The 55,774-nt window shown below is 66.6% G+C and carries 51 protein-coding genes, 3 tRNA genes and 1 riboswitch (1 of these 55 cut by a window edge); of the genes, 24 read left to right on the top strand and 30 right to left on the bottom strand.

Translation table 11 applies throughout. The features are described 5' to 3' along the window. Nucleotides 1-568, top strand: partial view of a DNA/RNA non-specific endonuclease gene (locus NFC73_RS18080; RefSeq protein ID WP_254752460.1) — the 3' portion only. 332 nt of this gene lie to the left of the window's left edge; only the last 568 of its 900 coding nucleotides appear in the window; the start codon falls outside the window, past its left edge; it ends in the stop codon at nt 566-568. On the opposite strand, the gene NFC73_RS18075 is transcribed toward NFC73_RS18080, so the two are convergent. Beyond that, nucleotides 565-1,068, bottom strand: coding sequence for a hypothetical protein (locus NFC73_RS18075; protein WP_254752458.1), 504 nt, complete (start codon nt 1,066-1,068; stop codon nt 565-567). The two genes, NFC73_RS18080 and NFC73_RS18075, sit on opposite strands and share 4 nt — an antisense overlap. A gap of 62 nt (nt 1,069-1,130) precedes the next feature. Between NFC73_RS18075 and NFC73_RS18070 the strand changes: the two genes are divergently transcribed. After that, on the top strand, nt 1,131-2,117 hold the full coding sequence (locus NFC73_RS18070) for a hypothetical protein (RefSeq protein ID WP_254752456.1): 987 nt from the start codon (nt 1,131-1,133) through the stop codon (nt 2,115-2,117). A gap of 39 nt (nt 2,118-2,156) precedes the next feature. Beyond that, nucleotides 2,157-2,342, top strand: coding sequence for a hypothetical protein (locus NFC73_RS18065; protein ID WP_254752455.1), 186 nt, complete (start codon nt 2,157-2,159; stop codon nt 2,340-2,342). Nucleotides 2,343-2,360: 18 nt separating this feature from the next. On the opposite strand, the gene NFC73_RS18060 is transcribed toward NFC73_RS18065, so the two are convergent. The 9 genes from NFC73_RS18060 to NFC73_RS18020 form a co-directional block, all read right to left on the bottom strand. After that, complete coding sequence (locus tag NFC73_RS18060) at nt 2,361-2,840, bottom strand: hypothetical protein (protein ID WP_254752453.1); 480 nt, start codon at nt 2,838-2,840, stop codon at nt 2,361-2,363. Between the two features lie 8 nt (nt 2,841-2,848). After that, nucleotides 2,849-3,535: a bacterial proteasome activator family protein gene (locus NFC73_RS18055; RefSeq protein WP_254752451.1), complete on the bottom strand. Its 687-nt coding sequence runs from the start codon at nt 3,533-3,535 to the stop codon at nt 2,849-2,851. 99 nt (nt 3,536-3,634) lie between these two features. Further along, nucleotides 3,635-3,838 (bottom strand): YbdD/YjiX family protein, encoded by a 204-nt coding sequence (locus NFC73_RS18050; RefSeq protein ID WP_254752449.1) that lies wholly within the window; start codon nt 3,836-3,838, stop codon nt 3,635-3,637. Next, a complete protein-coding gene (locus tag NFC73_RS18045) occupies nt 3,835-6,138 on the bottom strand; it encodes a carbon starvation CstA family protein (RefSeq protein ID WP_254752447.1) in 2,304 nt (767 codons plus the stop codon). Before NFC73_RS18045 ends, NFC73_RS18050 begins: the two co-directional genes overlap by 4 nt. Nucleotides 6,139-6,338: 200 nt before the next feature. Beyond that, nucleotides 6,339-6,623 carry a DUF1540 domain-containing protein gene (locus NFC73_RS18040; RefSeq protein ID WP_248762384.1) on the bottom strand — a complete coding sequence of 95 codons (285 nt, stop codon included), beginning with the start codon at nt 6,621-6,623 and terminating at the stop codon, nt 6,339-6,341. Nucleotides 6,624-6,762: 139 nt separating this feature from the next. Beyond that, entirely contained in the window at nt 6,763-9,660 is a 2,898-nt protein-coding gene (locus NFC73_RS18035) for an ABC transporter permease family protein (RefSeq protein ID WP_254752445.1), read from the bottom strand. 1 nt (nt 9,661) lies between these two features. Then, entirely contained in the window at nt 9,662-10,399 is a 738-nt protein-coding gene (locus NFC73_RS18030) for an ABC transporter ATP-binding protein (protein ID WP_254752442.1), read from the bottom strand. Beyond that, nucleotides 10,396-11,007 (bottom strand): PadR family transcriptional regulator, encoded by a 612-nt coding sequence (locus NFC73_RS18025; protein WP_254752440.1) that lies wholly within the window; start codon nt 11,005-11,007, stop codon nt 10,396-10,398. Before NFC73_RS18025 ends, NFC73_RS18030 begins: the two co-directional genes overlap by 4 nt. Before the next feature lie 120 nt (nt 11,008-11,127). After that, nucleotides 11,128-12,111, bottom strand: coding sequence for an NAD(P)H-quinone oxidoreductase (locus NFC73_RS18020; RefSeq protein ID WP_254752438.1), 984 nt, complete (start codon nt 12,109-12,111; stop codon nt 11,128-11,130). A 109-nt stretch (nt 12,112-12,220) separates the two neighbouring features. On the opposite strand from NFC73_RS18020, the gene NFC73_RS18015 reads away from it, so the two are divergent. Continuing rightward, a tRNA-Ser gene (locus NFC73_RS18015) sits at nt 12,221-12,308 on the top strand. Nucleotides 12,309-12,412: 104 nt separating this feature from the next. Continuing rightward, entirely contained in the window at nt 12,413-12,568 is a 156-nt protein-coding gene (locus NFC73_RS18010; RefSeq protein ID WP_254752436.1) for a VOC family protein, read from the top strand. 93 nt (nt 12,569-12,661) lie between these two features. Here NFC73_RS18010 and NFC73_RS18005 read toward each other — a convergent pair whose 3' ends face one another. The 6 genes from NFC73_RS18005 to NFC73_RS17980 all read right to left on the bottom strand — a co-directional run bounded on the left by NFC73_RS18005 (nt 12,662) and on the right by NFC73_RS17980 (nt 20,416). Next, nucleotides 12,662-14,029 carry an LLM class flavin-dependent oxidoreductase gene (locus NFC73_RS18005; protein WP_254752500.1) on the bottom strand — a complete coding sequence of 456 codons (1,368 nt, stop codon included), beginning with the start codon at nt 14,027-14,029 and terminating at the stop codon, nt 12,662-12,664. Between the two features lie 5 nt (nt 14,030-14,034). Beyond that, nucleotides 14,035-15,009, bottom strand: coding sequence for a TauD/TfdA dioxygenase family protein (locus NFC73_RS18000; RefSeq protein WP_254752434.1), 975 nt, complete (start codon nt 15,007-15,009; stop codon nt 14,035-14,037). 67 nt (nt 15,010-15,076) lie between these two features. Continuing rightward, nucleotides 15,077-16,000 carry an ABC transporter permease gene (locus tag NFC73_RS17995; RefSeq protein ID WP_254752432.1) on the bottom strand — a complete coding sequence of 308 codons (924 nt, stop codon included), beginning with the start codon at nt 15,998-16,000 and terminating at the stop codon, nt 15,077-15,079. Next, nucleotides 16,000-16,878 (bottom strand): ABC transporter ATP-binding protein, encoded by an 879-nt coding sequence (locus NFC73_RS17990; RefSeq protein WP_254752430.1) that lies wholly within the window; start codon nt 16,876-16,878, stop codon nt 16,000-16,002. The genes NFC73_RS17995 and NFC73_RS17990 overlap by 1 nt, the downstream gene beginning before the upstream one ends. Nucleotides 16,879-16,881: 3 nt before the next feature. Then, on the bottom strand, nt 16,882-17,946 hold the full coding sequence (locus NFC73_RS17985; RefSeq protein WP_254752428.1) for an ABC transporter substrate-binding protein: 1,065 nt from the start codon (nt 17,944-17,946) through the stop codon (nt 16,882-16,884). Nucleotides 17,947-18,391: 445 nt separating this feature from the next. Next, nucleotides 18,392-20,416: an FAD/NAD(P)-binding protein gene (locus tag NFC73_RS17980; protein WP_254752426.1), complete on the bottom strand. Its 2,025-nt coding sequence runs from the start codon at nt 20,414-20,416 to the stop codon at nt 18,392-18,394. Between the two features lie 74 nt (nt 20,417-20,490). On the opposite strand from NFC73_RS17980, the gene NFC73_RS17975 reads away from it, so the two are divergent. The 3 genes from NFC73_RS17975 (at nt 20,491) to NFC73_RS17965 (ending at nt 24,666) form a co-directional block, all read left to right on the top strand. Continuing rightward, on the top strand, nt 20,491-22,746 hold the full coding sequence (locus NFC73_RS17975) for a prolyl oligopeptidase family serine peptidase (protein WP_254752424.1): 2,256 nt from the start codon (nt 20,491-20,493) through the stop codon (nt 22,744-22,746). A gap of 135 nt (nt 22,747-22,881) precedes the next feature. Continuing rightward, nucleotides 22,882-22,969, top strand: a tRNA-Ser gene (locus tag NFC73_RS17970). A 215-nt stretch (nt 22,970-23,184) separates the two neighbouring features. Further along, nucleotides 23,185-24,666: an MFS transporter gene (locus tag NFC73_RS17965; RefSeq protein ID WP_254752422.1), complete on the top strand. Its 1,482-nt coding sequence runs from the start codon at nt 23,185-23,187 to the stop codon at nt 24,664-24,666. On the opposite strand, the gene NFC73_RS17960 is transcribed toward NFC73_RS17965, so the two are convergent. After that, nucleotides 24,590-26,770, bottom strand: coding sequence for a RecQ family ATP-dependent DNA helicase (locus tag NFC73_RS17960; protein ID WP_254752420.1), 2,181 nt, complete (start codon nt 26,768-26,770; stop codon nt 24,590-24,592). The genes NFC73_RS17965 and NFC73_RS17960 overlap by 77 nt on opposite strands. Before the next feature lie 96 nt (nt 26,771-26,866). On the opposite strand from NFC73_RS17960, the gene NFC73_RS17955 reads away from it, so the two are divergent. The 4 genes from NFC73_RS17955 (at nt 26,867) to NFC73_RS17940 (ending at nt 30,570) form a co-directional block, all read left to right on the top strand. Further along, a complete protein-coding gene (locus NFC73_RS17955) occupies nt 26,867-28,285 on the top strand; it encodes a phosphomannomutase/phosphoglucomutase (RefSeq protein ID WP_254752418.1) in 1,419 nt (472 codons plus the stop codon). Next, a complete protein-coding gene (locus tag NFC73_RS17950) occupies nt 28,272-28,778 on the top strand; it encodes a hypothetical protein (protein ID WP_254752416.1) in 507 nt (168 codons plus the stop codon). The genes NFC73_RS17955 and NFC73_RS17950 overlap by 14 nt, the downstream gene beginning before the upstream one ends. A gap of 20 nt (nt 28,779-28,798) precedes the next feature. Then, on the top strand, nt 28,799-29,248 hold the full coding sequence (locus tag NFC73_RS17945; RefSeq protein WP_104173963.1) for an RrF2 family transcriptional regulator: 450 nt from the start codon (nt 28,799-28,801) through the stop codon (nt 29,246-29,248). A 161-nt stretch (nt 29,249-29,409) separates the two neighbouring features. Further along, complete coding sequence (locus tag NFC73_RS17940) at nt 29,410-30,570, top strand: globin domain-containing protein (protein ID WP_254752414.1); 1,161 nt, start codon at nt 29,410-29,412, stop codon at nt 30,568-30,570. A 151-nt stretch (nt 30,571-30,721) separates the two neighbouring features. Here the strand turns inward: NFC73_RS17940 and NFC73_RS17935 are convergent, their stop codons facing one another. After that, a complete protein-coding gene (locus tag NFC73_RS17935) occupies nt 30,722-32,548 on the bottom strand; it encodes a phosphoenolpyruvate carboxykinase (GTP) (RefSeq protein WP_254752412.1) in 1,827 nt (608 codons plus the stop codon). 276 nt (nt 32,549-32,824) lie between these two features. On the opposite strand from NFC73_RS17935, the gene NFC73_RS17930 reads away from it, so the two are divergent. The 5 genes from NFC73_RS17930 to NFC73_RS17910 all read left to right on the top strand — a co-directional run bounded on the left by NFC73_RS17930 (nt 32,825) and on the right by NFC73_RS17910 (nt 38,111). Further along, nucleotides 32,825-32,898: transfer RNA gene (locus NFC73_RS17930), tRNA-Arg, on the top strand. 126 nt (nt 32,899-33,024) lie between these two features. Then, nucleotides 33,025-34,503, top strand: a complete 1,479-nt coding sequence (locus NFC73_RS17925) for a dihydrolipoyl dehydrogenase family protein (protein ID WP_254752410.1) — start codon at nt 33,025-33,027, stop codon at nt 34,501-34,503. A 139-nt stretch (nt 34,504-34,642) separates the two neighbouring features. Further along, nucleotides 34,643-35,350 carry a sugar ABC transporter ATP-binding protein gene (locus NFC73_RS17920; RefSeq protein WP_254752408.1) on the top strand — a complete coding sequence of 236 codons (708 nt, stop codon included), beginning with the start codon at nt 34,643-34,645 and terminating at the stop codon, nt 35,348-35,350. Continuing rightward, complete coding sequence (locus NFC73_RS17915; protein WP_254752406.1) at nt 35,347-37,383, top strand: YhgE/Pip family protein; 2,037 nt, start codon at nt 35,347-35,349, stop codon at nt 37,381-37,383. The genes NFC73_RS17920 and NFC73_RS17915 overlap by 4 nt, the downstream gene beginning before the upstream one ends. 113 nt (nt 37,384-37,496) lie before the next feature. After that, the gene (locus NFC73_RS17910; protein ID WP_254752498.1) at nt 37,497-38,111 is read left to right on the top strand and encodes a TetR/AcrR family transcriptional regulator; all 615 of its coding nucleotides are present in this window, start codon (nt 37,497-37,499) and stop codon (nt 38,109-38,111) included. 559 nt (nt 38,112-38,670) lie between these two features. Here NFC73_RS17910 and NFC73_RS17905 read toward each other — a convergent pair. Further along, nucleotides 38,671-39,699, bottom strand: a complete 1,029-nt coding sequence (locus NFC73_RS17905) for an EamA family transporter (RefSeq protein ID WP_254752404.1) — start codon at nt 39,697-39,699, stop codon at nt 38,671-38,673. Nucleotides 39,700-39,771: 72 nt separating this feature from the next. Between NFC73_RS17905 and NFC73_RS17900 the strand changes: the two genes are divergently transcribed. Further along, nucleotides 39,772-40,716, top strand: a complete 945-nt coding sequence (locus tag NFC73_RS17900) for a LysR family transcriptional regulator (protein WP_254752402.1) — start codon at nt 39,772-39,774, stop codon at nt 40,714-40,716. Here the strand turns inward: NFC73_RS17900 and NFC73_RS17895 are convergent. Beyond that, complete coding sequence (locus NFC73_RS17895) at nt 40,694-41,221, bottom strand: SixA phosphatase family protein (protein WP_254752400.1); 528 nt, start codon at nt 41,219-41,221, stop codon at nt 40,694-40,696. The genes NFC73_RS17900 and NFC73_RS17895 overlap by 23 nt on opposite strands. Before the next feature lie 181 nt (nt 41,222-41,402). Continuing rightward, nucleotides 41,403-42,266, bottom strand: a complete 864-nt coding sequence (locus tag NFC73_RS17890) for a winged helix-turn-helix domain-containing protein (RefSeq protein ID WP_254752398.1) — start codon at nt 42,264-42,266, stop codon at nt 41,403-41,405. On the opposite strand from NFC73_RS17890, the gene NFC73_RS17885 reads away from it, so the two are divergent. From NFC73_RS17885 to NFC73_RS17870, 4 genes are all read left to right on the top strand, one after another. Continuing rightward, nucleotides 42,265-42,594: a hypothetical protein gene (locus tag NFC73_RS17885; RefSeq protein WP_254752396.1), complete on the top strand. Its 330-nt coding sequence runs from the start codon at nt 42,265-42,267 to the stop codon at nt 42,592-42,594. The two genes, NFC73_RS17890 and NFC73_RS17885, sit on opposite strands and share 2 nt — an antisense overlap. Nucleotides 42,595-42,873: 279 nt before the next feature. Further along, nucleotides 42,874-43,614, top strand: a complete 741-nt coding sequence (locus NFC73_RS17880; protein WP_254752394.1) for a response regulator transcription factor — start codon at nt 42,874-42,876, stop codon at nt 43,612-43,614. 7 nt (nt 43,615-43,621) lie between these two features. Further along, nucleotides 43,622-45,175, top strand: a complete 1,554-nt coding sequence (locus NFC73_RS17875) for a sensor histidine kinase (RefSeq protein ID WP_254752392.1) — start codon at nt 43,622-43,624, stop codon at nt 45,173-45,175. A gap of 100 nt (nt 45,176-45,275) precedes the next feature. Beyond that, a riboswitch (cyclic di-AMP (ydaO/yuaA leader) is annotated at nt 45,276-45,428 on the top strand. A 5-nt stretch (nt 45,429-45,433) separates the two neighbouring features. After that, complete coding sequence (locus NFC73_RS17870) at nt 45,434-46,150, top strand: aggregation-promoting factor C-terminal-like domain-containing protein (RefSeq protein WP_254752390.1); 717 nt, start codon at nt 45,434-45,436, stop codon at nt 46,148-46,150. A gap of 21 nt (nt 46,151-46,171) precedes the next feature. On the opposite strand, the gene NFC73_RS17865 is transcribed toward NFC73_RS17870, so the two are convergent. The 4 genes from NFC73_RS17865 to NFC73_RS17850 form a co-directional block, all read right to left on the bottom strand. After that, nucleotides 46,172-46,852, bottom strand: a complete 681-nt coding sequence (locus tag NFC73_RS17865; RefSeq protein WP_254752388.1) for an HAD-IA family hydrolase — start codon at nt 46,850-46,852, stop codon at nt 46,172-46,174. A 52-nt stretch (nt 46,853-46,904) separates the two neighbouring features. Further along, nucleotides 46,905-47,273, bottom strand: a complete 369-nt coding sequence (locus NFC73_RS17860; RefSeq protein WP_254752386.1) for a VOC family protein — start codon at nt 47,271-47,273, stop codon at nt 46,905-46,907. 62 nt (nt 47,274-47,335) lie between these two features. Next, entirely contained in the window at nt 47,336-47,971 is a 636-nt protein-coding gene (gene upp / locus NFC73_RS17855; protein WP_058930079.1) for a uracil phosphoribosyltransferase, read from the bottom strand. 42 nt (nt 47,972-48,013) lie between these two features. Then, nucleotides 48,014-48,706 carry a phosphatase PAP2 family protein gene (locus tag NFC73_RS17850; protein ID WP_256549073.1) on the bottom strand — a complete coding sequence of 231 codons (693 nt, stop codon included), beginning with the start codon at nt 48,704-48,706 and terminating at the stop codon, nt 48,014-48,016. Between the two features lie 123 nt (nt 48,707-48,829). Here NFC73_RS17850 and tadA point away from each other — a divergent pair, with 123 nt between their 5' ends. Beyond that, complete coding sequence (gene tadA / locus NFC73_RS17845; RefSeq protein ID WP_254752381.1) at nt 48,830-49,336, top strand: tRNA adenosine(34) deaminase TadA; 507 nt, start codon at nt 48,830-48,832, stop codon at nt 49,334-49,336. Nucleotides 49,337-49,401: 65 nt separating this feature from the next. On the opposite strand, the gene NFC73_RS17840 is transcribed toward tadA, so the two are convergent. From NFC73_RS17840 to NFC73_RS17820, 5 genes are all read right to left on the bottom strand, one after another. After that, entirely contained in the window at nt 49,402-50,670 is a 1,269-nt protein-coding gene (locus NFC73_RS17840) for a DNA glycosylase AlkZ-like family protein (RefSeq protein ID WP_254752379.1), read from the bottom strand. 3 nt (nt 50,671-50,673) lie between these two features. Further along, nucleotides 50,674-51,936, bottom strand: coding sequence for a glycosyltransferase (locus NFC73_RS17835; RefSeq protein WP_254752377.1), 1,263 nt, complete (start codon nt 51,934-51,936; stop codon nt 50,674-50,676). 4 nt (nt 51,937-51,940) lie between these two features. Continuing rightward, nucleotides 51,941-52,336, bottom strand: coding sequence for a 6-pyruvoyl trahydropterin synthase family protein (locus tag NFC73_RS17830; protein WP_254752375.1), 396 nt, complete (start codon nt 52,334-52,336; stop codon nt 51,941-51,943). A 3-nt stretch (nt 52,337-52,339) separates the two neighbouring features. Next, nucleotides 52,340-53,371, bottom strand: a complete 1,032-nt coding sequence (locus tag NFC73_RS17825; RefSeq protein WP_254752374.1) for a zinc-dependent alcohol dehydrogenase — start codon at nt 53,369-53,371, stop codon at nt 52,340-52,342. A 214-nt stretch (nt 53,372-53,585) separates the two neighbouring features. Continuing rightward, the gene (locus NFC73_RS17820) at nt 53,586-55,136 is read right to left on the bottom strand and encodes an HNH endonuclease signature motif containing protein (protein ID WP_254752372.1); all 1,551 of its coding nucleotides are present in this window, start codon (nt 55,134-55,136) and stop codon (nt 53,586-53,588) included. A gap of 268 nt (nt 55,137-55,404) precedes the next feature. On the opposite strand from NFC73_RS17820, the gene NFC73_RS17815 reads away from it, so the two are divergent. Beyond that, nucleotides 55,405-55,774: IS110 family transposase (locus NFC73_RS17815; protein WP_254752370.1), on the top strand; the 370-nt coding region annotated here is incomplete at its 3' end.

Genomic DNA, 55,774 nt, shown 5'->3' with positions numbered 1-55,774 from the left:
GCGCGCCTCAGCCGTCTGGGGTGATACCCGGCAGGAGGCCGCCCAAGCGAATGAGGACACGTTCCACTACACGAACGCCGTGCCCCAGGCTGCGAAGTTCAACCAGAGCCTGGACCTGTGGCTCGGGTTGGAGTCCTACCTGCTGGAGCATGCCGCCGACCACGGCCGGCGCCTGGTCGTGTTCACCGGGCCCATCTTCGGGGACAACGACCCCGTGTACCGCGGCGTGGAGATTCCGCTGCTTTTCTTCAAGGTCGCCGTATTCCTCCAAGACGGGGAGCTTGCGGCCACCGGCTACATCGTGGACCAGACACCACAACTGGCCGACCTCCCCGATGTGCCCCTCCCGGGCGCCGTGGACGAGGCCCCGCCCCTGGGCCCGTTCCGGACCTTTCAGGTCCCCGTCCGCGATATCGCCGCCGTCACCGGCCTGGATCTGGACCAGCTCGTGGCCGCTGACCGGATGCCCATCGCCGCAGAGCTACCCACGGCCCGGGTGAGGTCGACGTGGCGGAGGCTCGTGTCTCCGGAGGACCTGGACCTGGACTTCGATCTGAACGGAGACTAGAGCCGCGGCCTGATAGTGAGCTCGACCGGCGAAGCCTCCGACGGACCGCCGCACTGGGCAGAGCCGCCCACACGCTTCCAGTCCAGATCCGTTTCCGTTTCGGCAAGGAACTCACCTGTGGCGGACAGTGCCTTGGCGATCACGTGATCCGGCGAGCTCATGTTGACGGTGAACCGCCAGGTATCGGCGTCGATCCTTTCAGCGTAGAACGGGGCCATGGTCGGCGGCTGGGCTTCCGGAGTGTGCGGGGCCCTGGCATCCAGCGGTGTTGTCACGATAATGCGCGGTGCTGCCGTCCCAGGTTCCGGCCGCAACTCCGAACAAGCGCCATCGGCGCACAGCTGCACGGTATCCACATGCGAGACGTCACCCGCCAGTTCAACCGTGATGGAGTTGACCCACCCGATCGCCGGACAGACGTTGGAGCAGCCGGCAACCAGGATGCAGGCTGCCAACATCAGAACGGCCGGCCGGACAAGGAGCCCCCACACTCTTCTCATGCGGCCAGTCTAGGCGGGCACATGCCCTTCGGCTCCGGAGCCCGCCCCCTATGATGGCGAGCATGGATGACAAGGCGCTGGCGGCTATCGCGTTCGGACTGTATGCCCTGCCTTTCGAGGAGTTTGTGGCTGCCCGGACCGCCGCAGCCAAGGCAGCCGCCGGGTCCGGGAAGGATCTCCCGGCTGCCGTCAAGGCCTTGCCAAAACCGTCGGCGGCGGCCTGGGCGGTCAACATGCTGGCCATCCATGAGCCAGGAGTGCTCGCGCAGCTTTCCGAGCTCGGCCAACGGATGCGGTCGGCCCAGGCATCCCTTGACGCCGCCGCCCTCCGGGAATTGGCACGGGAGCGCCGCACCCTGCTGGCGACCGCTGTCGAGACCGCCCGCGCCGTTGCTGAGCGCCAGGGGCGCAGCATCAGCGCCCCCATCGCCGCCGACGTCGAGCGCACCCTGCAGGCGATGACCGCCGACGAAGGAGCCACTGCCGCCGTCCAAAGCGGACTGCTGGTCCAGGCGCTGTCCGCCGACGGCGTGGACACGGTTGATCTCGATGGGGCCGTAGCGGTGCCCGGGGCTGTGCCGGCGCCGCGCGCAACCACGCAGGGCCGTCCCAAACAGCCTCCAGCCACCGTGCCGGATGAAGAAGAGGAAGAACGGACGACGGCGGAACCCGGCACCCGCAAACCCGCGGACCAGCCGCGCCTCAAGGCTGTCCGGGAGACTCCGCGGCCGGCGTCCCCCTCGGTGCTGGAGAAAGCCAACGCTGCCTTGGGTGAGGCCATGGCAGCCCAAGAGGAGTTCGCCCGGTTAGCCGCGGACCGGCAAAGTCACCTGGCGGACACGGAGGCCGAAGTCGCGGACCTGACCCGCGAAACACGTGAGCTCCGCGACCGGCTCAAAGCCGCGGAGGAACAGCTGGACAGCGCCAGGAAAAACCTGGGCACGGCGGCCGCCGAGGCCAAGCAGGCGGCCAGGGCAGCCGATAAGGCCCAGCGTTCGGCCATGCTCGCGCAGGAGCGGGTGCTACGCCTGGGCAACACGCGGGACTGATGAACGGTTAATGTCAGACCCCGGTTGCAGACTGGATTTATGGAAAACCAACTTGCACAGGAATTTCACGTGACGTACTTCGACGCCGATTGCGGCAGGATCAGCAGTGAAAGCTTCGATTCTCTGAGGGACGCCGAACGTTTCGCCAGCCGGAACTGCGGCACCGAGGAATCGTGGGCCGTTATCGACGCTGTTGCCATCGAGCAGGCCAGGATCGCCGCCTGAGGTCATCCTGAATACCGCTCAGCCGGAAAGGCTTTCGGGCAGTCCGCCGCCGGCGGCATCCTCGGCGAGCCGGCGTTCGGCGTCGGCCACCTGCTCAAACACTGATTCCGCGCGGCGACGTACCGAGGCGGCCCCCACCGGGACGGGACCGACGGCGAGCCGCAGCATGGCTGCAGCCTCGGCAGTGGTGGCCAGTGAATTGCCGGCCTTCGACAGCGACCGGTGCACACCGGCCAGGTCCCCGGGAATGTCCAGCCCCTCGCTGGGCGACCGTCGCTGGGCTTCGACGCAAACAGTGCGGACACGTTCCTGGAGCCCCGCCAGCTCGTTCGCGACTTCCACGAGTTCCGCATAAAGCTGCTCGTCCTCGACACCTTCCAGGACCTGGTGATAACGGTCCAGGCCACGGTGGAAACGATCGTGGGCGCGGCGCCAAAGGCCCTTGCCCAGCTCAGCATCGTCCTTGCGCCCTTGGCGGGCGGCAGTAAAGAATCCCACGCAGGAACCTAGAGGTACTGGCCGGGACCGTGGTCCGGGTCCTCCGGCCGACCTGACGGCACCGGACCGGAATACTGGCCGGCGGCGGCCCTCTGCGGCTCACCGTTCTCCCCGATAACCACACCAGGGGCGATCATGGTGCCCGGCGGAAGCTGCTTCATGTGCAGCTGCGCGGCGGCCTGCTCCCGTGCGGCGTGTTGGGCGGCGATAGCCGTCTGGATGCCGTGGAAGAGGCCTTCCAGCCACCCCACGAGCTGCGCCTGGGCGATCCGCAGCTCGGCGTCGGACGGTGTGGTGTTCTCCGGGAAGGGCAGGCTGATCCGTTCCAGTTCTTCGACGAGCTCCGGTGCCAGCCCGTCCTCCAGCTCCTTGATGGAACGTTCGTGGATCTCGGCGAGGCGTTCGCGCGCGGCGTCGTCCAGCGGTGCCGACTTAACCTCTGCCAGGAGCTGTCGGATCATGGTGCCGATCCGCATGACTTTCGCGGGCTCGTCCACGAGGTCCTGGAGGTTGCTGCCCTTAGCCCTGCTCCCGAGTGACGTGCTCGACGCCGCCGGGCCGGTAGTGGCCGGACCTGCAGCGCCGGGGCCGGCTCCAGCCGGGATGGGCACAGCCGGCATGGCCGGTTCGCCGTTGTAGAGGGTCCTGCCCTCAACGGGGACATCATCAGGCTGAGTGTCTGTCGGATCGCTCATGCGTTCATACTCTCACGAGCGGAGGCCGGGCAACCCGGTTGGTGAAGCAGTCCAGTCGATGAAGCCGGCCAGCCGATGAAGGCTGGCCGGCCGTCAGCGTCAGCAGCACCGGCCCTGCGGGTTGGAGTCCTGGCGGTCCGTCCGGTCCCGCCAGAATTCGCGTTCCGTCAGTGGCGGCTCCCCGTGTCCGGCCGCGTGGTGGTGCTCCAGGTACTTGGCGTACGCATCAGCACCGAGCACGCCGCCGAGGTACCGGGCGAAACCCCGGAGCCCTGTTGCGACCGCGGCCAGACCGGGGCTCATTTGTTGTGACCTGCCCTTTCGAACCGCAGCTCGGCCGGCAGCTTGTTCCACTCGGCCTGCAGCTCACGTTCCGCGGGTGTGGGGATCAGCCCGGCGGGTGCGAAGACCTTTGACGGCCGGGCCTCGTCCTCGTTGTCGATGTTCGGGAACCCAGCGGAATGGTTGCGGAAGGCCTTGACGGTGGACGCAATCGCCATGGCGATCACGATGATGCTCAGCACCACAAAGATGACGGACAGCCAGCCCTGGATCGCGGTGTTGCGAACCACGGCTTCCATGGCGACAACACTCTTGGCTGAGCCGAACTCCGTCTTGCCGTCCGCGAGCGCCTTGCTGAAGGCCGCATTGTTGGCGAAGTAGCCGACTGCTGGCGTTGAGGAGAAGATCTTCTGGTAACTCGCGGTGATGGTCACCACCGCCGCGAAGGCCAGCGGCACCGCAACGATCCAGAGGTACTTGAAGCTCCCCCGCTTGGCGACGATGGCCAGGCACACGGACAGCGCGATCGCGGCCAGCAGCTGGTTGGCGATGCCGAACAGCGGGAACAGCGTGTTGATGCCGCCCAGCGGATCGGTCACGCCCATGAGCAGCACGGCACCCCAGGCGCCCACCATAACGGCGGTGCACAGCCAGGCTCCGGGCCGCCACGAATGCTCCTTGAACTTGGGGATGAAGTTGCCGATGGAGTCCTGCAGCATAAAGCGCGCAACGCGTGTACCGGCGTCGACCGCGGTGAGGATAAACAGCGCCTCGAACATAATGGCGAAGTGGTACCAGAACGCCATCAGGGCCGTCCCGCCGATGAACTGCTGCATGATGTGGGCGAGGCCCACGGCAAGTGTGGGCGCGCCGCCGGTCCGGGACACAATGCTTTGCTCCCCGACGTTGGCCGCTGTCTCCGCGAGCATGGCCGGGCTGACGTTGACCCCGGACAGGCCAAGGCCGTTGACCCAGGCGGCCGCGGTTTCCACCGTGCCGCCGGTCAGGGCGGCCGGGGCGTTCATGGCGAAGTACAGCCCGCGGTCAATGGAAATGGCGGCGACCAGCGCCATGATGGCCACAAACGACTCCATCAGCATGCCGCCGTAGCCGATGAAGCGGGTCTGGCGTTCCTTCTCGATCAGTTTCGGGGTGGTGCCTGAGGAGATCAGGGCGTGGAAGCCGGACAAGGCACCGCACGCAATGGTGACGAACAGGAACGGGAACAGGGCGCCCGGGAACACCGGACCGTTTTCCCTGCTGGCGAACTCGCTGAAGGCGGGAACGGTGATCTCCGGCCGGACCACGATGATGGCGAGCGCAAGCATCACGATCACGCCGATCTTCATGAACGTGGAGAGGTAGTCACGCGGTGCCAGCAGCAGCCACACCGGCAGGATGGCCGCGATGAAGCCGTAGACAATGAGGCCCCAGGCAATGGTCACCTTGTCCAGGGTGAAGAACGCGGAGCCCCATTCGGTCTCCGCCACCAGGCCGCCGCCGATGATGGCGGCCATCAGCAGCACAAAGCCGATCAGGGAGACTTCCATGATCTTGCCCGGCCGGATGTAGCGCAGGTAGACGCCCATAAACAGCGCAATCGGGATGGTCATACCCACTGAGAACACGCCCCACGGGCTTTCACCCAGGGCATTGACGACGACGAGCGCGAGAATGGCCACGATGATCACCATGATCAGCAGCGTGGCAATCAGTGCTGCCGTGCCGCCGATGACGCCCAGTTCTTCGCGTGCCATCTGGCCCAGGGAACGGCCACCGCGGCGCATGGAGAAGAACATCACCAGGTAGTCCTGGACTGCGCCTGCGAGGACAACGCCGATGATGATCCAGATGGTGCCGGGGAGGTAGCCCATCTGGGCGGCGATGATCGGCCCGACCAGCGGGCCGGCACCGGCGATGGCGGCGAAGTGGTGGCCGAAAAGCACGTTGCGGTCCGTGCGGACGTAGTCCTTGCCGTCAGCCTTGTATTCCGCCGGCGTGGCACGGCGGTCATCCGGCTTGGTGATGAGGCGTTCGATCACCTTGGAGTAGAAGCGGTAACCAATCAGGTAAGTACAGACCGAGGCAAAAACAAACCAGATCGCGTTGACGGTCTCGCCCCGGACGATGGCCAGCATGAACCAGGCGACGCCGCCGAGCAGTGCGATGGCTGCCCACAGGGCGATCTTGGCCGGGGTCCATTTTTTCTCTTCAGCCTCGCGGACGGCCTCGTCCACGGCCGTTGGCGGAAGCTTCGGATCGGCGGTCAATGGACCGCTTCCTTTCGCTGCACGTACCGGTTCGTCAGGCCTGCTGGCCATGTCTCCTCCTTGAGAATTGATGCTTCAGTGAGTTGCTCAAAGGCACCCTACCAACGCCGCACCAACGAGGACGCGGCATTGTGCCCGCGCCGCGTGACATTGCGGTGAACGGCGGGCGGGAGGCGCCGAGCGCACAAAAGCCCCCGTTCAGGGTTTCCTGAACGGAGGCCTTCGTGATTAATCCCGGGCGGGAGCCGTGGCTACGCGTGTGCGTAAGTGAGGCAGTCCGCGTTGTCAGCGCCGGGGCCCACATGGACTTCGGAGGCGTTGCACATCAGGTGGTCGTTGTGGATGCACTCGGAGCGCTGGCAGGCTCCGACATCCGCCAGGACCTTGGGCAGCCCGCCGTGTGTGCCGGTGTCGATGAACGTGGCGCAGCTGGCGTGGTCTTTGCTTCCGCCAACCGTGATGGCGTGGGCCGTACAGCCTTCGTGGTCATTAAACGAGCAACGGGTAACACTGCAATCGGCAACATGTGTTGTCATAAGAGGTCCCTCCGTACTTCGGCCGTCCGGGACGGACAGCGTCCTGAGTCCCACCGTAGGCCTGTCGGGCGCAATGAAAAAGACCCAACTGTGTGACCTAATTCCTGTGCTCCCCCGCTCAGCTGCCTCGGCAGACCGCTCAGGTCCCCACCTCGCGGCGGGATACCGGAAGCCCCGCCCGGGTAAACAGCCAGGCCAAGGCCGCACCGGTGAGCGGCACCGCGATCAGCAACGCCACGAGCTGGAGCCAGGGCACGACGGCGGTCCGCGCCAGCCCGGTGGCCGTCACCAGCAGCACGGCGGGCACTATCCCGGCAACACTTCCCAACACGGTTCCGAGCCCCGCCATCATCAGCGCCTGGGACCCCGCGAGCGCCTTCCGCAAGCGCGGGGCGGCGCCCACGCCGGCAAGGGTCACGTGGTCTTTCCGTGAGTCGGCCATGGACAGTCCCGTGGTGATCCCCGCCGCGCTGAGCGTGATCAGTGCGCCCAGGCCCACGATGGACCAGAGGATCAGCGAGGCGTCCCGCTCGGCTCCGGGCTCCACATACATTGACCCGTAGCGGTCCGCATAGACGCCGGCGAGCGCGGCAGACACCTTGTCCATCTGGGCGGCATCCGGGTAGGCGGTGAGCTGGACCAGCAGCGCACTGTCATCCACACGCATCCCTGCGGCCGCGGCACCCTCCGGGGACACAACGCCGTAATACTGCACGTCGACTTCCGGCTCCAGCACTACCGCGGCCACATCCGTCCGCCCCACCTCCTGGTACCCCAGGAAGGCACCCGTGGCGGAGTCGCCAGGCGCCGGTTTGCGCACGTCTTCCGCCACCAGAGACGCGTGCCCGTCGCGGACGAACACCGGGTTGGTCACCACCATGCCACCGACCGCCAGCACGTCGCGTGCTTCCGCCGTCGTGGCCGTTCCAAACAGCCTTTCCACGTCCTCAGCAGTTCCGACGACGACGGGGTTAATACGTCCCTGTGTCTCGTAGGGGCGCATCGGTCCCTGGCAACGCCAATCCTCCGGATCAAGGACGCGCTGGCCGGCGGTCACGGGGCATTCGTTACCCTCCGGCGTGGCCAGCGAATATTGCAGGCAGCTCGACGTCGGCGTCTGGGCCGGCGACGCGTCGGCACGTTCGGGCCGCATGTCGCAGTTCCGGGTAGCGGAAGTTCGCAGTACCGCGGTCCATTCGACGGTGTCCACCGCCCCATCCAATGCGGACGCCACCGCAGCAGGGTCAATCCGCGCCGGGTCCGGCATTGTTCCGTCGGCCAGCAGGGGTTGCCACACGGACAGCGGCAGGACAGCCTGGTTCTTCAGGGCGGACCAGTAGTGGTTTTCCTGCTCGCTCGCCTGCTGGCTGGCGGCCAGCACCATGCCGGCACTGGCCAGGGTGGCTGCCGCGAGGACCGCGGCAACGGCCGGAACTGTCCGGCTGCGGTTGCGGGACGAATCACGGGCGGCCATTCGCGCAGCCAAGGGAAGCGGTCCGGCCCGCCTGGCCAGGAGGGCCACCACCTTCCCGGTGAGGAGAACCAGGGACGTAACGCCCAGAACCGCGCCTCCCAGCAGGAAACAGGCAATGACAGGAGTCCTGGAAGTGAACACGTCGGGGTCTTCGCTGCTGGCGGCAAGCCATGTGCCGGCGGCGAGGGCCGCGGCGGCCACGCCCAGCAGGACTGCACCCACCACGGTGGACGCCTTGCCGGCAGATGCCGGTGCCCGCCCCGATTTGAGCGCGCCCAGAACTGCCTGGCGCGCCACCTGCCGCGCGGGCGCCAGGGCAGCCAGCAGGCAGGCGGCGTAGCCCATGACCATCACCAGGACCGTCAACAGCGCGTCAGGATGGAAGCCCGGGAAACGGACCGATCCGTTCATGCGCGCAACGAAAACCACCCCGGCGGCCGCTACGAGTCCCACAGCGGCGCCTGCTGCCACGCCAATGCCGCCGAGCCACAGGCCCGCCGCCATGACCACCGAGCGGATGGTGGGGCTTTCGGCCCCTGTCGCGGCCAGCAGGGCCAGCTCCCGGACCTGCCCCTTGGCGCCCACGGCAAACGCGGCTCCGGCCAGCAGGCCCACCTCCAGCAGTGCCAGAGCGCCCAGGAGCGCCCCGGCCGCGTAGGTGGCGAGCGGCAGCGACGCGCTGGACGAGGTCCCGCCGCCTTCCTGCCCGCGCTCGTCTTGAGGCGGCGCATTCAGCACCACAGCCCTGGACAGCACGGTGACACCCACGGCGTTGGCCGCCAGGACCTGGCTCCAGGTCACCGGCTCGGAACCCGCCAGGTAGTACATGGTGGCCTTGGTGGCCAACGCGGTTGGCACCGGACTGGTGGAGGCCGGGAACGCCGGGGCGCCCACGCTGCCCTGGCCGGGCTTGAGGTAGACGATGGAGTTGCTGTCCGAATAGCCCGCGTCACGGAGCGTTCCGACCGCAACAAAGGTCCCGGCCGACGTCGCCAGCTCCTCCCCCAGTCCCAGGCCGAACCGCTCCATCAGCCCCGGCGACACGAGCATCTCGGCGTCAGCCACGGGGGCCCTGCCGTCCAGCAGGGTGTATTTTCCGGCAAAGGCCGGGGCCAGTGCGTCCACTGCCCGGCCCACCACGCGCACGTCGGCCGCACCCGACTCGGCGGTGAGATCGAGGGTGGATTCTGTGAGGACGTCGTAGCCGGCCGGAATCGCGTCCTGCGGATCGGTCGGCGTGAAGTCAGGGTTGGCGTCCCAGTTGTTTGTGGTGATGCGCAGCTCTTCGACAGGATCCTGGACCATAACCCCGTTGGCCATGGGCATGGACCGGAACCGGGCCTGGGTGGTGCCGAGCTGGTACTGCACTCGCTCGGCGGCGGTCTCCTGGGTGCTCTGGACCAGGGTGACGGCCCCCGTCATGGCGGCCACGGGGAGCATGATCAGCAGGATGATCAGGAGGGAACGCCCTTTATGGCGGCGGATATCGCGGCGCGCCATCCGCATAGCGACGCGGAAAGCCTGCCGGCGCCCGCCGGGCGCCGGGTCGAGGGTGAGTGCCACGTCAGTGGCCTGCCTGCGTGAGGAGCATGGCGGGATCGTGCATGGCAGCTGCCTGGTCCACGATCCGGCCGTCCCGGAGGAACACCACCCGGTCAGCCCATGCGGCATGCCGGGCCTCGTGGGTCACCAGCATCACGGCCGCACCGGCGTCGGCACGGCTCCGCAGCACCTCCATGACGCCATGGCCGGTGGTGGAATCCAGGGCTCCGGTGGGTTCGTCGGCCAGGATCAGCCGGCGGTCGCCCACGATGGCCCGCGCGATGGCCACACGCTGCTGCTGTCCGCCGGACATCTGGTCCATAAAGCGGTCCGCGAGCTCCGGGATGCCCACCTGCCGCAGCGCATCGAGGGCCTGGCGTTGCGCCTTCCTGGTGGCCGTCCCGTCCAGCTCCAGCGGCAGCGCCACGTTCTCGGCAGCCGTCAGGGTGGGGACAAGGTTGAAGTCCTGGAAGACGTAGCCGACGGCGCGGCGGCGCAACCGGGCGAGTTCGTTCAGTCCCAGCCCGCCCAGTGGGGTTGATTCCACAAAGACACCGCCCGACGTCGGCCGGTCAAGTCCCCCGGCCAGCGCCAGGAGGGAGGATTTCCCGGAACCTGACGGACCCATCACGGCGACGAACTCTCCGGCCCTGATACTGAGGTCTACCTCGCGCAGCGCGGCGACCGCCGTCGCGCCTTCACCGAACGTCCTGCTGACCTTGGCGAGTTCCAGGACCTGCTGCGGCCCCTGGACGCTCACCGGCGGCTATCCGCGATGAGCGGGGAAGCCTCTTCCACAGTGACCCCGTTGGACGATTTGCGTGGTGTGGCCTTGCCTGCGGTCTGCGCCTGCTGCAGCATCCGCGCCTCGCAAAGGTCCAGCCAGCGGACCTCCGCTTCCGTCTGGAAGATCAGCGAATCCAGCACCAGCAGCCAGGCGGTATCCGCGGCCCGCTGGTTGGCTGCCGTGTCGCGGCGGGCTTTGGTGTAGTCCTGCAGCGCACGGATGGACGCCACCCGCTGGGCCTGGATGATGGCCTCCACATCCACGCCCGGCAGCGTGACCGCGAGCGCCAGTTTGATGGCAAGCTCGTTCCGGGGCGGGTTGTTGCGCTCCACGGGGGCGGCAAACCAGTTCCGCACGTCCGCCTTGCCGGCGTTGGTGATGCTGTAGACCACGTGGCCTTCGCCGTCACTGCCGTCATTGCTGACCAGGCCGTCGCGTTCCAGCCTGTCCAGCGTGGTGTACACCTGCCCGATGTTAAGGGGCCAGGTGGACCCGGTGCGGTTCTCGAACTCAACCCTGAGCTGGTAGCCGTAACGCGGCTGGTCCTGCAGCAGGGCAAGGAGGCTGTGGCGGATGGACATGATGCTCCTAGCGGTGGCGTCAGCGCCGGTATGCACGGACCCCCAAGACCCGTGCATACCGCGTATAGAGTGAGGCTAGCCCAGTTCGCGGCGCAAAGCAATACTCAGTATCTACCCGGCCTACATAACCAGCAGGATCTTGCCCACATGGTCGCCGCTGTCGAAATACCGATGGGCGGCCGCGACCTGGTCCAGCGGGAAGGTCTTGGCCACCAGCGGGCGGATCCGGCCGTCCGTAATAAGGGGCCACACGGATTCGCGCACGGCGTTCATGATGGCGCCCTTTTCCGCCACCGGGCGCGGCCTCAGTGCCGTGGCAACCACTGCCGCGCGCTTCCGCAGGAGCTGGCCAAGATCCAGCTCACCCTTGGCCCCGCCCTGCAGGCCGATGACAACGAGCCGGCCGTAGTCCGCGAGCGCATCAACGTTCTGCGCCAGGTACTTGGCACCCACGACGTCAAGGATCACGTCGGCACCTTTGCCGCCGTTCTGCCGCCGGAGGCTTTCGGGGAAGTCCTCTTCGGTGTAGTTGATGGCGATGTCCGCGCCCAGGAAGGCCTTCGCGGTCCCGACCTTTTCCGCTGTCCCTGCGGTCGTGGCCACCTTGGCGCCGAAGGCCTTGGCCAGCTGGATGGCCATGGTGCCGATCCCGCCGGTGGCGCCATGGATCAGGACCGTTTCACCGGCCTGCAGTTGCGCCGTCATGATCAGATTGGAGTAGACCGTGGCTGCGACTTCCGGCAGCGACGCAGCGGTGACCACATCAACGCCGTCGGGAATCCGCAGGACCTGCTCCGCGGGCACCGCAACCTGCTCCGCGTAGCCTCCGCCGGCCAGCAGCGCCACCACCTTGTCCCCCACGGAGAATGCCTTGGTGACGCCGGGACCGAAGCCGGCGATCCGCCCCGAGACTTCCAGCCCCGGGATCTCGGACGCGCCGGGCGGGGGCGGGTAGAAGCCCCTGCGCTGCTGCACGTCCGCCCGGTTCAGGCCGGCGGCGACAACATCGATCAACACCTCGCCCTGCCCTGGCACCGGCGCGTCCACTTCGCGGACTTCCAGAACCTCCGGACCACCGGGTTCTGCAATGTAGACGGCTTTCATGGAGAACTCCCGTTTTCTAGCTGATTCGTGCCCCAGAACCAGTGTGCACCGGACGCACGGCAGACTCTGTTTTGTTGCAGCCAACTGCCTATGAAACACTACTCGTTAGGGAAGGTTGTCCGAGCGGCCGAAGGAGCTAGTCTTGAAAACTAGTGTGCGGTAACCCCGTACCAAGAGTTCGAATCTCTTACCTTCCGCGAATGGAACCCCGGTACGCCACATGATGGCGGACCGGGGCTTCTTCGTTTAACCGGCCAAGGGTCCACCGGAGCGACAATCGGCGTGTGGCAAGCCGCGCGAGATGAACGGATATGAGCTCAACGTCGAAGGTGCGGACGCTTCGATTGAGAAGGCCGTCTCGCTCGGAGCCACCCTCATTGAAGGACCGGAGGACTCTCCGTTCGGCCGCCTCGCCTCGTGGCCGACCCCCGGTGCAAAGTTCAAGATCACCGCATAAGTAACTACAACCATCGCGGGGTCACATCTTGCCCATTCCGAAGGAAATATCAGGCCTGAAGTGACCCCGCGTTGGTCTTAAGCAGGCGGGGTGTCAGGCAGGCTGCGGCACGCGGTCCGGAACCTGTGCACGGACTTCGGTAAAGGAGTTGGCCGGGACGGCCAGGCCAAAGTGCTCGCGGAGCGTGCGCCCGGTGTATTCACGCCGGAACAGCCCTCGGTCCTGGAGGATGGGAACCACCTGGTCCACAAAGACTTCCAGGCCTGAGGGCAGCACGGGCGGCATGATGTTGAACCCGTCCGCGGCGCCGGACTGGAACCAGTGCTGGATGGCGTCGGCCACCTGCTCCGGCGTTCCCGCGAAGGTCCGGTGCCCGCGGCCCCCGCCAAGCCGGCCGATGAGCTGCCTGACGGTCAGGTGTTCGCTGCGGGCGAGGTTCACCACCAGCGTGTAACGGCTCTTGGCACCCTCGATCTCATCCTCCGACGGGAGGCCGGCCGGCAGCTGGCCATCGAGTTTCAGGGATTCCGGCGGGACGCGCAGCAGGTTGGCCAGCTGATGCACCGCGTGCTCCGGCAGGATCAGCTCGTCCAGCTCGCGTTCCAGCCTCAACGCCTCGGCCTCCGTAGCGCCGATGACCGGAACGATGCCCGGCAGGATCTTGATGGACTGCGGGTCCCGGCCCGCCGCCGTCGTCCGTCGTTTCAGGTCCGCGTAAAAGTCCTGGGCGGCCGACAACGTCTGGTGCGCGGTGAAGACCGCCTCCGCGTACCGGGCCGCAAAGTCCTTGCCGTTCTCCGAGGAGCCTGCCTGGACAATCACCGGGTGCCCCTGGACGGACCTGGGCACATCCAGGCCGCCCTCCACCTGGAAATGCGGGCCCTGGTGGTTCACCGGATGCACCCGCGAGGTGTCCGCCCAGACGCCGGCGCCCTTGTCCGCCACCACGGCGTCGTGTTCCCAGCTGTCCCAGAGCTTCTTGGCAACGTCCAGGAACTCCGCGGCCCGCTCGTACCGCTGCGAGTGGGCGGGCTGGCCGGCGAGGGAGAAGTTCCTGGCGGCCGCGTCCCCCGCCGTGGTCACCACGTTCCAGCCCGCCCTGCCGCCGCTGATGTGGTCCACGGAGGCGAAGCGCCGCGCCAGGTTGTACGGCTCGTTGTAGGTTGTGGACGCGGTGGCGATCAGCCCGATCCGCTCGGTGACGGCAGCGATGGCGGCGAGCAATACAGTGGGTTCGAGGCTGCCGTAGGGCCGCTGGGCCACGTTTCCGTGCAACACCGGGGAATCGGCGAAAAAAATCGAGTCCAGCTTGCCGCGCTCCGCCGTCTGGGCCAGCCGTTGGAAGTGGGCCACGTCCGTGCCGGCGAAGCTGTTGCTTTCCGGCAGGCGCCACGACGCCTCGTGGTGGCCGGTGCTCATCAGGAAGGCGTTCAGGTGCAGTTTCCTGGCCCCGCCAACCATGGCACTCACGCGCGAGCCCCGGCAGTTTCGAGAACCCCGGCTGCTTCAGGAGCCGTTTCGGGAACGACGACGGTCTCGGAGTAGGCGGACGAGTCGCCCCTGATGGAGGTGCTGGTGCGTCCGTCGACGCCGCGGGGAAGGTCGCCGGCGATGGTGACGCGGTTGAGCTGGCGGGGCTGGCCGTCATAGTTGTCCGGGGCGTAGTGCTGGGTGATGCGGTTGTCGAACAGCACCAGCTGGTCCGGCTCCCAGTTCACGCGCACCACGTTTTCCGGGCGGGTGATGTAGGCCTGCAGGAGGCGCAGGATGTCCTTGGACTCCGTGTTGGACAGGCCAACGATCCGCAGCCGCTGCGCGAAGCCCCCAATGAACAATCCGCGCTCCCCGGTCAGCGGGTGGACCCGCACCACGGGGTGGGCGGATTCGAAGTGGATCCTGGTGAACTCCTTGCGGCGTTCGTCGGCGTTGGCGTGTTCCAGGTTCTTGGGCACGGAGTAGTCGTAGTCGTTGGTGTGGATGGCCCAGAGGGTGTCGGCGAAGTTCCGCAGCTCCTCCGGCAGGTCCTGGTAGGCCCCGGCCGAGGACGCGATCAGGGTTTCGCCGCCGTAGCCCGGCAGGGTGATGCTGCGCAGGGTGGAGGCCTGCGGCGGGTTCACCACAAAGGTCACGTCCGTGTGCCAGTTGTTGGCACTGCCGTTTTCGCTGTCCACGGGCAGGACCGCGGGCTTTCCGTCCACGGAGGCCACCGTGGGGTGGGCTTTGGTGAGTGGGCCGAAGCGGCTGGCGAAACGCACCTGGTCCTCGTCGGTGCGGATGTTCGCTTCCCGGAAAACCAGGGCCTTGTGCGTGTTCAGGGCGTCCCGGAGCTGCGCCACGGTGTCCGGCGACAGGTCTGCGCTGAGGTCCAGGCCGCGGATTTCGGCGCCGATGCGTGAGCTGAGCTTGGTGAACTGGAGCTTGGTTTCGGTGATGACGGTCATGGTGTTTCCTTTGCAGTTCAGAAGGGGCAGTGGTGCGTTTGGTGGTTCAGTGGTGGCGGCTGGGCGCTCAGGTGTCCGAGCCGACGGCGGTCCGCCAGCCGGAGAAGTGCCGTTCCAGTGCCACGAGGACGGTGTTGACCAGCAGTCCCACCACCGAGACGGTCAGGATGCCGGCGTACATGTCCGGGATCAGGAAGCTGCTCTGCGCGTTGACGATCAGGTAGCCCAGGCCGGCTTTGGCGCCCACCATCTCGGCGGCGATGAGCACCAGGATGGAGGAGGTTCCGGCCATCCTGATGCCGGTGAAGATCGTGGGCACCGCCGACGGCAGGATCACCTTCTGGAAGAGCCGGAAGCTGTTCAGTCCCAGGGATTTTGCGGCCCGGATCAGCAGCGGGTCCACGGTCCGGACGCCGGCGATGGTGTTCAGCAGGACCGGGAAGAACGCGGCGTAGGCCACTATGGTGATCTTCGATTCCTCGCCGATGCCCAGCAGCAGGGTGAACACCGGCAGCAGAGCCAGGGTTGCCGTGTTGCGGAAAAGCTCCAGCAGCGGGTTGAGGAACGAATTCAGCCAGCCGTACCAGGCAATCAGGAGTCCCAGGACGACCGCGGACACCACGGCGATGCCGAACCCGGACACCGAACGGGTCAGGCTGGCCTGGAGGTGGCTTTGGAGCTGGCCGTTCTCCAGGAGCCTGGCTCCGGCCGCCAGGACTTCGTGCAGCGGCGGCAGGAAGACCCGGGTGGCCGGGCTGGCCAGGAACAGCGGACCCACTTCCCACAATGCCAGGAAGAGGACAACCGCGAGCGATTTCCAGCCGGCCCGCCCCGCGTGGCGGGCTGCGGCACCCAACCTGGCTGCCGGCGTCGGGCGTTGCCCGCGTCCAGAAGCGGACGGTCCGGAGGGTCCGGGCTGCGTGGCTCCGGGGTTTAGGGAAGGGTCGACGGCGGCAGCCGCGTCCTGCGGTCGGGTCAAGACAGTGCTCATCAGGCCGCGCTCCTTTCGAGGGGTTGTTCATCGGGGGCGGTGCCGTCCGGGAGGATTTTCCGGTGGCCGGAGTCCTGGGCCAAGCGGACCTCGTCGTGCAGCAGGGACCAGACCTGGTGCCGGTGTTCCACAAAGGCCGGATGCGAGCGGATGTCCGCGTCGCCGTCGCGGTCGGGGATGTTGATGTCCACGATTTCCTTGAGCCGGCCGGGGCGGGCGCTGAGCACCGCCACGCGCTGGCCGAGGTAGACGGCTTCGTCGATCCCGTGGGTGATGAAGACGATGGTTTTTCCCGTGGCCTTCCAGATCCGCAGGAGCTCGTCCTGGAGCTGTTCGCGGGTCTGGGCGTCGAGGGCGGCGAAGGGCTCGTCCATCAGCAGAACGTCCGGCTCATAGGCGAGGCTCCTGGCGATGGCCACGCGCTGCTTCATACCGCCGGACAGTTCATGCGGATAGCAGTCCTCGAACCCGGCAAGGCCCACCAAATCGAGGTACTCGCTGGCCTTCGCCGCCCTTTCCTTCTTGGAAAGACCCGTGTTCTCGAGGCCGATGGAGACGTTGGCTGAGGCCGTACGCCAGGGGAACAGCGCGTACTGCTGGAAGACAACGGCCCTGTCCTGGCCGGGCCCCGTGACCTCCTTGCCGTCCACCAGGACCTTTCCCGAGGTGGGGCGTGACAGGCCGGCCAGCAGATCCAGGAGTGTGGTCTTGCCGGAACCGCTGGGGCCCACCAGGGTGAGGAATTCACCGGCGGCCACGTCCAGGCTGAGGTCATCCAAGGCGGTCAGGACGGATGGTTCCGTGTTCTTGCCCGCCCCTTTTCCCGGCCGGACAGCGAATTCCTTGGTGACGTTCCTGAGGCTGATTTTGGGTGACATCTTCTATCCTTTCGAGGTTGCGGACGGTGCTGGCGTTTCCAGCAGATTGAACTCATTCGTGTAGAGCTTCTCGGTGTCCAGGTCGCCGGTGATGATTCCGGCGGACGTCAGGTAGTCGGCCCATCGGGTGAAGTCCTGGTCCTGGAGCCGGCCGCCCGGCGACGCCACTCCCACGCTCTTCCAGTACTTCAGCGTCTCCGTGCTCTCGTTGCGGCCGCGCTTGGCGATGATTTCCTCGAATTTGGCGATCACCTGTTCCCGCGGCGTGGTGCGCTCCCACTCGATGGCCTTGGCAATTCCGGTAACCACAGTGCGGCTGGTTTCCGGGTTCTTGGCCAGGAAGTCCTTGCGGAGGACGTACTGGCCGGCGTCGAACGGTCCGCCGATCACCCCGACGTCGGTGAACAGGGCCCGTACGCCGCCTTCGGCGAGCGCCCGGTCCTGGAGCACGCCGCCGAGCGTGCCGACGTCGACCTGCTTCTTGCGGAGTGCCACTTCGGTTTCGTTCGGCGGCACCACCACCAGCTGGACCTGCTTGATCTCCTCCGGCGTCAGTCCGCTGTTCTTCAGGTGGGTGTTGATGATCGCTTCGTGGTGGGCGCCCAGGGTGTTTACAGCGACCTTTTTGCCGATCAGGTCCCGGGCTGTCCTGATGGGGCTGCCCTCTTCCACGTAGTAGCCGGTGAACGTCTCCTTGTCCTCGCCGTAGTAGTTGATGACGGCCTGGACGGGCGCGCCGGCTTCGATGAGCTTGATGACGGCCCCGGTGAACGCTCCCCCGATGTCGGTCTGGTCCGTGGCCACGGACTGGATGCTCTGCGGCCCGCTGGTGGTGTTGCTGACCCACTCGAGCTTGACGTCGCCCAGGAAGCCGAGGTCCTCCGCCACTTCCACCAGGGACACGTTGTTGGGCGAACCCTGGTACCGGATGGTCTTCACTTCGGCGCCGCCGCCGCTGCCTCCGGACTGCGCTGTCGCTGCGCCGCCACAGCCCGTCAGCACCAGCGACAGCGACAGGGCTACGGCGACGGCGGCCGCAGGGCCTGCAGTCTTCCTTGCAGCAGGCACTGCAGCCCTGCCTGCAGCGGGGGCGGTTCGTGCGGATGGCTTTCGGAATCTCATGGCTGGATCTTTCTGCGCTGGAGGTGTGGAACCGGTGATGCGGGTCCGGCCGGCTGGCTTGTGGCAACCACTAGAACAGAGATGCAGGGGCGGCAAAAGTGCGGCATTCACGCGAGGAAACCGCAGGTCACGGGCGTCCATGGGGCGTAGTACGGGGCAATCCGGACGCATGAGGCAACGCAGCGTCATCCGCCACAAGAGGGCGCAACAATGCGCCTGGGATCGTCCGGGACCGGGGGTGCGCGAAGTCATCAAGCGCAACGCCAGGACACGGCGGCTCAACATTTCCGAGTTTTTGTCCACATAATCGGCGTTGCCGAACGCTCAGGGGCGTTTACCTGGACAAAACTCAGGGGACGCGAGGCCGAATATTTCGCTGCGGCCGGGATCCTCAGTATCCGAGGATCGCCTGCGCAATTTCGTCGGCGTCGCGGAGCGTCCGCTGCCCGCTGGCGTACGTGGGGCCGCCCGGCTGGAGCGCTTCGGCGGCGATGGCCGTCCCCCACTGGGTGGCCGAGAGTTGCAGGCCCAGCACATACAGACCGTCCGTGACCGAGCCGTTGGCCGCCACCGGCCGGTACGGATGCGGCGAAACGTCCAGCCCCGAGGCCTGCACCGGCGCACCTTCCGCCGTCATCATCAGCCGGGGCCGCACCATCCCGTCCGCGAGGAGCTGTTCCAGCAGCGGTGAATCGTTCGCAGACACGCGGTTGGCCGGCGCGAGGGCCTCCACCATGGTCTTCGCCGCCACCGGCGGACCGTTCACCCAGGGCGAGACGGCGGTAAAGCGGCCTGACCGGCGGTCCACGCTGAACCGGGGATCCGGCCCCACAAAGCTGACCACGCCGGCGCGCGCAAGGGCAGCCAGCTGTTCGGAGCGCAGCGCAGGCGGTCCGCTGGCCAGGCCCTCCACAAACGATTCGAACCAGCCACGCAGGCCGGCCACCCAGGACTCATCGGTGATGCCGCCGTCGGCCACTGCCGTTTTCAGCACGGCACGCCCGTGATGCAGCGCGCCGATGGCCATCTTCACCGGATCCTCCTCGCCCAGTGCGGAGCGGCGGGCGTCATCGAGCAGGTACTCGACGACGGCGGCATCCAGTTCGGCGCGCGATCCGAAGGACCTGCCCGCCAGGGGAGACGCGAGGCCCGGCAGATCGAGCCGGTGCCGCGGCCCGACGTGCACTGCAAGGACGCTCTCGACAGCGGCCTCCCAGTTGGCGGCGCTGTGGGCATGGGGCCGCAGCGCATCCTCCAGCGCGGCCAGGAACTCAGACGCATCGGGGACGGCCGCCGGCTGCGAGCGCACCAGGGTGGAGTAGTAGGCCCAGAGGGTGTCGCGGTGCAACAGGGGCCAGAGATCGTGCTCGAAACCCGGGCGGATCCCGGTGGCCGCGAACCGCTCCAGCGCGGCCTCGGTCAGGTACCGCAGCGTGACCGACGCCGGGTAGTAGCCGGCCAGCGCGGCTTTGGCTCGGTATGGGGTGCCGCGGCGGGAGGCTGCAATGATCAGGGGCTCCTGGCCGGAAGGCTGATACTCGAGCCGGGTTCCTGCATCGATGAACTTTCCGCCGCGGCCCTCCGTGAGCTGGCCCATCGCGTCGAAGAAGTTCAGCCCCATGCCCCGGACCAGGACCGGTTCACCGGCCGGAACCGCGGCCCAGTCGACATCCGCCGGGACGGCCGGCGGGAAGTAGCTCAGGCCCAGCTGAGCGGCCGCTGCCTGGAGTTCCCGCTGTTCCGGGTTCAGCCGGGACGCCAGGTGCCCCAGGGCGAGGACCACGGAATCGACCGTGAGGGAACCGCCGCCGGCGAGTCCGACGTCGAACGTTCCGGTACTAAGGGTTGTCCCGCCTGGGGTGCCGTCCCCTTGAGAACCGTCCCCCGGGGCGCCGTCCCCTGGCGTCCCCGCTGTTCCGTCGCGCGACGGGCGCACCGACACGGCCGTCGTTTCGTGGAAATTGACGGTGACGCCGTCGGGCAGTTTTGCCGTCAGCTCGTCCATCGTGCAGCGCAGGTAGCGGCCGTACAGCGCCCGGCTGGGGAAGTCCCGCGATCCCAAGGCAGCCAGTTCGGACCGCTCGTCCAGCGTCAGGGCCGGCATCGGCTCACGCTGCTGCCGGGCCCGCCAGCGGTCGAACGTGGTGCCCGCGACGGGCGGCGCCAGCCGGGGGTCTTCCGGGATGACCGTGGGATAAAAGGACTGGGTGTTCATGAGGTACAGCCGGGACTGGCCGGGCTGCCACACGTGCCCCGGACCCGCCGGATAGGGGTCGATGACGTCGATATGGAGGGATGCCGGGCCGGAGTGGGCAGCGGCGTACGCGGCGGCGTGTGCGAGCAAACGCTCCAGCACACTCGTTCCCCGCGGTCCGGCGCCGATGATGGCGGCCCGGATGCTCTTCGATTTACCCAAGCATCCAGAGTATCGGCATGAGCCCAAGGCACTTGACTTGCTTGCGGCGCGAAAATGTTGTTTGGATGGGGCGCATGACCACCACTGCAGCTGATCAAGCGCCCGGTTCATCGCCCGCCCCCGAACCCACTGATGAGAACGTCTGGCTGGAGGAGATCTACGGCGAGGCACCGCTGGCCTGGGTCCGCGAGCAGAACGCCCGCACCGAGGACCTTTTGGAGGACGCCGATTACGCAGGCCTGGAAGGAAGCATCCTGGAAGTGCTGGACTCCACGGACCGGATCGCCATGGTGGGCAAGCGCGGCGAGTGGTACTACAACTTCTGGAAGGACCAGGCGAACCCGAAGGGGCTGTGGCGCCGCACCACCTGGGAAAGCTACCTGACGGACTCCCCTGACTGGGATGTCCTGCTGGACGTGGATGCCCTCGCCGCCGCCGAAGGTGAGGAGTGGGTTTTCCACGGTGCCACGTTCCTGCGCCCCGCCGCGGGAGAGCCGTACCGCCTCGCGCTGCTGGCGCTCTCCCCCGACGGCGGCGACGCCAACCGCTACCGCGAGTTCGACGTCGGTACCCGCACCTTTGTTGACCCGGCCGACGGCGGCTTCGACCTGCCGACGGCGAAGGGGAACGTCTCATGGCTGGACGCGGACACGCTGCTGGTCGCCTCCACGGCCGGGGACCTGCCGCGGACCGCCTCCTCGTATGCCCGGACGGCTGTCACCCTGCGGCGTGGCGAGGCCCTCTCCGCGGCTGCCCGCCTTTTTGAGGTGCCGGAGGACCACATGATGGCCGTGGTGGCGCACGACTCGACCCCCGGTTTTGAGCGCACGTTCGCCGTGGACTACATCGATTTCTACAACCGCAGCACGTTCATCCGCTGGGACGACGCATGGCTCGAGATCGACGCGCCGACGGACGTGAACCTCAGCGCGCACCGCGAATGGCTCCTGTTCCGGCCGCAGCAGGCCTGGTCCGTTGAGGGCAACACGTACCCCGCCGGGTCCCTGTTGGCCGCGAAGTTCGAGGACTACCTTGCGGGGGCACGGGATCTCCTGGTGCTGTTTGCGCCGGATGCGCACACGTCGCTGCAGTCGTGGAGCTGGACGCGGAATTTCCTGCTGCTGAACCTGCTGCGGGACGTCTCGTCCGAAATCCGGGTGCTGGATCCCTCTGTTCCCGGCGTCGCGGCCGACGGGGGCGCGTCCGACGGCGGCGCCTGGGCTTCGTCGCTGCTGGATGCCTGCCCGCCGCTGCACGACGTCAACGCCTACGCGGTGGACGATGAAGATGAAGGACCGTCCGACGGCGGCGCGGGCGACGACTTCTGGCTGGTCGCCACCGGATTCACCACCCCCAGCACACTGATGCGCGGAAGCCTCACGCGGGATCCTGCCGGGACCGCTGGTTCCCGCGGGGGCGTTGCCGGGACGGCCGGCGTGGTGAGCAGCCATGCGGCAGTCAAGGCGTCGCCGTCGTTCTTTAATGACGGCCAGTACGAGGTGCAGCAGCACTTCGCCGTCTCCGCAGACGGCACCCGGGTCCCCTACTTCCAGGTGGCCTCGCGGGACCTTGTGCTGGACGGGCAGAACCCCACGCAGCTCTCCGGCTACGGCGGCTTCGAAGTCTCCCGGACCCCTGCGTACAGCGGAACCGTCGGCAGGGCTTGGCTCGAGCGCAGGACCGCCACCTCCGGCGGGCCCGGCGAGGCGGCGCACTCCCGCGGCGGCGTCTATGTTGTGGCCAACATCCGCGGCGGCGGCGAATACGGGCCGTCCTGGCACCGGGCCGCGCTCAAGGAAAACCGGCACCGCGCCTTCGAGGACTTTGCCGCCGTGGCCCAGCACCTCGTCCACCGTGGCGTCACCTCCCGGGAGCGGCTTGGCTGCGTGGGCGGGTCCAACGGCGGGCTGCTGGTTGGCAACATGCTCACCACCTACCCGGAACTTTTCGGGGCCATCTCCTGCGGCGTTCCGCTGCTGGACATGAGGCGCTACACGAAACTCTCCGCCGGGCACTCCTGGATCGCCGAATACGGCGACCCGGACGTGGCGGCTGAATGGGAGTACATCAAGACCTTCTCCCCGTACCACCTGCTCAAGGACGGCGTGGAGTACCCCGAAACATTCATCTGGACGGCCACGTCGGACGACAGGGTGGGACCGGTCCAGGCCCGCAAGATGGCCGCCCGGATGCAGGCGATGGGCATCCCGAATCTCTGGTTCCACGAAGCGCTGGAAGGCGGCCACGCCGGAGCTTCGGACAACCGGCAGGCCGCCGCGCTGCAGGCCCGCAGCCAGCACTTCCTATGGCGGACACTGGCAGGCGGTTGAGCGTGGGGCACTGTTCCTGGGCCCGGCGCGAGGCATACCGTGAGGCAAGGCGCCAAGGCTGAGACAAGCGCTCACGGGCCGTTTTGCACTGCGTGCCCCGTTCTGCGTATCCTTGGTGGGCTAGTAATAGCCATTGGAGACGTGCCAGAGCGGCCGAATGGGCTTCACTGCTAATGAAGTGTGGGGCACAACTCCACCGGGGGTTCAAATCCCCCCGTCTCCGCGTTTGGCCCCGGTCCTGGACCGGGGCCTTTTGCGTTCGCTGGGGAAGTGCTTTGAGCCCACCAAACCCAATCTAGGTCGCAGCAGATGTCGTTATGAGCGCTCATAACGACATCTGCTGCGACCTACATGGGCGGGGTCCGGGTGGGCTGGGCTGGCGGTCCGGCGTGCGGACGCCGGAGGCTTCTCCCGGGGCGGCGGTGGCAGGATGGTGGAATGGCAGTTAGCAATTCCCGGGGCGGGGAAACCAGCACAAGCCAGGCGTGGAATCCACGCCTGGCGCTACTGGTGGCTGCCACGTTCTTTATGGAGTTCCTGGACGGCACTATCCTCACCACCGCCATCCCCAACATCGCCGGCGACTTTGGCGTTCCAGCCGCCGACGTCAACATCACCATGACGGCCTACCTCATGACCGTGGCCATGGGAATCCCGCTCAGCGGCTGGCTTGCCGAACGCGTGGGGGCCCGCAAGGTATTCTGCTTCGCGATTGCCCTGTTCACACTCGCCTCGTTGGCCTGCGCCGTCAGCCCTGACCTGACCGTGCTGACTCTGAGCCGGATCCTGCAAGGCGCCGGTGGGGCCATGATGGTTCCGGTCGGAACACTCCTGGTTCTGCGCGGCACACCCAAATCGGAGCTCCTGCGCGCCACGGCCTTCCTGGTGTGGCCCGCACTGCTGGCGCCCGTACTGGCACCGCTGGTGGGCGGCGCCTTGACCACCTACCTGTCGTGGCACTGGATCTTCCTCATCAACCTGCCGTTGGGCGCGGCCGCCTTCATCGCGGCACTCAGTCTGGTACCAGCCGGCACCGGAGACAGGACACGCCGGCTCGACTGGCTGGGCCTGCTCCTCACCACCACCGGCGTAGGTGCCCTGGTGGTGGGCCTGGAACTGGCCACCGCCCACCCCGACGGGCCATGGGCAGCTATCGGCGCGGTTGCAGGGGTATGCGCCCTCGCGGCCGCCGTGCTGTGGATGAGGCGGGCCAAGAACCCTCTGTTCGATCTCAGTGTTTTTTCCACCCGCACCTTCCGGGCCATGGCCACCGGCGGGTTCGTCTACCGCCTGACCATCAGTTCGGTGCCGTTCCTCCTGCCCCTGATGTTCCAGACCGGTTTCGGCTGGTCACCGCTGCACGCCGGAATCATGGTGGCGGCCGTGTTCATCGGCAACATCGGCATCAAGCCGGCCACCACCCCCCTGATCCGACGTTTTGGTTTCCGGGCCATGCTGGTCTTCGGCTCCCTGGCATCGGCGGTGAGCTTCGCACTGTGCGCCCTGCTCACTCCGGAAACGCCTCAGGCCCTGATCTTCGCCCTGCTGGTGTGCAGCGGGGCCTTCCGCTCCATCGGCTTCTCCGCCTACGCGTCGGTGCAGTACGCGGACATTGCACCCTTCCAGCTGACCTCGGCCAACTCCGTGTCGGCGACCCTGGTGCAGCTCGCCGCGGGCGCCGGCATCGCTGTTGGCGCCCTGCTGATCCGGGTTTTCGACGGCGTGGCGGCCTTCCCCGCAGATCACGCTGGCCCCTTCCGCGGGGCTTTCCTCACCATGGCCGTCCTGATGCTCTTCAGTACGGCGGACAGCCTGTCACTGCACCGGCACGCCGGCGCAGAGGTCAGCCGGCCTGGGCAAGCACGAGCGGAAGGACAGCCCCCGCCCCCGCCTGGCGCAGGGCGCGTCCAGCCACGGTAACGGTCCATCTGCTGTCCACGAGGTCGTCGATCAGCATCACGCCCTGCCCGCGAAGTGTTGCCATGGCGGCCTCCAGCTCCGGGCCCACCTTCACGCGGTCCCAAACACCGGCCAACCGGTACGCGCTGTTGCCGCCACGGCTTCCGGTGGGTCCGCCGTGGCCCAGGTCCAGCTCGCCGAGGTAAGGGATCCTGCCGATTTCCGAAATTCCCTGGGCAAGGGAGCGGACCAGTTCAGGCTTGCTGCGGGACGGCATGCTGACGATCGCGGCCGGCCGTCCTGCACCGCTCCAGCCCGGGTTCCGGCCGTCACCGGTAGCCCATTCCCGCAGGACCTGGACACAGGCCTGGAGCATGGCAGGATCCACCGGACGGTCTGCGGCGCCGGCCGCAAAGAGTTCCCGCAGCGCCCCGCCCCAGCCGAGATCGGTAAGCCTGGCCAGCACGCGGCCGTCCGCCAGTCCTTCGTCAGGCTTGATCTTGCCCTTGACCGGAACGCCCAGGCGGTCCATGCCGCTGGGCCACTGCAGCCGTGCCTCCAGGACACCGCCGGCGCGGGTGAGGGTCTGACCCGCCGCTGCCGTGGCGTCCTCGGCGATGTCGGCCCGGAACCAGCGGCCCGCGCAGTTATCGCACTTCCCGCAGGCGTGCGCCGTCTCGTCATCGAGGACCGAGGTGATGTATTCCATCCGGCACCCGGCGGTGTCCTGGTAGATCACCATGGAGTCCTGCTCGTCCACCCTGGCCTCGGCGATCCGGCGGTAACGCTCGGCATCGTAGATCCAGGGCTGGCCGGTGGAACGCCACCCGCCGCCGACACGTTCCACGGCGCCATCCACGGCCAGGACCTTCAACAGCAGCTCCAGCGGGGTACGGCGGAGATCAACCCGGGCCTCCAACGCCACCGTTGACACGGCCGTGCCGGCTTCAGCCAACGCAGTCAGCACCGCTGTGGCTTTCTCCTCGGACGGCATGGAGGCGGTGGCGAAGTACTGCCAGATATCCCGGTCTTCAGAACCCGGCAGCAACAGCACATCCGCGTTCGCCGCGCCACGACCCGCGCGGCCCACCTGCTGGTAGTACGCCACCGGGGAGGACGGTGCCCCGAGGTGGACGACGAAGCCAAGGTCCGGCTTGTCGAAGCCCATACCGAGCGCCGAGGTGGCCACCAGCGCCTTGACCTGGTTGTCCTTGAGCATCTGCTCTGCGCGCTCACGGTCCGCGGGATCGGTCCTGCCGGTGTAGGCCTGCACTGTGTGCCCGGCTTCGGCGAGAAGCCGGGCGGTGTCCTCCGCGGCGGAGACGGTCAGCGTGTAGATGATGCCGCTGCCGGGCAGATCGGCAAGGTGCGTCAGGAGCCAGCCCAGCCGTTCGCGGGAATTCGGGAGGGTCAGAACACCCAGGCGCAGGGAATCCCGGCCAAGGGTTCCGCGGATGGTGAGGACGCCCGCGCCCAGCTGTTCCTCGATGTCGTGGACCACGCGCGAGTTGGCCGTAGCGGTGGTGGCCAGGACCGGAACGGACTCCGGCAGCTGGGTGATCAGGTCAGCGATCCGGCGGTAGTCCGGCCGGAAGTCGTGGCCCCAGTCCGAAATGCAGTGTGCCTCGTCAATCACCAGCAGGCCTGTCCGCCGGATGAGCTCCGGCAGCTGGTTCTCGCGGAAGGACGGGTTGGTGAGCCGTTCCGGCGAAACCAGCAGCACGTCGACTTCATCGGCGGCGAGCTGTTCCCGGACGGTGTCCCAGTCCAGCTGGTTCGCCGAGTTGATGGCCACGGCACGCACTCCGGCGCGGGCGGCGGCAGCCACCTGGTCCCGCATCAGGGCGAGCAGCGGCGAAACGATCAGGGTGGGGCCGGCGCCGCGGCGCCGGAGCAGCAGGGACGCCACAAAGTACACGGCCGATTTTCCCCAACCGGTGCGCTGGACCACCAAAGCCCTCCGGCCGCCGTCGACCAGTGCTTCAATGGCCTCAAACTGTCCGTCGTGGAAATCCGCCGCAGGATGCCCCACAAGTTCGCGGAGAACCTCCAGTGCCTGGCTTTTTGTGTCGGACGGCAAGCCAGGGGAAACGGAAAGAAGGGCGGCGTTCTGGGTATCGACCATTGATTCAGTATCCCAGCCCCCACCGACACCCAAAAAGCCGGGACGGCCGTATGTGGACAACCGTGAACGTCCGCGGCTCCACGTAAGATAAAACCCGTGACTAGCGAACAGACAAAGACTTTTGACCTCTCGGCATCTTTCAAGGCCTACGACGTCCGGGGCATCGTGGGTGAATCCATCACCGCTGAAATCGTCGAAGCCGTGGGCGCCGCGTTTGTTGATGTCCTGGAACTGGAGGGCCAGACGATCCTGGTAGGGGGCGACATGCGTCCCTCCTCCCCCGAGTTTGCCAAGGCTTTCGCTGACGGCGCAGCCACCCGCGGCGCCGACGTGAAGCTCCTTGACCTGATCTCCACCGATGAGCTCTACTTCGCCTGTGGCTCCCTCAACGCCGCCGGCGCCACGTTCACCGCCAGCCACAACCCTGCCGAATACAACGGCATCAAGATGTCGAAGGCCGGCGCGCAGCCCATCTCCTCCGAATCCGGCCTCAAAGAGATCCAGGCACTGGCCGAGAAGTACCTCAACGAAGGATCCATCCCGGTGGCCCCCGCCCGCGGCCTGATCGGCGTCCACGACGTCCTGAAGGACTACTCCGAGTACCTCCGCCAGCTTGTGGACCTCTCCGGATCCCGGCCACTCAAGGTAGTTGTGGACGCAGGCAACGGCATGGCCGGCCTCACCACACCGGCGGTGCTGGGCAACGCCCTCCTGCCCAAGCTGCCGTTCGAGATCATCCCCCTGTACTTCGAGCTGGATGGCTCCTTCCCGAACCACCCGGCCAACCCCCTCGAGCCGGAAAACCTCCGCGACCTGCAGGCCGCCGTCATTGAGCACGGCGCCGATATCGGACTGGCCTTCGACGGCGACGCCGACCGCTGCTTCGTCATAGACGAAAAGGGCGAGCCCGTCTCGCCGTCGGCCATCACCGGCATGGTGGCCCGGCGCGAAATCGCCCGCGCCCAGGCGCAGGGCGAAGCCACGCCCACCGTCATCCACAACCTGCTCACCTCCCGTGCGGTGCCGGAATTGGTAGAGCACGACGGCGGCCGCGCCGTCCGCACCCGCGTGGGCCACTCCTTCATCAAGGCAGTCATGGCTGAGGAAGGTGCCGTGTTCGGCGGCGAGCACTCTGCCCACTTCTACTTCCGCGACTTCTGGAACGCAGACACCGGGATGCTTGCGGCGATGCACGTGCTTGCAGCCCTCGGCGAGCAGGACGGTCCGCTGTCCGAGCTCGGCCGCGAGTACGAGCCGTATGTCTCCTCCGGTGAGATCAACTCGGAAATCGAGGACAAGGCCGGAGCCGTGGAGCGCGTCCGCACCGACTTTGCCGCCGAGGACATCACCGTGGACACCATGGACGGCAGCACCTTCACGGCAAATGACGGCAGCTTCTGGTTCAACCTGCGCCCGTCCAACACGGAGCCCTTCCTCCGCCTGAACGTGGAAGCAACTGACCGGGCCACGATGGAACGTGTCCGCGACCGCGTGCTCTCCAATGTCCGGCGCTAAGCCGGAAGTGGCCCGCGAAGCCACGGACGGCCCGGCCGCGGCTTCGTGGCGGGATTCCGTTCCGGAGGCCTCGGCCACCGACCTGGAAAACCTGCTGGGCACGGGCGTCGGCGCAGCCCAGGAGCAGCTCGAGCGAAACGGTGGCTTCCTGCCGTTCGCACTGGTGGTCGAGAACGACGGCGAAGTCCGGCTGGTGGCTGTCACGCCGGCTGATGCCGAGGAAGGCTCCGACGGGGACTTCGACGCGGACACGATGATCAGCGACCTCACCGAACTGCTCCGGCAGAACCGTGCTGACTTCCGGGCGGCCGCAATTGTCTGCGACATCCTCTTGGTCGAGGAAGAAACAGATGCCATCCATGTAGCGGCTGAACACCGCGACGGATCCGTTTTCGCCGCGGTCCTCCCCTACGCCGCCAACACCGGGACGCACGAATGGGAGTTTGGCCAGCTCGCCGCTGACACCAGCGAACCCACCGTCTGGGTGGACTAGACCTCCACTGGGTTGATGACATGAAGATCAATGCCTTCGCGGATGTGAGCCTGCGGGCCATGATGGTGCTGTCCGCAGCCCCTGACGGCAACCTGCTGACCACGCAGAGCATCGCCGACGCCGTGGGCACCCCGTACAACCACGTCAGCAAGGCCATGGCAAAGCTCCGTGAACTTGGCGTGATCGACGTCGAACGCGGCCGCAACGGCGGCTCCAGGCTCAACGACGCCGGACGCAAGGCCACCGTGGGCCAGTTGCTGCGGCTCCTGAACACCCGGGTGGATCCGGCGGACTGCCATTCATTGAACGGCGACTGCCCACTCATCAACGAATGCCGGCTTCGCGGCGCCCTCTCGCGCGCCCGGGAAGCCTTTTACCGGGAACTCGACGACATCGTGGTGTCCACCCTTCCCGGATCCCGCCAGATGGCGCCCGTGTTCCAGGCGATCGGGCTCCGCCCGGGGCTCTGACTCCCGGCTCCCCTGCAGCCCGGGCATTTCCGGATCCGTAGTCCCCAATTTTGATATCTCTTCTACGAAGTGTAGAACTTAAGTATAAATACTTGTATTTCAAATACATGTATTGACCGCGGTCCGGATGTACGCCCCGGGCCCCTACCTCAGGAGTACGCATGCTCTCGGACAAATCCCGCCCCGTCATTGAGGCCACCCTCCCGTTGGTCGGTTCCCGGATCGGCGAAATCACCCCCAAGTTCTACGCCCGGCTCTTCGCGGCGCACCCGGAGCTGTTGGACGGGCTCTTCAGCCGCTCGAACCAGCGCAACGGCAACCAGCAGCAGGCCCTGGCCGGAAGCATTGCCGCTTTCGCCACCCACCTGGTCAACAACCCCGGCACCCTGCCGGAGACGGTACTCGCCCGCATCGCCCACCGCCACGCCTCCCTCGGCATCACCGAACCCCAGTACCAGGTGGTCTACGAGCACCTCTTCGCCGCCATCGCCGAAGACCTGGCCGAGGTCATCACACCGGAAATCGCCGAGGCCTGGACCGAGGTCTACTGGCTGATGGCGGACGCCCTGATCAAACTCGAAAAGGGCCTCTACGCCGCACAGGCCAACGGCACGATGTGGAGCCCGTGGAAGGTCGCCGCCAAGACCCCCGCCGGCACCGGCTCGATAACCTTCACCCTGGAACCGGCCGACGACACCCCCATCACTTCCGCCCTGCCGGGCCAGTACGTCAGCGTCAAGGTCACCCTCCCGGACGGGCTGCGCCAGGTCCGCCAGTATTCGCTCTCCGGCGACGCCGGCACGAGCCGCAGCTTCACCACCAAGAAGGACGACGGCGGCGAAGTCTCGCCCGTGCTGCACGACACCGTCCAGGTGGGCGACGTCCTCGAAATCTCCAACCCCTACGGTGAAATCACGCTCAAGGAAGGCGAGGGCCCGGTGGTCCTGGCCTCCGCCGGCATTGGCTGCACGCCCACCGCGTCCATCCTGCGCTCCCTCGCGGAAGCCGGCTCGGACCGCCAGGTCCTGGTCCTGCACGCGGAAAGCGATCTGGAGTCCTGGGCGCTGCGCTCCCAGATGACGGACGACGTCGAACGCCTCAAGAGTGCCGACCTTCAGCTCTGGCTGGAAGAACCGCAGGCCGGCTCCAACGCAGGCTTTATGTCGCTGCGTGAAGTGGACCTGCCGGCAAATGCGTCGCTGTACCTGTGCGGTCCGCTGCCGTTTATGAAGCACATCCGCAACGAGGCCATCAACGCCGGCATCCCCGCCACAAAGATCCACTACGAGGTCTTCGGACCGGACATCTGGCTCGCCAGCTAAATAGCCAACGACGGCGGCCCCGCTCCTTTTTCGCAGAAGGTGCGGGGCCGCCGTCGTACTTTAAGCAGCAACGCGGGGTCACTCCTTGCCCATAAACGGTGGTTTATTGGGCAAGGAGTGACCCCGCGTTGTGGTGTGGAGGCGCTGGACCTTAGCCCAGGCGGGCCTTCAGGCCGGCAAGCTCGGACTTCAGCGCCTCCGGGAGGGACTCGCCGAAGTTGGCGTACCACTCCTCGATGGACGCGAGTTCGGTGGCCCACTCGGCCGGGTCGACGCGGACTGCTTCTTCGACCTGTGCAGGCGTCATGTCCAGCCCCTTGAGGTCGATCGCATCGCCGGTGGGAACGAATCCGATGGGGGTCTCCACGGCGTCAGCCGTGCCTTCGAGGCGTTCGATGGCCCACTTGAGGACGCGGGCGTTGTCACCGAAGCCGGGCCAGGCGAAGCCGCCCTCGGAGTTGCGGCGGAACCAGTTGACCAGGAAGATCTTGGGCAGGCGCTCCGGGTTGGCCTTGGCGGACAGGTTGACCCAGTGGTTCAGGTAGTCGCCGGCGTCGTAGCCCATGAACGGCAGCATGGCCATCGGATCCCGGCGGACTACGCCCACCTCACCAGCTGCCGCGGCAGTGGTCTCGGAGGACAGCGTGGAACCCATGAAGATGCCGTTTGACCAACTGCGCGCCTCGGTCACCAGCGGGATGGTGGTCTTGCGGCGGCCGCCGAAGAGGATCGCGGAAAGCTCCACACCGTTCGGGCTGTGGTACTCCTCGGCCAGCATGTCGATCTGGTCGATCGGCGTGCAGAAGCGCGAGTTGGGGTGGGCTGCCGGCTTGTCCGAATCCGAGGTCCAGGAGTTGCCCTGCCAGTCGGTCAGGTGAGCGGGCACTTCCTCAGTCATGCCCTCCCACCACACGCCGCCGTCGTCGGTCAGCGCAACGTTGGTGAAGATGCTGTTGCCCTTGGCGATGGCGCGCATCGCGTTGGGGTTGGTTCCCCAGCCGGTGCCGGGAGCGACGCCGAAGAGGCCAGCCTCGGGGTTGACGGCGCGGAGTTCGCCTTCCTTGCCGAAACGCATCCAGGTGATGTCGTCACCGAGCGTCTCCACCTTCCAGCCTTCGATGGTGGGATCAAGCAGCGCGAGGTTGGTCTTGCCGCAGGCGGACGGGAAGGCAGCCGAGACGTAGTACGTCTTCTGCTCCGGGGACGTCAGCTTCAGGATGAGCATGTGCTCAGCCAGCCAGCCTTCGTCGCGGGCCATCACGGAGGCGATGCGGAGGGCGTAGCATTTCTTGCCCAGCAGCGCGTTTCCGCCGTAGCCGGAGCCGTAGGACCAGATGGAGCGCTCCTCGGGAAAGTGAACGATCCACTTGTCCGGGTTGCACGGCCACGGCACGTCAGCCTGGCCGGCTTCGAGCGGCGCACCCAGGGAGTGCAGTGCCGGCACGAAAAATGCGTTGGTCTCGGTGATGCGGTCCAGCACGTCGGTGCCGATGCGGGCCATGATGCGCATCGAGGCAACAACGTAGGCGCTGTCGGTGATCTCCACGCCGAACTTGGGATCCTCAGCGTCGAGGTGTCCCATCACGAACGGGATGACGTACATGGTGCGTCCGCGCATGGAGCCGGCGAACAGCCCACGCAGCTTTTCCTTCATCTCGGCCGGGGCCATCCAGTTATTGGTGAAGCCGGCGTCGTGCTCCTTCTCGGAGCAGATGAAAGTCTGCTCTTCCACACGGGCAACGTCGGCGGGATCAGAGAATGCAGCGAAAGAGTTGGGGAAGAGCTCCTGGTTCAGGCGCGTCAGCGTTCCTGCTGCGACGAGTTCATCGGTCAGACGCGTGTTTTCCTGTTCGGACCCGTCAACCCAGTGGATCCGGTCGGGCTGCGTGAGTCCAGCAACCTCTTCGACCCATGCCAGCAGGCCAGCATGCGTGGTGGGTGCTTTCTCAAGCAGCGGCAGTCGTGCGAGATCGCCCATTGCGGTTCCCTTTCTCGGGGTCATCGGTGTGGACTAAATGCTATTGGCCGCCCAAGGGCGTCATGGGAGGTCAGTGGTGCACGTTCGTGATCGTTGGAGCCGAAAACCGCGCAAATTCAAGGAAAACCACGCACAAACGGCTGTATTTAAGTGACGAAGGTCACCTAGACCGGTCTAGTCGGCTAGATTACATGCTTCTCGATTTGGTACTCCGGGCCACCCTCGCGTAAAGTAATTCGAGGTTCGGGGAGCAAGAAACTCCGCGAAACACAAAATGCGCCCATAGCTCAGCTGGATAGAGCGTCTGTCTACGGAACAGAAGGCCGGGGGTTCGAATCCCTCTGGGCGCACAGAGAAAGGCCCGTATCGGTTCGCCGGTACGGGCCTTTTGTCGTTTAAGTCACGCCTTTCTGCAGTCACCGGAATGACGACGACGGCGCTCCCCGCCGCCCGCGAGGCGGGCGTAGGCTGGACGAATGACGCCTGAAACGCTGCAACGTGAATTCGATGTCATTGTGATCGGCGCTGGTGCCGTGGGGGAAAACGTCGCCGACCGCGTGGTCCAGGGCGGCCTGACGGCCGTCCTTGTTGAAGCCGAACTGGTGGGCGGCGAATGCTCGTATTGGGCCTGCATACCGTCCAAAGCCCTGCTCCGCCCCGGCACAGCCCTGCACGGCGCACAGTCGGTACCCGGCGCAGCGGAAGCCGTCACGCTGACACTGGATGCAGCGGCAGTCCTGAAGCGCCGGGACTATTTCACCGCAAACTGGCAGGACGACAGCCAGGTGAAGTGGTTGGAAGGTGCCGGGATTGAGCTGGTCCGTGGCCACGGCTGGATTACCGAGCCGCGCACCGTTGAAGTAGCCGGGCTGGACGGCAACACCTACGAGCTGAAGGCGCGTCACGCCGTCGTACTCGCCACCGGCTCCACGCCAACCATCCCTCCCATCGACGGGCTGGCGGACCTGCAGGTCTGGGGCACACGTGAAGCCACCTCGACCAAGGATGTGCCGGAGCGCCTGGCTGTAATCGGCGGAGGCGTAGCGGGCAGCGAACTGGCGCAGGCCTTCGCACGCCTGGGCTCGGACGTGACGCTGGTGGCCAGGAGCGGCCTGCTGGGCACATTCCCCGCAGAGGCCAGCAAACTTGTGGTCGCGGGGCTGCGCGCGGACGGCGTGGCGGTCCGCCTTAACACGTCCACCGAAAGTGTTCGGGAAAACGACGACGGCACGTTCACCCTCACACTTAAGGACCAGACGCCGGACGGCCGCACCACCGTCACTGCGGACAAGGTCCTCGTTTCGACAGGCCGGCATCCCGCCCTCGAAGGCCTCGGCCTGGAAAGCCTGGGTTTCGAGGCGCAAGACGGGCAGCCGCTGAAACTCACCACCGACTCCACTGGACTAGTCCAGGGCCTCCCGGACGAGGAAGGCCAGGATCCCTGGCTCTACGCTGTTGGCGACGCCGCAGGCAGAAATTTCTTCACGCACCAGGGCAAGTACGAGGCCAGGGCCACCGGCGACGCCATCGCGGCCCGGGCCAAGGGCGAGCTCAGCGGCGCCCCCGCGGCCTGGAGCCGGTACGCCCAGACCGCCAACCAGCACGCCGTACCCAACGTGGTGTTCACCGATCCCGAACTGGCGGCCGTGGGGCGCTCGGTGGAGCGGGCAAAGCGGGACGGCTACAACGTGTCGTCCGTGGAGCTGCCAATCCAAGTGTCAGGTTCGTCCCTGCATTCGGAACATTACGAAGGCTGGGCGCAACTGGTGGTGGACGAGGACCGGCGGGTCCTGCTCGGCGCCACCTTCGCGGGCCCGGACGTGGGCGAACTGCTGCACGCGGCCACCATCGCAGTGGTGGGCGAGGTCCCGCTGGAGCGGCTGTGGCATGCGGTGCCTTCGTTTCCCACGGTCAGCGAAGTGTGGCTGCGGCTCCTGGAGAAATACGGCTTGTAGGAGAGGCCGCAAGTGTGCGCTGGCGCTGGCCTGCTTCACCGGCACCTACGTCAGTCATGCCTACCCCACACGCACTATTTGAACTGACCAGTCAGTTCAGTTAGGCTGAAGGTGGACATACTCCGTCGAAAGGCCATTTTTGCTCTCCGTACAGCAGCTCCATGTGAAAGGCCGGCGCGACGATTTGCTTCCGCCCACCTCTCTGCGGGTCGGCCGGGGTGAGCTCCTCCTCGTCACCGCCGAACGACAGGACCAGCGGACAGCCCTTGCCCTGACCATCAGCGGGCGTATGAAACCCACTGGCGGCCGGATGTCCTGGGACGCCAACGAACGCACCACATCCCTCCGCCTCGCGAGCGCCCTGGTGGATTCCCCCAACGTGAATGAGCCCGAGCAGCACCTCAGTGTCCGGGACCTTGTCACCGAGGACCTCGCCCTGATCCCCCGCCGCTACCGGGGCGCGCTGCTGAGCAAGCCCTGGCTCAAAGTCAACAGTTTCGAGGACGTCGCGGACCTGTGGACGGAGCAGCTGGCGCCGGACCGGCGCATTGAACTGCTGACCGCCCTGGCCCTCGCCAACCCGCACACGGACCTTTTGGTGGTGGACTCCCCCGACAGGCACGGTGCCCACGCTGCGGACTGGCTCCCGCGGCTTGAGGAGCTGGCGTACGACGCCGGCCGGCCGCTCGCCGTCGTCGTCACCGTTACTGCCCTCCCGGCAGGGTGGACGGGACCGGCCACGGTGATCGGCAACGCCGTCCCGGACGTGGACGAGGCGCCTGATGCGCCCGCTCTCACAGATGAAGAAACCGAATCCCTCTTACTCGAAACCGAGGATGCCACGTGACCGTGCTGCGGCTGGCCCGTTCCGAACTCAAGCGGATGACCGGTGGGTTGCTGCCGAAGCTGACCATCCTGGCCCTGATCATGGTGCCGCTCCTGTACGGGGCCGTGTACCTGTATGCCAACTGGAATCCCTACGGGAACCTGAACCAGATCGAGGCCGCCCTGGTGGTGGAAGACACCGGCGCCACGTCCAGCGACGGGACCGAGCTCCAGGCGGGCAAGAAGGTGGCGGACGGCCTGGTGGAGGGGAACGTCTTCAACTGGCAGGCGGTCCCGTCGGCGGCCGAGGCCGACGCAGGGGTCAGCAGCGGCAAGTACGCGTTTGCACTGAAAATCCCGGCAGAATTCTCCACGAACCTGGTCTCACCCGGCAGCTTCGATTCGGCCAGCCAGGCGATGCTGAATGTCACCACCAACGATGCCAACAACTACCTGCTGAGCACCATCGTGGACAAGCTGACCACCTCGGTGCACACTACGGTGGCCAAGGAAGTGGGCGAAGAGACGGCCAACCAGCTGCTCACCGGTTTCGGCACCATCCACGCCCAGATGCTCAAGGCCGCCGACGGCGCCGGGCAGTTGGCGGACGGCGTGGCCACCCTCCGCGACGGGACCGTCACCCTGCATACGGGCACCAGCGAGCTCAGCGCAGGAGCCGGCCAGCTCTACAATGGGCAGCTGAAATTGCGGGACGGAGCCAATCAGCTGACCGACGGCGCCGGGCAGCTCAGCAGCGGGCTCTCCGTCCTGAAGGACAAGACCGCCACCCTGCCCACGGACACCCGGACGCTGGCCAACGGCGCGGCCCAGGTGGCCGCTGGGAACGCGCAGCTGAACACCAAGGTCCAGGACGTCGTCACGCAGCTTGATGCCGCGGACCAGGGGCTCCGGACGCGTGTGATCGAATCGAATGCCCGCCTGGTCGCCTCCGAAGTGATCACCCAGGTGCAGGCAGACAAAATCCTGGCCGATTTCGATACGGTGGCAGCCTCCAGCCCCGTGGCCGCGGCGAAAACCCGGATCCAGACCGACGCCACCCAGATCCAACAGCTCGCGGACGGCTCCGAAGCCGTGAGCGTCGGGGCAGCCCAGCTGGCCACGGCCACGCCTGCGCTGAAGGACGCCATCGTTCAGGCTTCCGGTGGCGCTGACCAGCTCCACACCGGGGCGGCCACGCTGGCCACCGGCGAGCAGACTGCGCTCGACGGCGCCGGACGCCTCGCGGAAGGAGCGCAAACGCTCGACGCCGGTGCGGGCCAGCTGGAAGCCGGGGCCGGAACCGCCGCTGACGGCTCACGGACTCTGACCGACGAAATTTCCAAGGGAGCCGGCCAGGTGCCCAACCCGGACGATTCGCAGAAGAGCAGCCTCTCAGAGGTGATTGCCGATCCCGTTGCGGTCAGCAATGTCTCCCAGGCAAAGGCGGACTCCTACGGCGCGGGGCTGGCACCGTTCTTCCTGACGCTCGCCTTGTGGATCGGCATCTTTATGCTGGTCCAGGCGATGCGGCCCATCACCCAGCGGGCCCTGGCATCGAACGCCCCGGCCTGGAAAATCGCCGTCGGCGGCTGGCTTCCTTTCCTGGCCGTTTCGGTGGTGCAGGCGAGCCTGCTGACCCTCGTGGTGAACCTGGCGTTGGGCCTCAACCCCGCGCATCCGGTACTGATGTGGCTGTTTATGCTGGCCGCGGCCATGGCCTTCAGCGCCATCATCCAAGGCATCGTGGCGCTGCTGGGGTCACCCGGCAAGCTGGTGGTGCTGATCCTGCTGGTGCTACAGCTGGTGTCCTCGGGCGGCACGTTCCCCTGGCAGACCACCCCGCAACCACTCCATGTTGTCCACGAAATCCTGCCCATGGGCTACGTGGTCACGGGCATGCGGCACATCATCTACGGCGCCGACCTGTCCGGGATCGTGCCCACTGTCCTGGGGCTGCTCGGCTACACGTTGCTGGGCGCGGCGATGTCCACGTTTGCTGTCCGGAAGCACAAGTACTGGACGCTCAAAACGCTCAAACCGGAGATCGCGGTATGAGCCCGCCCGCAGCGGGATCTGGGGTGCCCGCTCCTGGCGTGCCTGGTCCTGGTGTGCATGATCCGGCCGTGCATGATCCCGTGGGTCACGATCCCGCCATGCATGATCCCGCCATGCACGGTCCCGCAGAGAAGAAACTCCGCCCGGCCCGGACCAATGCCACCCGACAGAAGCTCTTCGACGCGTCCATGGAGCTGATCGGCCAGCGTGGCGCAGCGGGTGTCACGGTGGACGAGATCGCCGCCGCGGCGGGCGTCTCCAAGGGCACTGTCTACTACAACTTCGGCAGCAAGTCGGACCTGATCGCGCAGCTGCTGCGGCACGGCGTGGACATCCTGAAGGCACGCCTGCTCAGCGAGGCGGGGCGGCCCGGGGCCGACCCACTGGTGGCAATGGAGGTAATGATCGGCCAGGCCATGGATTTTATGGACGATTACCCGTCCTTCGCCCGTTTGTGGGTGAGCGAAAACTGGCGGACTCCCAGCGAATGGCGGGACACGTTCGCCGTGCTCCGTTCTGAACTCCTGGCGGTCATCGGCGCGGCCATAGTGAACGTGGCTGCCGTCTACCCGGTGGACGAAACGGTCTCTCGGGGCAGCCTCGAAACGGCGATCTTTGGCGCCTGCTTTGTGGTGGGGCTTGACCGGCAGACCTACAACCCGGAACGCACCCGTGACCAAAGCGTTGCAGCAATCATGGCAATCATGCGCGGCTATGTCGTGAAGTAGCAGGGATGATTGGACACATGCGCCACATGGGTAACAGCGGGAAGTTCGCCGTGATCGCGGCCGTCGCCGCCTTGGGCATGCTGGTGCTCACCGCCATCACCCTGGAAGAGGCCGTGATGGTCACGTTCCTGGGCCTGGTTGCCCTCGCCTATGTGGCGGCCGTAGCCGAAGTCCTGGTCCGCGGGCGCCGCTTTGTTGTGGTTGCCACCGCTGCGGGATCCAGCCTCACCATTGCCTTCTCCCTGGCCTTCGTCAGCACCTGGGAGCTGGCCTTCGCCGAGCAGTCGTCGTTCTTCGGCACACCGCTCCCCACCGGGGATCCGGACAACTATTTCTACTGGGGTGCTGCCTCAGCGGTGGCCACACTGGCGGTCCTCTTCCTTGGCGCAGTCTGGCCAGCGGGCAGGCGGTTGGGGACTGCCAAACGGAGGCCCTCGCCGGCCAAGCGGCGGCCCGCGTCCGGCGCTGGCCGCCCTGCTGCACGGCGCCCGGCAACCGGAGCCACCGCGGCCCGGGGCGCATCAACCGGGGGCGCGGCACCCCGGGGCGGCGCCACAGGTCAGCGTGCGTCGGGCTCCCGCGCGCCCGCCCGGATGCCGGCCTCGGCAGCCAAGCGGCCGTCGTCGTCCGCCTCTCCGGTCCGCAAACCCGCACCCAAACCGGGCACGAAGACGGGCGCCAAACCGGCGCCCCGCCGCTGACCCAGCCGCGGAACCTGCCGGCCGCGTCCGGTGAGCACGGCCGTCGCCACCCCGCTCAGGAGGAGCAGCCCGCCAGCCAGTTCCGCCGGCGTCGGTACCTCCCCCAACGCCAGCCAGGCCGCGCTCATGCCCACGACGGGAACCAGCAGCGTAAAGGGCACCACGGCCGATGACGGGTAGCTGGCGAGGAGCCGGTTCCAGATTCCGTACCCCACGAGCGACGCGAAGATGGCCGTGTACAGCGCACTCAGGATCGTGGCCGGCTGGAGGTCCGCCAGCGTGCCGAACACCGCGCCCGGCCCGTCCACCAGCAACGACAGCCCGGCTAGGGGCAGTGGCACCACTGCACCGGACCAGACCACCAACCCCAGCCCGGAGGCGGCCTTGGCCTGACGCGCAATGACGTTACCGGCCGCCCAGGACAGCGCGGCTCCCAGGACGATGATGAGCGGCAGCACTGGTGCCACGGCACTGCGGCCGACGGCCACCACGGCCAGCCCCGCAACGCCAAGAACCACGCCGGCCAGTTGGCTCCGGCTGGGCCGCTCGCGCAGGAACCCGGCAGCCAATAGGACGGTGAGCAGCACCTGTGCCTGGAGGACCAGGGAAGCGAGGCCTGCCGGCATGCCCAGCGCCAATGCCAGGTAGAGGAGGCCGAACTGGCCCGCGCTCATAAAGAGGCCGACGCCGATGATCGCCTTCCAGGTGATGTCGGGCTTCCGGATGAAGAAGATCCAGGGGAAGACCACCAGGAGGAACCGCATGGCCACAAACAGCAGCGGGGGAACCTCGCGGCCGTTCGCATGCAGGCCGAAGTCGATGGCCACGAAGTTCAGGCCCCAGAGGACGGCGACCAAGGCAGCAAGGAGGGAGTGTCGGAGATTCACGGTCCCACTCTTGCAGAACGGCAGATGAAGCACCAGCGTTGAATTCTGTGGCTAATCATGTACGTTTGCTTCATGATTGAGATTGGTTCGCTGCGGGCGCTGACGGCGATTGAACAGCACGGTTCGGTCATAGCGGCGTCGGAGGTGATGGGCTTCAGCCCGTCGGCCGTCTCCCAGCAGATCAAGAAGCTGGAGAAGCAGACCGGGTTCCCCGTCCTGGAACGCCGCGGTCGCGGGGTGCTGCTGACGGAGCGGGGGCTCACCCTGGCAGCGTACGGCCGGCGCATCCTGTCGGAGCTCGAGGAGCTGGAATCCACGCTCTTGGCGGATCCGGCCAAACCCACCGGGCACCTTAAGGTTGTTGCCTTTTCCACGGCCTGCAGGGGCCTCGTGGGTCCGTTGCTGGGACGGCTGGCCTCATCCGGAGCGGACCTGGACCTCAGTGTGCTGGCCGAGGACCCGCGGGAAGCGGTGGCCCGGGTGGCCAACGGGGAGGCGGACCTCGGCGTGGTCCACAACTGGAACTCCGTCCCGCTGGTCATACCGGAGCACATGACCCTCGAGTGGTTGTGCGAGGATGTTGCGGACGTCCTGGTGCACCGCGGGCATCCCCTGGCTGGACGCAACCAGGTGGAACCGGCTGACTTGGTGGACGAGCGCTGGATCAGCACGCCGCACGGGGCCATCTGCAACGAGGCCCTGCTGAGGATCTTCGCCGACCTTGGCCGGGTGCCGGACATCAGGGTCTACGATCCAGACTTCGCAACCCACATCGCACTGGTGGAGCAGGGAGCCGTTGTGGCGCTGGTCCCCCGCCTTGGCCGGCCCGCGCTGCCTGCGGACGTCGTCGGCCTGCCCCTGGTCAACCCCACGCAGGTCAGGCAGGTGGGCATCGTGTACCGCCGCACCATGGCGGCCAGCCCGGGCATCCAGCACGTCGCCGGACTGCTGCGGGAGGTCGCCGGGTCCCGTGTGGCCAGCGGGTCCCCTGGAGTCAGTGGGGTCGCGGGACCTTGAACTTGGTCAGCCGGGCGTCCTGCCCGTCCAGCTCGGCCCAGGATTTTTCCGTTTCCAGCACCGTGAGGGCGCTGGTGGGGTAGCGGGTGGCGGCGTCCATGTAGGCGTCATGGTTTGAATCGCGGGAGGCCAGGTGCATGGCGAGGTCCTGGACGCCAGGCATGTGCGAGATGAGCATCAGCGTGGTGACGGTGTCAGGCACGTGGTTGACCACGGCGAGCATCCGCAGCGCGGAGGCGGCGTAGAGGCCGTCCTCAAGTTTCGGCGTCGGGGCCTTATCCCCCAGTTCAGAGCACACCCACGTGCAGGTCTGGCGGGTGCGCAGCGCACTGGAACACAGGATGAAGTCAGGGAAAATGCCGTGTTTGACCAGCCACTTGCCGGCCAGGGGCGCCTCGCGGTGTCCCCGTTCCTCCAGCGGCCGCTCATGATCCGCCACACCGCCGGGCCAGTCGGACTTGGCGTGCCGCATGATCACCAGGCGTTTGATGTGGTGGTCGCTCATCCCCCAAGCCTAGCGCCCACACAGGTAAGCCGCGCCGCCGTCAAACATCAGCCGCGGAGGCCAACACTCACGAGCCCGGACGCACAAAAGCGGCATTTCGCGTAGTGCCGCATCGCCGACTGAGGAACGAAGGAGGTGTCTAAGGCACGGCGAAATGCCGCTTTGGTGCGTCGCTGAAGGACTAGATCGAGTATTCCGGAGCGGCCCAGACAATAACTTCGGGGTGCTCGTAGAAGCGGTAGCCCTGGCCGCGGACGGTACGGACGGTGTTTGCGAGGCGGCCCAGCTTGGAGCGGAGACGGCGGATGTGGACGTCGATGGTACGTTCGTTGGGGACTTCCTCGGCGTTGCGCCACAGACCCTCAAGCAGTTCATCGCGGCCAACCGTGCGGGTGCCGTTTTCCACCAGGTAGTTCAGGAGTTCGAATTCCTTGAAGGTCAGGTTCAGGGATTCGCCGTCAAGGTGGACTTCGCGGCGGGCGAGGTCGATCAGGACGCCGGACGGGCGCGGGTCCTGCGGCTGCAGCCGGGCGGTCTCGGTGCGCTTCTGCGCGTTGACGGTGGGGTCACCGAAGGTGGAACGGACGACGTCGAGCGCGGAACCCGGGGTGCCGGCCGGGGCCACGGCCACGGCAGCGTAGCTTTCGGCACCGGTCACGAGGGACTGTGCGTAGGCGCGGATTTCCTGGGCAAGCTTGGCAATGGAGGTTCCGGCAGCCGCCGCGGTCTCCTCGTCGATGCCCATGTAGAGGACAAATCCGCGGGCCACGGTGTCATTGGCGACCGGGCGGACGCTGTTGGGTCCCGCGATCACCGGAGTGGGCGCCGTCAGCGGCGCGGCTTCGGCAGGCTGGACGGCGCGGAGCTGGCCGTAGGAACTGGGGTTGTAGCCCTGGGGTGCGTAGCCGGGGGCAGGAAAGCTCGCTCCAGGGGCAGCCGGGGACAACGCCGGTCGGGCACCGAACCCCTGACGGAGGCCGGAAGCCTGGCCGGCCTTGCCTGCGTTACGGACGGAGATGTGGACGTATCCGGATGCAACTGACATGAATGCTTACCTCAATGTGAATGGCCGTCATCGCGGCTCGAATGCTGATTGTCCCCGCAATGAAATCTGGGGATGGCGCCCTACGCTGGGCTGGGGGCGAATGCCTAAGAACTTCGTGGGTTCTGAAGATCAGGCGTGCATTCGACAACAGCGCATGTCGGCAGCAGCGGATGTGCTGGGCCAATATTCTGCGGCTGCAGGTGCTGTTGAGTTCTTGTTCACAATTGAAAGTGTGCAACGTAACAATGAAAACTTGCAAGTAACAATGGGTGCAACGTTCCGCATACTGAGACAAAATGCGGATTTGTGTGATAGATCACCATTCTGATATGACGACAAAATGCGCCTTGTTGTCCACCAAGGGCGCGTAAATAGCCCCCTGCGGCGAACAATCTTCGCCCATGCGCGACGCAGAGCCACAGAAATTCACCGCGCCATGACCTTCCGAAATTGCTTGCGGCCTTTTGCCACCTGTCCAACGGAAACGGCTTCGGCCAGGCGCCTTCTCGGCATCCCGTGTGCCCATCCAGCTCGCTAGGCTGGGATTCACAGCGTGCGCACAGGAACCCCATAGCGCGGGCTAACCGAATGATCGGAGAGTTGTCCCATGGCCACTTCGCACTCCATGACCAACAACCTTCCGCAACTGACCCACCCGGACGGCTCCCCCATCCGCGCCCTGGTGGTTGACGACGAACCCAGCCTTTCCGAGCTCATGAGCATGGGGCTGCGCATGGCTGGCTGGTCCGTTGCCGTGGCTTCGGACGGCCCCGAGGCCGTCAAGCTTGCCAAGGAGTTCCGCCCGGACGTCCTGGTGCTGGACGTGATGCTGCCAGGGTTCGACGGCGTTGAGCTGCTGGGCAGGATCCGCGCCTTCGCGCCCGAGGTACCTGCGCTTTTCCTGACCGCCAAGGACGCCGTCCAGGACAGGATCGTGGGCCTGGCGGCCGGCGGGGACGACTACGTGACCAAACCGTTCAGCATGGAAGAGGTCCTGCTCCGGCTGCACCGGCTGGTGCAGCGCTCCGGCGTTGCCGCGATGGACACTGCCGAACTTGTGGTGGGCGATCTTGTCCTCAACATCGACACCCGCGAAGTGACCCGTGCGGGCGACGCCCTCCAGCTCACCGCCACCCAGTTCGAGCTGCTCCGGTACCTCATGGAGAACCCCAAACGCGTCATCAGCAAAGCCCAGATCCTGGACCGCGTATGGAACTATGACTTCGGCGGCCAGGCCAACATTGTGGAGCTCTACATCTCCTACCTGCGCAAGAAAGTCGATGCAGTGCACCCGCCCATGATCCATACCGTGCGGGGCGCCGGCTACGTCATCAAGCCAGCTGAGTAGCAGCTCCATGTCCTCGCCGCGAGCAACCCCAGCACCATCGCGGAGCTGGCTCAAACCGGACACCTGGCATCTGCGCACGCGCCTGATCCTGTTGGCCATGGCCCTGCTGGTGGCCATCTGCGGCGCCGTGGGGCTGTTCAGTTACGCCTCCATGGATTCTTTTCTCACGGGGCAGCTGGATGAACAGCTGAGCCAGGCCGCCAAACGCTCGAATGATCCGGGCCGCCCGCCCCTGGGCGGATTCAACGGCAGGCCGGACCCGCTTGACTCCCGCGGGCAGAGTGTCGGAACACTGAATGCGCGGATCCTGGACGGCCAGATCCCCAGTGGCGGTTTCCTGGACTCGGACACCACACGCCTACCCCTCAGCGCCGAGGACAAGCAGACCCTACTGGCGCTGACGCAGAACGGCATCCCCGTGAACCGTTCGCTGTCAAACGGGGACTACCGGATTGTGGCCGTGCAAACCGGCTACGGCGATGTCCTTGTCACGGGCCTTCCGCTTGCCGCCAAGGAAAGCACGTTGGCGTCGCTGGTGTGGACCTTTGTGTTCGTTTCCCTGGGCGGCCTGGCGCTAATTGGACTGGCAGGAACCGTGTTGATCCGGCGCACCATGAAGCCGCTGGAGCAGCTTTCGGAGGTGGCAACGCGGGTGGCCCGGCTCCCGCTGGACGCGGGCGAGGTGGCCCTCGCGGTGCGCGTCCCGCCGTCGAACTCCAACCCCGGAACCGAAGTGGGCAGCGTAGGGCATGCCCTCAATCTGATGCTGGACAACGTGGCTAACGCACTCGAGGCGCGGCAGCGGAGCGAGACCAAGGTGCGGCAGTTCGTAGCTGACGCTTCCCATGAGCTGCGCACCCCGCTGACCGCCATCCGCGGGTACACGGAGCTGATGCGGATGACCGAGGACTTCACGCCGGACGGCCGGAAATCCCTGGCCCGGGTCCAAAGCCAGTCCGAACGCATGACCACCCTGGTGGAGGATCTGCTGCTGCTCGCCCGGCTCGATGAGGGCCAGCCCCTGAAGCTCAGCGAAGTAGACCTCACACAACTCGTGATCGAAACAGTCAGTGACGAGAAGGTCATCGCCCCGGACCACCACTGGCGCCTTGAACTGCCCGACGAGCCGCTCGCCGTCACGGGTGATGCGTCCCAACTGCGTCAGGTGCTTGTCAACCTGCTCTCCAATGCGCGCAAGCACACGCCGCCCGGGACCACCGTAGTCACCGCTGTCACGAAGTCTGCCAATGGCGGCGCAGCGGTGACTGTAACGGACGACGGCGGCGGCATCCCTGCGGACTTCGTGGACCATGTATTCTCCCGGTTTGCCCGCGCAGACGCGGCGCGCAAGGGTACGGCGCCGGCCTCGGGCGCCGGGGCGTCCGAGGGCACTAGCGGCTTGGGCCTGTCCATTGTCCAGTCGATCATGGAGGCCCACGGCGGGAGCGTGGAAGTGACATCGCGGGCCGGACGGACGGAGTTCGCGTTACTCTTCCCTGCCGGCGCGCTGGCGCGATCCACTGACGCCCGAGCCCAGCAAGGTGACACACCGCCGTCGTGATTCCCGTTACCAAAATGTGACTTAAGCGTCCAGCTCCTGTAGCGTCGATGACGTGTGGTTCCCGTTCGGGCCGCATATCCGGATGACGCCAAGCTCTGCCGCTTCCCGGATTCCGTTTTCAGAGGCAGAGGCGGGGGACCCACCGTCCCGGGCACCAAGTGCCCTCTGGGGTTAAGCCAACACGTGTTTGTGCCGTGTGGCCGGATGCCCTCATCCGAACCCGACAGCTAACTCCGCAGGTGTGAGAGGCGATCCATCATGTCTGAATTCAAGGTACAAACGCGCCCGCAGGGCGACACAAAGTCCCACAGCCACCGCAAGCAGACCCGCTTCGGTGCAGCTATGTCCCCATTGTCCAGGGCGGCCCGGATTCCCTCCGTGGGCCAGCGCGTCGCGGTGTTCGCGACGGCGTGCGCCCTGCTTGTCGGCGTCAGCGCCGCGGCACACGCTTCCGAGTCTGCCTCGATCGCGGCCAGCGCCGACCAGGCCGCCGAACAAGCCAGCGCCCAGTCGAAGCTGAGCTTCGAGACAGCTGAGATCCAGGCCCCGGCCTCCCCGGAAGCTGCGCCGGCCGAGATCAACGTCGCGCCCCAGGCCGCCGAACCGGCACCTGCCCCGGCCCCGGAGCCCGCTCCGGCTCCGGAACCTGCACCGGTTGTGGCCGTCAACGACCCCGCAGGAGCCCAGGCCTACGCCGCCGGCCAGCTGGCCACGTACGGCTGGTCCGCAGACCAGATGCAGTGCCTGCAGACGCTGTGGACCAAGGAATCCGACTGGACCACCACGGCCACCAACCCCAGCAGCGGCGCGTACGGAATCGTCCAGTCATTGCCTGCTGAGAAGATGGCTAGCGCCGGCGCTGACTACGTCACCAACTACCGCACGCAGATCAACTGGGGCCTGAACTACATCCAGGAGCGCTACCAGTCACCCTGCGGCGCGCTGAACTTCCACCTGTCGCACAACTGGTACTAGGCCGACCAAGCGGCGCCGGCCTCAAAGCCGAAACGAAATGATCTGCCGTCCCGCGGCGTCCGGTTCCACGGAGACGGTCACGGCGCTGTAGTCGGGGATGTGGAGTACGCCCGCCGGCAACTCGCCCGCATTGGGACCCACGGCCACCGTCCGGATACCCGCGGCAACGCCTGCCGCGATTCCGGCGGGCGCATCCTCGAACACGACAGCGTCCTCCGGATTGACGCCCAGCAGACCGGCGGCCATCAGATAGCCCTCCGGGTGAGGCTTGCCCCGCGTGACCAGGTCCGCCGTCACGGCCGTGGCAGGCATGGCCAGCCCAGCAGCGTCCATGCGGATGTCCGCCAGGGTCCTGTCCGCTGAAGTCACCAGCGCCACTGCCTGGGCCGGCAGGCTGCGAAGCAGGTCGGCAGCCCCCGGCAACGCGATGATACCGGCCGTCCGCACCCGTTCCATCCCGCCCAGTTCCTCGGTGAGCGCCGCGATGTCCGCTCCCCCCGGCGCGAACCGGCGTACGGTATCGGCAGCCTGGACGCCGTGCGAAGTGCGCAGGATTTCGGCGATGTCCAGGCCGTACCGGGCCGCGAATTCTGCCCAGACGTCCTCCACTACTGCTGTGGAGTCCACCAATGTGCCGTCCATATCGAAAAGGACGGCCCGGCAGGTCAGGGTTCGTGTGGCGGCAGGTGTGGGGAAGTTCATGCTGCCTATTTTGCCTTAGGCGTCGCGACCCCCACGCGCCACGCCCTTAGGCTTAACGGCCCGGGATGTGCTGCACCGCCCACTTGTTGCCGTCGGGATCCGCGAAGTAGACGAAGTGCCCCCAGTCCTGGATGTCTATGTCGCTGACCTCCACACCGTTGCCCTTGAGGTGGTCGTGGGCAGCCTGGATGTCGCTGACCACCATCTGCAGGCTTGGGGCCGTGCCCGGAGGGGCGTCATTGAGGCCCTCGCCAATACAAATGGAGCAGGCTGATCCCGGCGGGGTCAGCTGGACGAAGCGGACGCCATCCATGGGCCGCTCGTCGAAATCCGGGTTGAAGCCAACCTTGTTGACGTAGAAATCCTTGGCGCGGTCCACGTCGGACACTGGCACAAAAACGAGTTCAAGTTTCCAGTCCATGCGCCACAGGCTAACGGCGGCGGCAGGAAAGCGGAAGACTTGAAATCCGAAGTAGCCCCGAATCAGCCGGCGATGCCGTACAGGCGGTCGCCGGCGTCGCCGAGCCCGGGAACGATGTAGGACTTCTCGTCGAGCCGTTCGTCAATGGAGGCCAGCACGATGGTCACGTTGGCCTCGGCCAGTTCCTCTTCGAGTTTGGCCAGGCCTTCCGGCGCGGCCAGGAGGCAAATGCACGTGACGTCGGAGGCGCCGCGCTTGAACAGGAACTTGATGGCTTCGCGCAGGGTTCCGCCGGTGGCAAGCATCGGATCCAGCACAAAAATCTGCCGGTCCGTCAGGTTTTCCGGGAGCCGCTCCGCGTAGGTGATGATGTCAAGGGTTTCCTCATCGCGGGCCATGCCCAGGAAGCCCACCTCAGCGGTGGGGACCAGCTTGGTCATGCCCTCGAGCATGCCGAGCCCGGCGCGCAGGATGGGAACCACCAGAGGTGTGGGCTTGGTGAAAGCGGTGCCCACTGTGGTGCTGACGGGCGTCTCGATGGTGACCGGCTGGGTGCGGACCTCACGGGTGGCTTCGTAGGCCAGGAGGGTCACCAGCTCTTCCGTCAACTGCCGGAAGACCGGTGACGGAGTGTTCTTGTCCCGCAGGACGGTGAGCTTATGGGCGACCAGCGGGTGGTCCACAACGAGAGTGCGCATGCGTCAAAACTATCACCCGCGCGGGCAGCGTCCGGCCGGGAATCAGCCCGACGGATCGTCCCGCAGGGCGGGGTGTTCGAACGTGGGTGCCGGGCCCGCGTGCTCGCGTTTCCGCAGCACGTGGAACAGCCGGTGCGCCAGGATCACCATGCCCACCCAGGCAAGGCCGAGGAACCAGCCGGCCATCACATCGGTCAGCCAGTGGTGGCCCAGGAACACCCTGCTCAGGCCCATGGCGATGATGAAGATCACGCCGGCGGTGATGGCCGTGATGCGCGCCCAGAGCACGTCGAACTGGAGGCACATGACGTACACCAGCACACCGATCACCACCGTCGTGTTCAGGGTGTGGCCGCTGGGGAAGGACGGCGAGGTTTCGTAGGGCGGGACAGCTTCGGCGTGGTCCGGGCGGGTGCGGCCCACCAGCCGCTTGCCCACCGTGGTGGCCAGCGTGGAGACGGCCGCGGCGCCGCCCACAAGGATGATGGGCCGCCAGGTCCGGCTCAGGAACGTGAGCCAGCCCGTAAGGATGCTGGCCAGGATGGGCATGCCGATGCCGCCGCCAATGTTGGTGAAAGCCGTTACTCCGGCGGACAGCGCGGGGTTCCGCATGTCCTGCGAGAGCTCCAGTGCGGGCAGGTCCAGGGACGCCAGGCCCTCCTCGTCCACCACGTTGTTGTAGACCTCGGCACCCAGGAGCGCCATGGTGACCACCAGGGCACCGCCAACCAGCATGGTGATCCACAGCGCGGCGTACGGTTTGAACCATTGGCCCAGACGGTCCCTGAACGTGTCCACTATGCCTCCCCGGCGTTAATGCTTTGCAGGCTGGATATCCTTCGAAACTATCATTGAGCCATGGTCGCAGCAGAAAAGAACCACCTCGAATGGATGGGTCTTGCCCTGGACGAAGCCCGGCGTGCGCTGGCCACCGAGGACGTGCCGATCGGCGCCGTGGTGATTGGGCCCAACGGCGCCGTGCTGGGTTCCGGACGGAACCAGCGGGAAGAGCTGGGAGACCCCACTGCCCACGCAGAAATAGTGGCCATCCGGCAGGCGGCGGACCGGTTGCGTGCCTCGTCCAAACTCGACGGCGGGACGGGGGACGGCTGGCGGCTGGCCGACTGCACGCTCGTGGTGACTCTGGAGCCGTGCGCCATGTGCGCCGGCGCGGTGGTCCTGGCCAGGATTCCCCGAGTGGTCTTCGGTGCCTGGGATGAGAAGGCAGGAGCGGCGGGCTCGGTGTTCGATATCCTCCGCGAGCGCCGGCTCAACCACTGGGTTGAGGTGTACGGCGGGGTCAGGGAAGAGGAGTGCGGCGGGGTTCTCAGGGACTTCTTCGCAGCGCACCGCAGCCGGCTGTAACGCGTCGTAGGCGGCTGCAATTCGTCTCGGGACTGCTGTAGCGCCCTCACCTGCCTGCACGACCCTCAGCCTGCGGCATCCAGGGCGTCGATCCTGTCCTGGCGGGAGGCCGGCGAGTCCAGGCTGAACGAGCGGAAGTCCCCCAGTTCGTCCCGGATCCAGGCCTCTACCTCGGCGATGCGCCGGGATACTGCGGGTGTGGCCCCGGCAAAGAGCCAATAGGCAATCCGTGATTTCCCGGGATCGTATTGCCACAGCCCGATGATCCGGCCGCGGTCGAAGATGGGATGGTCCGGCAGGTCAGCCTGCAAGGCCAAGGTGGACCCCAGGAGCTGCTTTCCCCTGTCCTGCTCGGCAAACAGCTCCCCCGAGTTCCTGCGGAGCAGGACCAACGAATCCGTGCCGGCCAGCAGCTGAATCTGTTCCTCCGCCGGCGCCTCGAACGACGCAAGCCGCCCGACGTCGTCGGGCATCATCCACAGCACCTCACCGCTGGCGGTGGGAACCTCCACCGCCCCAGTGGCGGCCAACGCTGCCTTCGTGTGGGCCAGGGTGAACCCGGTGAACCATTGCGACTGCTTGACCGTGGCACCGCCAGTCCAGCCAAGATAGCGCTGCATCAGGAGGCTGCGGGCGGCGTCGTCGTCCATGGCGGTGGGCGGCAAACCCCACAGTGTGTAGGCGTAGCGCTGCTGATCCAGCCGGCCGTTGGCGGGCACCCGCCGGATCCGGCCGTCCGCCTGGAGGAGGCCCAAGGCCGTGGGCAACGTGGTGGCCGCGCCCTTCTTTTTGCCCTCCTCGCCGAGGTTCCGTACCGAATCGCCCAGGAGATCCTTGAGCTGTTTGGGGTCCAGCGGGTTGCCGGCCTCGGCCAGGGCGTGGAGGATCTCCTCCTCCAGCAGCGTGATCTCGCCGCGCTCGACGCCCATTCTTGCCAGCACACGGAACGGCGCCACGGCGGCGTCCCGGCCGATCTGGAGGCCCCACGCAAAGTCATCCTGTCCCAGCACATAAGTGCAGCCGCGGGCCGTGGGCAGCTCATGGATTTTCAGCGACAGGACGTCGGCATCCGCCTGCGCGCGGCTAGTGCCGGCGCGGGCAAAGAGCGTGAGGTACGGGTTGGCGCCGCCGACCGAACGGGCCCAGCCCGCTCTGCTAAACACGTCGGCGGCGTCCGCGCCCTGGAGTGTGCCATCAAGGCCCTGCTTATGCCAGACCCATGCCCTGAGGAGCTCTGGGGTGAGCACCTGCGGATCCGGGGCATCTTGGCTCAGGGCTTTGGGGGTCACGGCTTGTTGGGTCAATACGGCGGCGGAGGTCGGGAGCGTGGTCATGGCTTATTGTCTACCGGCCGTACCCGCAGCGGTAGGCATCCCCGCGGCGGGGGTTTCTTCAGCAGGCGTTTTGGCAGGAGGCGTTTTGGCAGGCACGCCGAGGATTTCCAGGACGTTCCGGGCGGTGGAGTCCCAGCCGGGCAGCTGTTCCCGTGCCGCCAGGGCAGCCGCCCGCCAGCCGGCGCGGAGGGATCCGTCCACCAGCCACTGCCGGATCACGGCAGCGAGCACGTCCGGGTGGTGGTCTTCAGGTCCGTTGCCACGAGGTGCGTCGCCTGCGGGTCCGACGAGTCCGACGGCGGCACCTGGCACCGCATATGTCCCGCCATCACGTTCACCACCACCCTCGCCGTCCGGTCGTTCCGCGAGCCTGCCGACTCTTTGCGCGAGCCTGCCGGCGAGTCTTCCGGCGAGGCCCAACGCGTCCACGGCGCCGGTTCCCTCCCGCACAATGACAGGGATGCCGTGGGCCAGCGATTCCGTCACCACAAGCCCAAAGGCTTCGGCCCGCGACACGAGAAGGCTCAGGTCTGTACGGTTCCATTCGTCGGCCAGTTCGGTCCCCGTGAGCTGGCCGGTCACGCGCACCCTGTCCTCCATTCCAGAGCAGGCGATGGCTCCCCGGACCTTTGCCGCATAGGCGGGATCGGCGTCGTCCGTTCCCACGAACGACGCTGTCCAAGGCAGGTCCCGGAGCCTGGCCAGCGCGGCCACGGTCAGCAACTGGTCCTTGTTGGGCAGCAGCGCGGCCACCGCAACGATGTGGGGCGGGGCCGAACCTGACGCCACAGGTGCCGCGTCCGTCCCGGGCAAGACAACCCGGCTGGCGCGGAGCCCGTGCTTTTTTGCCGCCGAGGCCGCTGCGGACGAACTGGTGCAGATCACTCCGGCGGCCGCCCGCAGTGCCCGCCCTTCGCCGTCGACGTGGCTGGGCGACGGCATGTGCTGCAGGACCCAGGTGTGTCGTCCGGCCGCCGCGGCGTACTCCAGTTCGCTCGGCGCACCGCACGCAATAAGCCCATCCACGAGGGTGACAATTTGTGGAGTGCTGTCCGCCTGCGTAGGGTCCGACCTTGGGTCCCAGGCGCCCAGCAGGCCGCCCAGCCGCCGTCGGTCCCTAGCGCTGGCGTCAGGCCACGAACCTTCCACCGACAGCGTGTCCACGGCAACCCCCAACGATCTCAGGCCTTGGGCGAGCCGCGCGTTGTAGACGTTGCCGCCGGAGTTGTGGCGGATGTTGGCGGGGACCAGGAACCTGACCAGCATGGGATCACGCGGACAGGTCGAGGGTGCAGGTGGCCCACGCGTCCGGATTTTCGCGCAGGGTGACGTCGATCCCCGCGAGCTCGCGGCCGTCGCCGTCATCCGTGAGCTTGGCTGCGACGGCGTGGGCGATGTATTCCGCGAGAGCCTCGGTGGTGCTGAGCTTGCCTTCGAAGTCCGGGTGTTCGTCCAGGTTTCGGTAGTTGAGGCCGGACAGTACGTCCTCGAGGATGCCGCCGGCGGCTCCGATGTCCAGGACGATCGAGTCCTGGTTCAGCGCACGACGGCGGAACGTCACCTCCGCCACGAACGTCGCCCCGTGGAGTGCCTGGGCCGGGCCAAAGGCCTCCCTGGGGAGGCTGTGGGCGATCATAAAGTGACGTCGGACGGTCAGGCTGAACACTGGCTACTTCCTGTCTTTGGGGCTGGCTTCCGCGGGGCTGTCTGCGTTGGGGTATTCGATCACATGGCACAGGGCTTCGAGCGTGCCGTCGGCTAGGTTCTGCACCACTGCGGGCAGGTCCGTGAACGGAGAGGCGCCCGTGAGGAAGGCATCGAAGACCGGGTCCTCGAGGAGCTCGACAGCCAATTCCAGTCGCTCGGCCGTGGTCCGGCGGTGCCGCCGTGCCCGGGCAACCACGCCCACTTGGCTGGCCCGGATGGAGAGCCTGCGTGCGTGAAAATCTTCACCCAGCGGCAGCGTGACCTTGCGGTTGGCATACCAGGACATCTCGATGATCTCCCCCTCATCGCCGGCCAGCTGCAGGCTGCGTTCGAGGCCTTCCTGGGACGCGGAGCAGTGGAACACGATGTCACAGTCGGGTTTGGCATCATCCGGGCGGGTGAACTCCACGCCGAGCCTGTCCGCCAACTGTTTGCGTTCCGGGTCCACGTCCACGAGTTGCAGTCGGGCCAGCGGGAAAGTCCGCAGCAGTGTCGCCACCATGCCACCCACCAGGCCCGCGCCGACGACGGCGATCCGGTCGCCCAGCCTCGGTCCGGCTTCCCAGAGGGCGTTGATGGCGGTTTCCACGGTGCCGGTGAGGACTGCGCGGCGGGCGGGGACGCCGTCGGGAATCCTGGTGAGGGCGTCGGTGGAAATGACGTAGCGGTCCTGGTGTGGATTGAGGCAGAAGACTTTCTGGCCCGCCCAGCCTTCGGGCCCCACCTCCACAACGCCCACCGAGAGATATCCGAACTTCACGGGCGACGGGAAGGTACCCTCCTGGTGCGGGGCGCGCATTTCCGCAGCCACGCGGGGCGGGACGGAGCCTTTGTGCACCACAATCTCCGTGCCCTTGCTGATGCCTGAATACAGCGTGCGGACCAAAGCTTCGCCGGGCCCGGGAGCGGGCAAGGCCTCGTTGCGGAGCTCACCGCGTTCCGGGCCCGTGGTCCAGTATGCGGTTGCCTGCGCTTCTTTGCGTGACCTGGTCATCTTGCTTACGAATCTAGTCCGCGGGAGCTCTCCGCGACAGCCACCCGGCGCGAACGGACACTTGGAGCCCTTGGAATCCGGGCCCTAACTGTCCGTTCGCGCGCTGTCGATGGGAGGAGAGCCTGGTGGGGAGGGAGCTCTGTTCTACCCGCCTTAGACACGTCCCTGGCCTAACCGTGCCCACGTTGGCTCTGCCCTCGCTTGGCGCTGGCGGTCAGACGGTGCTGTGGGCAGTGAAGTCCCAGTTCGGGTAGGGGTCTTGGGGCGGGTAGGGGTCTTGGGGCATGGGTCCGTCGGGCAGTATGTCGTCTGGGAATATGTCGTCCGATGGCAGCCCACAGTCGGGTAGTTCATTGCCGGGTAGATGAAGATCGGACGGTTGAGGCTCCGGAACAGGGTCATCCGGCCAGGGTTTTGGCCACTCAGGTGGTTCCCAGTCGGGGTGTTCGCTGGCGTAGTGACGTCCGGTGGGTGATATCCATCCGGGTGGTTCGTTCTTGGTGGCTGCTTTGGGTGTCCAGGCGGTGGTGTGGCGGAGTCTGTGGTGTTTGTGGCAGGGCTGGCCGAGATTTGATACTCCGGTGGTGCCGCCGCGTGCCCAGGCGAGGATGTGATCGGCTTCGTTGTCGAGGGAGTGGTTGCTGCAGCCGGGGAAGGGGCATTTTCCGTCGCGAAGTCGGAGCCATTGGCGCTGGGCTTTGGTGAGCCGGTAGCTGGTCCGGCCGATTTCCAGGGGTGCGCCGTCGCGGGGGTCGGTGAGGACGCGGTGGAAGGATTCGGCGCCGTCGGCGATGAGCCGGCGGGCCATGGATGGTGGGATCGGGCCGTATCCGTCGAGCATGGCCGGCTCATCCGTGAGGCCCAGCAGTGCCATCACCGGGACGGTGACCAGGACCTGTGCCCGCGGCGACGGAACACCTCCGAGTATTTCCCCAGAGGGGTCCCCGACGCTCCCGAGGAGCCAGGTAGCGACGGTGTCGGCGCGGAGTTGGCTGAGGTTCCGGTCTTCGGCCGGGCCTTGCAGCGCCCGGGCGGCGGTGGTGGTGCGGTTCCAGATCCCGGCCGCGGTATCGGCGGGAAGGTAGGCGGAGAGCCAGGCCATGCCGTCGCGGTCCGGGGCGTACTCCACCCGCCGGTCGGCTGCGCTCCTGGTGTGGCGTTTTTCGATGCTGACCGGGTGGTGGCGTTCCCGCCAGGTCCGGGCCTTGTGCCGGAACCTGCCGGGGATGAGCTCACCGGCGAAGCCACGTGCCGGATTCACTGCATGGGGGTCCAGGAAATGTGCCTCCAACGCCGCCGCGGCCGGCCTGTCGAGGTTGGTGGTTTCGTCGACCATGATCCGGGCGTGCTGCCACGAAATCGTCCCGGCCTGCAACGCGGAGAACGTCAGCGGCAGGGCAATGGTCAGTGCGTGCGCCTCGGCAAGGAGAGCACTGGCGGCGCGTTCGCTGACCGTCAGCACACAGGCGACCTCGGCGATCACGGCCATCTCCTGCCCGGTATGGTCCTCGGGCGACGTGGCAGGGCCCGCCAAGGCCCCGGCGGTGTCGGCATATACGGCAGCCAGCCAGGCCTTCAGGGCGGCACTTTTCGCGTCCAGCCGTGAGATCTCGGCCAGCCCGTCCAGGAATGCATCGGCCCTCCGACGTATCGGATCAGCCTCCCAAGGACCGGAGGCCTCGGTCCCGTCCCGGAGCGCAGAAGCAAGCTCAGCGAAGGACACCGAAAGGGCCTCCGCCGTCGCCACAGCCACTCTGCTATCCATACTCAAATCATCCCGCGAGGGTCTGACGGTAATGATGGAATTGGTTGTGTTGCGGATGTGACTCTGGGTCCGACTGACGCCCCGCAGGGGGTTTGTCTTGCAAATGATCTGTCCGCCGCAACACAACTTCAGTAAACGCGGCGGCCAGGTAGGCATGACTTCATAGGAGCTTGTTCAGGAGAATCCCATTACCGTCTTGTCTGCCCACCCGGCCGGCGTGCCCTATGTGTCCCAACCGCACGCAACGGAAGGCAGGGCCAGTTTCATCATGGCAAACGAACACCTCAAAGTCATCGCCGGGATCGACACTCACGCCGATACTCATCACGTTGCCGTCATCACCGAGACAGGCGTCCACATCGCCGACAAGGAATTTCTGGCAGTGAGCTCCGGCTACCAAAAAATCATCACGTTCATCACCGGCTTCGGGCAGGTTGTCGCCGTGGGAGTCGAAGGTACCGGCAGCTATGGCGCGGAGCTCTCTCGTGTCCTTGCGAAGGAAGGTGTGCAGGTCTTTGAGGTCATGCGCCCGAACCGGCAGGGCCGTCGCCTCAAGGGGAAATCTGATCCCTTGGACGCTTACCAAGCCGCCGAGTCCGCGCTGGCCGGCCGGGGAACCGCCACCCCTAAGGCCAGGG

The organism is Pseudarthrobacter humi (genome assembly GCF_024294965.1).
In the GTDB taxonomy this organism is placed as follows: domain Bacteria; phylum Actinomycetota; class Actinomycetes; order Actinomycetales; family Micrococcaceae; genus Arthrobacter; species Arthrobacter humi.
The sequence above is the reverse complement of the archived record's forward strand: the minus strand, read 5'-3'. Positions and strand labels throughout refer to the sequence as shown.

What these genes read in the sequence shown, in the direction of transcription:
- NFC73_RS17860 (WP_254752386.1), bottom strand. Translation starts at nt 47,273, where the DNA reads ATGGACTGGAAACTTGAACTCGTTTTTGTGCCAGTGTCCGACGTGGAC.
- NFC73_RS17840 (WP_254752379.1), bottom strand. Translation starts at nt 50,670, where the DNA reads ATGACCACGCTCCCGACCTCCGCCGCCGTATTGACCCAACAAGCCGTG.
- NFC73_RS17890 (WP_254752398.1), bottom strand. Translation starts at nt 42,266, where the DNA reads ATGTCAGTTGCATCCGGATACGTCCACATCTCCGTCCGTAACGCAGGC.
- NFC73_RS17820 (WP_254752372.1), bottom strand. Translation starts at nt 55,136, where the DNA reads ATGGATAGCAGAGTGGCTGTGGCGACGGCGGAGGCCCTTTCGGTGTCC.
- NFC73_RS17965 (WP_254752422.1), top strand. Translation starts at nt 23,185, where the DNA reads ATGGCAGTTAGCAATTCCCGGGGCGGGGAAACCAGCACAAGCCAGGCG.
- NFC73_RS17870 (WP_254752390.1), top strand. Translation starts at nt 45,434, where the DNA reads ATGTCTGAATTCAAGGTACAAACGCGCCCGCAGGGCGACACAAAGTCC.
- NFC73_RS17975 (WP_254752424.1), top strand. Translation starts at nt 20,491, where the DNA reads ATGACCACCACTGCAGCTGATCAAGCGCCCGGTTCATCGCCCGCCCCC.
- NFC73_RS17835 (WP_254752377.1), bottom strand. Translation starts at nt 51,936, where the DNA reads ATGCTGGTCAGGTTCCTGGTCCCCGCCAACATCCGCCACAACTCCGGC.
- NFC73_RS17850 (WP_256549073.1), bottom strand. Translation starts at nt 48,706, where the DNA reads ATGCTGGTTGGCGGTGCCCTGGTGGTCACCATGGCGCTCCTGGGTGCC.
- NFC73_RS17995 (WP_254752432.1), bottom strand. Translation starts at nt 16,000, where the DNA reads ATGAGCACTGTCTTGACCCGACCGCAGGACGCGGCTGCCGCCGTCGAC.
- upp (WP_058930079.1), bottom strand. Translation starts at nt 47,971, where the DNA reads ATGCGCACTCTCGTTGTGGACCACCCGCTGGTCGCCCATAAGCTCACC.
- NFC73_RS17885 (WP_254752396.1), top strand. Translation starts at nt 42,265, where the DNA reads ATGAATGCTTACCTCAATGTGAATGGCCGTCATCGCGGCTCGAATGCT.
- NFC73_RS17990 (WP_254752430.1), bottom strand. Translation starts at nt 16,878, where the DNA reads ATGTCACCCAAAATCAGCCTCAGGAACGTCACCAAGGAATTCGCTGTC.
- NFC73_RS18055 (WP_254752451.1), bottom strand. Translation starts at nt 3,535, where the DNA reads ATGAGCGATCCGACAGACACTCAGCCTGATGATGTCCCCGTTGAGGGC.
- NFC73_RS18025 (WP_254752440.1), bottom strand. Translation starts at nt 11,007, where the DNA reads ATGTCCATCCGCCACAGCCTCCTTGCCCTGCTGCAGGACCAGCCGCGT.
- NFC73_RS18075 (WP_254752458.1), bottom strand. Translation starts at nt 1,068, where the DNA reads ATGAGAAGAGTGTGGGGGCTCCTTGTCCGGCCGGCCGTTCTGATGTTG.
- NFC73_RS18010 (WP_254752436.1), top strand. Translation starts at nt 12,413, where the DNA reads ATGAACGGATATGAGCTCAACGTCGAAGGTGCGGACGCTTCGATTGAG.
- NFC73_RS17935 (WP_254752412.1), bottom strand. Translation starts at nt 32,548, where the DNA reads ATGGGCGATCTCGCACGACTGCCGCTGCTTGAGAAAGCACCCACCACG.
- NFC73_RS17960 (WP_254752420.1), bottom strand. Translation starts at nt 26,770, where the DNA reads ATGGTCGATACCCAGAACGCCGCCCTTCTTTCCGTTTCCCCTGGCTTG.
- NFC73_RS17825 (WP_254752374.1), bottom strand. Translation starts at nt 53,371, where the DNA reads ATGACCAGGTCACGCAAAGAAGCGCAGGCAACCGCATACTGGACCACG.
- NFC73_RS17925 (WP_254752410.1), top strand. Translation starts at nt 33,025, where the DNA reads ATGACGCCTGAAACGCTGCAACGTGAATTCGATGTCATTGTGATCGGC.
- NFC73_RS18040 (WP_248762384.1), bottom strand. Translation starts at nt 6,623, where the DNA reads ATGACAACACATGTTGCCGATTGCAGTGTTACCCGTTGCTCGTTTAAT.
- NFC73_RS17950 (WP_254752416.1), top strand. Translation starts at nt 28,272, where the DNA reads ATGTCCGGCGCTAAGCCGGAAGTGGCCCGCGAAGCCACGGACGGCCCG.
- NFC73_RS17945 (WP_104173963.1), top strand. Translation starts at nt 28,799, where the DNA reads ATGAAGATCAATGCCTTCGCGGATGTGAGCCTGCGGGCCATGATGGTG.
- NFC73_RS18065 (WP_254752455.1), top strand. Translation starts at nt 2,157, where the DNA reads ATGGAAAACCAACTTGCACAGGAATTTCACGTGACGTACTTCGACGCC.
- NFC73_RS18020 (WP_254752438.1), bottom strand. Translation starts at nt 12,111, where the DNA reads ATGAAAGCCGTCTACATTGCAGAACCCGGTGGTCCGGAGGTTCTGGAA.
- NFC73_RS18000 (WP_254752434.1), bottom strand. Translation starts at nt 15,009, where the DNA reads ATGACCGTCATCACCGAAACCAAGCTCCAGTTCACCAAGCTCAGCTCA.
- NFC73_RS17910 (WP_254752498.1), top strand. Translation starts at nt 37,497, where the DNA reads ATGCACGGTCCCGCAGAGAAGAAACTCCGCCCGGCCCGGACCAATGCC.
- NFC73_RS18045 (WP_254752447.1), bottom strand. Translation starts at nt 6,138, where the DNA reads ATGGCCAGCAGGCCTGACGAACCGGTACGTGCAGCGAAAGGAAGCGGT.
- NFC73_RS18050 (WP_254752449.1), bottom strand. Translation starts at nt 3,838, where the DNA reads ATGAGCCCCGGTCTGGCCGCGGTCGCAACAGGGCTCCGGGGTTTCGCC.
- NFC73_RS18070 (WP_254752456.1), top strand. Translation starts at nt 1,131, where the DNA reads ATGGATGACAAGGCGCTGGCGGCTATCGCGTTCGGACTGTATGCCCTG.
- NFC73_RS17880 (WP_254752394.1), top strand. Translation starts at nt 42,874, where the DNA reads ATGGCCACTTCGCACTCCATGACCAACAACCTTCCGCAACTGACCCAC.
- NFC73_RS18005 (WP_254752500.1), bottom strand. Translation starts at nt 14,029, where the DNA reads ATGGTTGGCGGGGCCAGGAAACTGCACCTGAACGCCTTCCTGATGAGC.
- NFC73_RS17940 (WP_254752414.1), top strand. Translation starts at nt 29,410, where the DNA reads ATGCTCTCGGACAAATCCCGCCCCGTCATTGAGGCCACCCTCCCGTTG.
- tadA (WP_254752381.1), top strand. Translation starts at nt 48,830, where the DNA reads ATGGTCGCAGCAGAAAAGAACCACCTCGAATGGATGGGTCTTGCCCTG.
- NFC73_RS17875 (WP_254752392.1), top strand. Translation starts at nt 43,622, where the DNA reads ATGTCCTCGCCGCGAGCAACCCCAGCACCATCGCGGAGCTGGCTCAAA.
- NFC73_RS17895 (WP_254752400.1), bottom strand. Translation starts at nt 41,221, where the DNA reads ATGAGCGACCACCACATCAAACGCCTGGTGATCATGCGGCACGCCAAG.
- NFC73_RS17900 (WP_254752402.1), top strand. Translation starts at nt 39,772, where the DNA reads ATGATTGAGATTGGTTCGCTGCGGGCGCTGACGGCGATTGAACAGCAC.
- NFC73_RS17865 (WP_254752388.1), bottom strand. Translation starts at nt 46,852, where the DNA reads ATGAACTTCCCCACACCTGCCGCCACACGAACCCTGACCTGCCGGGCC.